The 54,297-nt window shown below is 67.8% G+C and carries 60 protein-coding genes (2 of these 60 only partly in view); 37 read left to right on the plus strand and 23 right to left on the minus strand.

The genetic code is table 11. From position 1 onward, the window contains the following. The 8 genes from M3G03_RS02110 to M3G03_RS02145 form a co-directional block, all read left to right on the plus strand. A protein-coding gene (locus M3G03_RS02110; RefSeq protein ID WP_259807741.1) for a BMC domain-containing protein crosses the window boundary here: on the plus strand, positions 1-197 show its 3' portion. Its footprint begins 76 nt before the window's first position; only the last 197 of its 273 coding nucleotides appear in the window; its start codon lies beyond the left edge, outside the window; its stop codon occupies positions 195-197. Between the two features lie 2 nt (positions 198-199). Next, complete coding sequence (gene pduL, locus M3G03_RS02115; RefSeq protein ID WP_259807742.1) at positions 200-853, plus strand: phosphate propanoyltransferase; 654 nt, start codon at positions 200-202, stop codon at positions 851-853. Further along, a complete protein-coding gene (eutJ, locus tag M3G03_RS02120) occupies positions 853-1,698 on the plus strand; it encodes an ethanolamine utilization protein EutJ (RefSeq protein WP_259807744.1) in 846 nt (281 codons plus the stop codon). The genes pduL and eutJ overlap by 1 nt, the downstream gene beginning before the upstream one ends. Further along, positions 1,695-2,462 (plus strand): flavoprotein, encoded by a 768-nt coding sequence (locus M3G03_RS02125; protein ID WP_259807746.1) that lies wholly within the window; start codon positions 1,695-1,697, stop codon positions 2,460-2,462. The genes eutJ and M3G03_RS02125 overlap by 4 nt, the downstream gene beginning before the upstream one ends. Position 2,463: 1 nt before the next feature. Beyond that, positions 2,464-2,736: a EutN/CcmL family microcompartment protein gene (locus M3G03_RS02130; RefSeq protein WP_259807747.1), complete on the plus strand. Its 273-nt coding sequence runs from the start codon at positions 2,464-2,466 to the stop codon at positions 2,734-2,736. Between the two features lie 2 nt (positions 2,737-2,738). Next, a complete protein-coding gene (locus M3G03_RS02135; protein WP_259807749.1) occupies positions 2,739-3,755 on the plus strand; it encodes a cob(I)yrinic acid a,c-diamide adenosyltransferase in 1,017 nt (338 codons plus the stop codon). Between the two features lie 5 nt (positions 3,756-3,760). After that, positions 3,761-5,200 (plus strand): aldehyde dehydrogenase family protein, encoded by a 1,440-nt coding sequence (locus M3G03_RS02140; RefSeq protein WP_259807916.1) that lies wholly within the window; start codon positions 3,761-3,763, stop codon positions 5,198-5,200. Between the two features lie 237 nt (positions 5,201-5,437). Continuing rightward, entirely contained in the window at positions 5,438-5,563 is a 126-nt protein-coding gene (locus tag M3G03_RS02145) for a L,D-transpeptidase family protein (RefSeq protein ID WP_259807750.1), read from the plus strand. 16 nt (positions 5,564-5,579) lie between these two features. Here the strand turns inward: M3G03_RS02145 and M3G03_RS02150 are convergent, their stop codons facing one another. From M3G03_RS02150 to M3G03_RS02160, 3 genes are read right to left on the minus strand one after another with little or no spacing between them, the layout of a single operon-like run. Further along, positions 5,580-6,065: an iron chaperone gene (locus M3G03_RS02150; protein WP_259807751.1), complete on the minus strand. Its 486-nt coding sequence runs from the start codon at positions 6,063-6,065 to the stop codon at positions 5,580-5,582. Positions 6,066-6,106: 41 nt separating this feature from the next. Next, on the minus strand, positions 6,107-6,643 hold the full coding sequence (locus tag M3G03_RS02155) for an NUDIX domain-containing protein (protein ID WP_259807752.1): 537 nt from the start codon (positions 6,641-6,643) through the stop codon (positions 6,107-6,109). 7 nt (positions 6,644-6,650) lie between these two features. Further along, entirely contained in the window at positions 6,651-7,865 is a 1,215-nt protein-coding gene (locus M3G03_RS02160; RefSeq protein ID WP_259807755.1) for an MFS transporter, read from the minus strand. A 105-nt stretch (positions 7,866-7,970) separates the two neighbouring features. Between M3G03_RS02160 and M3G03_RS02165 the strand changes: the two genes are divergently transcribed. Then, on the plus strand, positions 7,971-8,831 hold the full coding sequence (locus M3G03_RS02165) for an aldo/keto reductase (RefSeq protein ID WP_259807757.1): 861 nt from the start codon (positions 7,971-7,973) through the stop codon (positions 8,829-8,831). Here the strand turns inward: M3G03_RS02165 and M3G03_RS02170 are convergent. Both M3G03_RS02170 and M3G03_RS02175 read right to left on the minus strand, forming a co-directional pair. After that, positions 8,828-9,394 carry a DinB family protein gene (locus tag M3G03_RS02170; RefSeq protein WP_259807758.1) on the minus strand — a complete coding sequence of 189 codons (567 nt, stop codon included), beginning with the start codon at positions 9,392-9,394 and terminating at the stop codon, positions 8,828-8,830. The two genes, M3G03_RS02165 and M3G03_RS02170, sit on opposite strands and share 4 nt — an antisense overlap. Then, positions 9,391-10,077, minus strand: a complete 687-nt coding sequence (locus M3G03_RS02175) for an alpha/beta fold hydrolase (RefSeq protein ID WP_259807759.1) — start codon at positions 10,075-10,077, stop codon at positions 9,391-9,393. Before M3G03_RS02175 ends, M3G03_RS02170 begins: the two co-directional genes overlap by 4 nt. Positions 10,078-10,139: 62 nt before the next feature. On the opposite strand from M3G03_RS02175, the gene M3G03_RS02180 reads away from it, so the two are divergent. Beyond that, complete coding sequence (locus M3G03_RS02180) at positions 10,140-11,105, plus strand: YafY family protein (RefSeq protein WP_259807760.1); 966 nt, start codon at positions 10,140-10,142, stop codon at positions 11,103-11,105. 3 nt (positions 11,106-11,108) lie between these two features. Here the strand turns inward: M3G03_RS02180 and M3G03_RS02185 are convergent, their stop codons facing one another. Next, positions 11,109-11,684 (minus strand): DUF2231 domain-containing protein, encoded by a 576-nt coding sequence (locus tag M3G03_RS02185; RefSeq protein WP_259807761.1) that lies wholly within the window; start codon positions 11,682-11,684, stop codon positions 11,109-11,111. A 79-nt stretch (positions 11,685-11,763) separates the two neighbouring features. Continuing rightward, positions 11,764-14,259, minus strand: a complete 2,496-nt coding sequence (gene hrpB / locus M3G03_RS02190; RefSeq protein WP_259807762.1) for an ATP-dependent helicase HrpB — start codon at positions 14,257-14,259, stop codon at positions 11,764-11,766. On the opposite strand from hrpB, the gene M3G03_RS02195 reads away from it, so the two are divergent. Beyond that, positions 14,258-15,070 carry an HAD-IIB family hydrolase gene (locus M3G03_RS02195; RefSeq protein ID WP_259807763.1) on the plus strand — a complete coding sequence of 271 codons (813 nt, stop codon included), beginning with the start codon at positions 14,258-14,260 and terminating at the stop codon, positions 15,068-15,070. The two genes, hrpB and M3G03_RS02195, sit on opposite strands and share 2 nt — an antisense overlap. A 6-nt stretch (positions 15,071-15,076) precedes the next feature. On the opposite strand, the gene M3G03_RS02200 is transcribed toward M3G03_RS02195, so the two are convergent. Continuing rightward, complete coding sequence (locus M3G03_RS02200; protein ID WP_259807764.1) at positions 15,077-15,619, minus strand: DUF1707 domain-containing protein; 543 nt, start codon at positions 15,617-15,619, stop codon at positions 15,077-15,079. Positions 15,620-15,759: 140 nt separating this feature from the next. Between M3G03_RS02200 and nadE the strand changes: the two genes are divergently transcribed. Then, a complete protein-coding gene (gene nadE, locus M3G03_RS02205) occupies positions 15,760-16,587 on the plus strand; it encodes an ammonia-dependent NAD(+) synthetase (protein ID WP_259807765.1) in 828 nt (275 codons plus the stop codon). On the opposite strand, the gene M3G03_RS02210 is transcribed toward nadE, so the two are convergent. Beyond that, entirely contained in the window at positions 16,562-17,686 is a 1,125-nt protein-coding gene (locus tag M3G03_RS02210) for a DUF3137 domain-containing protein (protein ID WP_259807768.1), read from the minus strand. The genes nadE and M3G03_RS02210 overlap by 26 nt on opposite strands. 60 nt (positions 17,687-17,746) lie before the next feature. Here M3G03_RS02210 and M3G03_RS02215 point away from each other — a divergent pair, with 60 nt between their 5' ends. Next, the gene (locus tag M3G03_RS02215) at positions 17,747-19,063 is read left to right on the plus strand and encodes an MATE family efflux transporter (RefSeq protein WP_259807770.1); all 1,317 of its coding nucleotides are present in this window, start codon (positions 17,747-17,749) and stop codon (positions 19,061-19,063) included. Position 19,064: 1 nt separating this feature from the next. Here M3G03_RS02215 and M3G03_RS02220 read toward each other — a convergent pair whose 3' ends face one another. Next, a complete protein-coding gene (locus tag M3G03_RS02220; protein ID WP_259807771.1) occupies positions 19,065-20,342 on the minus strand; it encodes an FAD-binding oxidoreductase in 1,278 nt (425 codons plus the stop codon). A gap of 72 nt (positions 20,343-20,414) precedes the next feature. Continuing rightward, on the minus strand, positions 20,415-20,744 hold the full coding sequence (locus tag M3G03_RS02225) for a hypothetical protein (protein WP_259807772.1): 330 nt from the start codon (positions 20,742-20,744) through the stop codon (positions 20,415-20,417). A gap of 104 nt (positions 20,745-20,848) precedes the next feature. Here M3G03_RS02225 and dnaK point away from each other — a divergent pair, with 104 nt between their 5' ends. The 4 genes from dnaK (at position 20,849) to M3G03_RS02245 (ending at position 25,103) form a co-directional block, all read left to right on the plus strand. Beyond that, complete coding sequence (gene dnaK / locus M3G03_RS02230; RefSeq protein ID WP_259807773.1) at positions 20,849-22,720, plus strand: molecular chaperone DnaK; 1,872 nt, start codon at positions 20,849-20,851, stop codon at positions 22,718-22,720. A gap of 95 nt (positions 22,721-22,815) precedes the next feature. After that, positions 22,816-23,457, plus strand: a complete 642-nt coding sequence (locus M3G03_RS02235) for a nucleotide exchange factor GrpE (protein WP_311197442.1) — start codon at positions 22,816-22,818, stop codon at positions 23,455-23,457. Positions 23,458-23,491: 34 nt separating this feature from the next. Continuing rightward, on the plus strand, positions 23,492-24,670 hold the full coding sequence (dnaJ, locus tag M3G03_RS02240) for a molecular chaperone DnaJ (protein WP_259807774.1): 1,179 nt from the start codon (positions 23,492-23,494) through the stop codon (positions 24,668-24,670). 4 nt (positions 24,671-24,674) lie between these two features. Next, a complete protein-coding gene (locus M3G03_RS02245) occupies positions 24,675-25,103 on the plus strand; it encodes a heat shock protein transcriptional repressor HspR (RefSeq protein WP_259807776.1) in 429 nt (142 codons plus the stop codon). Here the strand turns inward: M3G03_RS02245 and M3G03_RS02250 are convergent. The 4 genes from M3G03_RS02250 to M3G03_RS02265 form a co-directional block, all read right to left on the minus strand. Then, positions 25,092-26,819, minus strand: coding sequence for an ABC transporter ATP-binding protein (locus M3G03_RS02250; protein ID WP_259807778.1), 1,728 nt, complete (start codon positions 26,817-26,819; stop codon positions 25,092-25,094). The two genes, M3G03_RS02245 and M3G03_RS02250, sit on opposite strands and share 12 nt — an antisense overlap. After that, complete coding sequence (locus M3G03_RS02255; protein ID WP_259807780.1) at positions 26,816-27,562, minus strand: energy-coupling factor transporter transmembrane component T; 747 nt, start codon at positions 27,560-27,562, stop codon at positions 26,816-26,818. Before M3G03_RS02255 ends, M3G03_RS02250 begins: the two co-directional genes overlap by 4 nt. Positions 27,563-27,572: 10 nt before the next feature. Next, positions 27,573-28,307, minus strand: a complete 735-nt coding sequence (locus M3G03_RS02260) for an ECF transporter S component (RefSeq protein ID WP_259807781.1) — start codon at positions 28,305-28,307, stop codon at positions 27,573-27,575. Positions 28,308-28,371: 64 nt separating this feature from the next. Then, on the minus strand, positions 28,372-28,545 hold the full coding sequence (locus M3G03_RS02265) for a DUF1062 domain-containing protein (protein ID WP_259807782.1): 174 nt from the start codon (positions 28,543-28,545) through the stop codon (positions 28,372-28,374). A gap of 31 nt (positions 28,546-28,576) precedes the next feature. Between M3G03_RS02265 and M3G03_RS02270 the strand changes: the two genes are divergently transcribed. Next, entirely contained in the window at positions 28,577-29,473 is an 897-nt protein-coding gene (locus M3G03_RS02270) for a carbohydrate kinase (RefSeq protein WP_259807784.1), read from the plus strand. 16 nt (positions 29,474-29,489) lie between these two features. On the opposite strand, the gene M3G03_RS02275 is transcribed toward M3G03_RS02270, so the two are convergent. The 3 genes from M3G03_RS02275 to M3G03_RS02285 all read right to left on the minus strand — a co-directional run bounded on the left by M3G03_RS02275 (position 29,490) and on the right by M3G03_RS02285 (position 32,917). After that, a complete protein-coding gene (locus tag M3G03_RS02275) occupies positions 29,490-29,717 on the minus strand; it encodes an RNA-binding S4 domain-containing protein (RefSeq protein WP_259807786.1) in 228 nt (75 codons plus the stop codon). A gap of 16 nt (positions 29,718-29,733) precedes the next feature. Beyond that, the gene (locus tag M3G03_RS02280; protein ID WP_259807788.1) at positions 29,734-31,815 is read right to left on the minus strand and encodes an MMPL family transporter; all 2,082 of its coding nucleotides are present in this window, start codon (positions 31,813-31,815) and stop codon (positions 29,734-29,736) included. 196 nt (positions 31,816-32,011) lie between these two features. Then, a complete protein-coding gene (locus M3G03_RS02285) occupies positions 32,012-32,917 on the minus strand; it encodes a diacylglycerol kinase family protein (protein WP_259807790.1) in 906 nt (301 codons plus the stop codon). Positions 32,918-33,151: 234 nt separating this feature from the next. Here M3G03_RS02285 and clpB point away from each other — a divergent pair, with 234 nt between their 5' ends. From clpB to fbaA, 7 genes are all read left to right on the plus strand, one after another. Beyond that, positions 33,152-35,698 (plus strand): ATP-dependent chaperone ClpB, encoded by a 2,547-nt coding sequence (gene clpB, locus M3G03_RS02290; protein WP_259807917.1) that lies wholly within the window; start codon positions 33,152-33,154, stop codon positions 35,696-35,698. Between the two features lie 44 nt (positions 35,699-35,742). Beyond that, entirely contained in the window at positions 35,743-36,507 is a 765-nt protein-coding gene (locus tag M3G03_RS02295) for a spermidine synthase (protein WP_259807918.1), read from the plus strand. Further along, positions 36,495-37,103: a sortase domain-bontaining protein gene (locus tag M3G03_RS02300; RefSeq protein WP_259807792.1), complete on the plus strand. Its 609-nt coding sequence runs from the start codon at positions 36,495-36,497 to the stop codon at positions 37,101-37,103. The genes M3G03_RS02295 and M3G03_RS02300 overlap by 13 nt, the downstream gene beginning before the upstream one ends. Before the next feature lie 28 nt (positions 37,104-37,131). Then, positions 37,132-37,974 (plus strand): LemA family protein, encoded by an 843-nt coding sequence (locus M3G03_RS02305; RefSeq protein WP_259807793.1) that lies wholly within the window; start codon positions 37,132-37,134, stop codon positions 37,972-37,974. Between the two features lie 71 nt (positions 37,975-38,045). Next, positions 38,046-38,624 (plus strand): RNA methyltransferase, encoded by a 579-nt coding sequence (locus tag M3G03_RS02310; RefSeq protein ID WP_259807794.1) that lies wholly within the window; start codon positions 38,046-38,048, stop codon positions 38,622-38,624. A gap of 10 nt (positions 38,625-38,634) precedes the next feature. After that, positions 38,635-39,195 carry a hypothetical protein gene (locus M3G03_RS02315; protein WP_259807795.1) on the plus strand — a complete coding sequence of 187 codons (561 nt, stop codon included), beginning with the start codon at positions 38,635-38,637 and terminating at the stop codon, positions 39,193-39,195. Between the two features lie 155 nt (positions 39,196-39,350). Continuing rightward, positions 39,351-40,388, plus strand: coding sequence for a class II fructose-bisphosphate aldolase (gene fbaA / locus M3G03_RS02320; RefSeq protein WP_259807796.1), 1,038 nt, complete (start codon positions 39,351-39,353; stop codon positions 40,386-40,388). A 61-nt stretch (positions 40,389-40,449) separates the two neighbouring features. Here fbaA and M3G03_RS02325 read toward each other — a convergent pair whose 3' ends face one another. Continuing rightward, positions 40,450-40,662 carry a hypothetical protein gene (locus M3G03_RS02325; RefSeq protein WP_259807797.1) on the minus strand — a complete coding sequence of 71 codons (213 nt, stop codon included), beginning with the start codon at positions 40,660-40,662 and terminating at the stop codon, positions 40,450-40,452. Positions 40,663-40,707: 45 nt separating this feature from the next. Between M3G03_RS02325 and M3G03_RS02330 the strand changes: the two genes are divergently transcribed. From M3G03_RS02330 to M3G03_RS02355, 6 genes are all read left to right on the plus strand, one after another. After that, a complete protein-coding gene (locus tag M3G03_RS02330) occupies positions 40,708-41,328 on the plus strand; it encodes a hypothetical protein (protein ID WP_259807798.1) in 621 nt (206 codons plus the stop codon). 207 nt (positions 41,329-41,535) lie between these two features. After that, complete coding sequence (locus M3G03_RS02335) at positions 41,536-43,029, plus strand: methylmalonyl-CoA carboxytransferase subunit 5S (protein WP_259807799.1); 1,494 nt, start codon at positions 41,536-41,538, stop codon at positions 43,027-43,029. A gap of 28 nt (positions 43,030-43,057) precedes the next feature. Beyond that, positions 43,058-44,617 carry an acyl-CoA carboxylase subunit beta gene (locus M3G03_RS02340; protein ID WP_259807800.1) on the plus strand — a complete coding sequence of 520 codons (1,560 nt, stop codon included), beginning with the start codon at positions 43,058-43,060 and terminating at the stop codon, positions 44,615-44,617. A gap of 14 nt (positions 44,618-44,631) precedes the next feature. Further along, positions 44,632-44,886 carry a hypothetical protein gene (locus tag M3G03_RS02345; protein ID WP_259807801.1) on the plus strand — a complete coding sequence of 85 codons (255 nt, stop codon included), beginning with the start codon at positions 44,632-44,634 and terminating at the stop codon, positions 44,884-44,886. 16 nt (positions 44,887-44,902) lie between these two features. Then, positions 44,903-45,268, plus strand: coding sequence for an acetyl-CoA carboxylase biotin carboxyl carrier protein subunit (locus M3G03_RS02350; protein ID WP_259807802.1), 366 nt, complete (start codon positions 44,903-44,905; stop codon positions 45,266-45,268). A 161-nt stretch (positions 45,269-45,429) separates the two neighbouring features. Continuing rightward, on the plus strand, positions 45,430-46,284 hold the full coding sequence (locus tag M3G03_RS02355; RefSeq protein WP_259807804.1) for a hypothetical protein: 855 nt from the start codon (positions 45,430-45,432) through the stop codon (positions 46,282-46,284). 24 nt (positions 46,285-46,308) lie between these two features. Here M3G03_RS02355 and M3G03_RS02360 read toward each other — a convergent pair whose 3' ends face one another. Continuing rightward, entirely contained in the window at positions 46,309-47,049 is a 741-nt protein-coding gene (locus M3G03_RS02360) for an SDR family NAD(P)-dependent oxidoreductase (protein WP_259807805.1), read from the minus strand. Between the two features lie 35 nt (positions 47,050-47,084). Between M3G03_RS02360 and M3G03_RS02365 the strand changes: the two genes are divergently transcribed. Continuing rightward, positions 47,085-47,837 carry a phosphoglyceromutase gene (locus M3G03_RS02365; protein WP_259807806.1) on the plus strand — a complete coding sequence of 251 codons (753 nt, stop codon included), beginning with the start codon at positions 47,085-47,087 and terminating at the stop codon, positions 47,835-47,837. 81 nt (positions 47,838-47,918) lie between these two features. On the opposite strand, the gene phoU is transcribed toward M3G03_RS02365, so the two are convergent. Continuing rightward, positions 47,919-48,587, minus strand: coding sequence for a phosphate signaling complex protein PhoU (gene phoU, locus M3G03_RS02370; RefSeq protein ID WP_259807807.1), 669 nt, complete (start codon positions 48,585-48,587; stop codon positions 47,919-47,921). 220 nt (positions 48,588-48,807) lie between these two features. Here phoU and M3G03_RS02375 point away from each other — a divergent pair, with 220 nt between their 5' ends. Both M3G03_RS02375 and M3G03_RS02380 read left to right on the plus strand, forming a co-directional pair. Continuing rightward, the gene (locus M3G03_RS02375) at positions 48,808-49,947 is read left to right on the plus strand and encodes a cell wall metabolism sensor histidine kinase WalK (protein WP_259807808.1); all 1,140 of its coding nucleotides are present in this window, start codon (positions 48,808-48,810) and stop codon (positions 49,945-49,947) included. Positions 49,948-49,963: 16 nt separating this feature from the next. Continuing rightward, complete coding sequence (locus M3G03_RS02380; RefSeq protein ID WP_259807809.1) at positions 49,964-50,641, plus strand: response regulator transcription factor; 678 nt, start codon at positions 49,964-49,966, stop codon at positions 50,639-50,641. A 29-nt stretch (positions 50,642-50,670) separates the two neighbouring features. Here the strand turns inward: M3G03_RS02380 and M3G03_RS02385 are convergent, their stop codons facing one another. Beyond that, entirely contained in the window at positions 50,671-51,156 is a 486-nt protein-coding gene (locus tag M3G03_RS02385; RefSeq protein ID WP_259807810.1) for a hypothetical protein, read from the minus strand. A 246-nt stretch (positions 51,157-51,402) separates the two neighbouring features. Between M3G03_RS02385 and M3G03_RS02390 the strand changes: the two genes are divergently transcribed. From M3G03_RS02390 to ispF, 3 genes are read left to right on the plus strand one after another with little or no spacing between them, the layout of a single operon-like run. Continuing rightward, positions 51,403-51,888 (plus strand): CarD family transcriptional regulator, encoded by a 486-nt coding sequence (locus M3G03_RS02390; protein WP_259807811.1) that lies wholly within the window; start codon positions 51,403-51,405, stop codon positions 51,886-51,888. 17 nt (positions 51,889-51,905) lie between these two features. Further along, a complete protein-coding gene (gene ispD / locus M3G03_RS02395; RefSeq protein ID WP_259807812.1) occupies positions 51,906-52,637 on the plus strand; it encodes a 2-C-methyl-D-erythritol 4-phosphate cytidylyltransferase in 732 nt (243 codons plus the stop codon). Continuing rightward, the gene (gene ispF, locus M3G03_RS02400) at positions 52,634-53,110 is read left to right on the plus strand and encodes a 2-C-methyl-D-erythritol 2,4-cyclodiphosphate synthase (RefSeq protein WP_259807813.1); all 477 of its coding nucleotides are present in this window, start codon (positions 52,634-52,636) and stop codon (positions 53,108-53,110) included. The genes ispD and ispF overlap by 4 nt, the downstream gene beginning before the upstream one ends. 1 nt (position 53,111) lies before the next feature. On the opposite strand, the gene M3G03_RS02405 is transcribed toward ispF, so the two are convergent. Further along, positions 53,112-54,297, minus strand: partial view of a neutral zinc metallopeptidase gene (locus tag M3G03_RS02405; RefSeq protein WP_259807814.1) — the 3' portion only. Its footprint extends 98 nt past the window's final position; the window shows 1,186 of its 1,284 coding nt (coding positions 99-1,284); its start codon lies beyond the right edge, outside the window; the stop codon is at positions 53,112-53,114.

Raw genomic sequence — 54,297 nt, forward strand, 5'->3', positions numbered from 1 at the left:
CGGCAAATGTCGTCCTGATCGGGTCGGAGAAGATCGGCGCCGGCCTGGTCACCGTCATGGTCCGTGGCGACGTCGGTGCCGTCAAGGCGGCCGTGGACGCCGGCACGGTGGCAGCGCGCGCGGTGGGTGAGGTCGTCTCGACCCATGTCATCCCGCGGCCCCACAATGACACCGAGAAGCTCCTGCCGAAGAGCTGATCATGACCGCAGCCAACCAGGAGCTCGTCGAGCGCGTCACCCGACTGGTGGTGGAGGCGCTGCGCGAGCACGCCGACCCGCGCCGGGTGCTGCTCGGCGTCTCCAACCGGCACGTCCACCTCAGTCTCGAGGACTTCCGGACGCTGTTCGGCGCCGACGCCCCCACGGTGAAGGCCCATGTCGTCCAGCACGGTGAGTTCGCCGCCAATGAGGTGGTCACCCTGGTCGGACCGAAGGGGATGATGGACAGGGTGCGGGTCATGGGCCCGTGCCGCAGCCGCTCGCAGGTCGAGCTCAGCCGGACCGACTGCTATGCCCTGGGCATCAAGGCCCCGGTCGCCCAGTCCGGTCACCTCGACGATGCTGCCCCGATCACCATCATCGGACCGAAGGGTCGGGTCGACCTCGACCACGCCGCCATCATCGCCGCTCGTCACGTGCACCTCGGCCCCGAGGATGCGCGCCGACTCGGCGTGAAGGACCAGGACCTGGTCAGCGTGCGCATCGAGGGTGATCGGGCCGCCGTGCTCGACAACGTGATCTGCCGGGTGAAGGACAACTTCACCAGCGAGGTCCACCTGGACACCGACGAGGCCAATGCCGTGGGTGTCCGCAGTGGCGACAGGGTCACGATCCTGGTTGACGGGATCTGCTGATGTCCGCGCCCGCTGACCGCATCTCCCGCTTCGCCGCACTGGTTCGTACCGGTGAGGTGGAGCGGGGGAGCGGTCCCGTGCGCTTCGGGGTCGACCTGGGCACCGCGAACATCGTCCTGTCGGCCGTTGACGAGTTCGGCGAGCCGGTCGCCGGCGGCCTGGTCCAGTCCACGGTGGTGCGCGACGGCATCGTCATCGACTGGCAGGGTGCCGTCCATGCGGTGACCAGTCTGAAGGACGGCCTCTTCCAGCGCCTGGGGCTGGAGGTGACGAAGGCCTCGGTGGCGGTGCCCCCGGGCATCAGCGCCGGCACCGCCAAGGTCTTCACCAATGTGCTGGAAGCAGCCGGCATGGAGACCGACGAGGTCGTCGACGAGCCCGTCGCCGCGGCGCGTGTGCTCGGGCTGCTGGACGGCGCCGTCATCGACGTCGGCCACGGCACCACCGGCGTCTCCATCCTGCGCGACGGCAAGGTCGCCGTCAGCGAGGACGAACCCACCGGAGGTCACCACATGACCCTGGTGGTTGCCGGCTCTCTCGGGATCTCCTATGAGGAGGCCGAGAAGCTCAAGAAGAACCCTGGGAAGCGTGACATGGTCCTCGGTCTGATCCGCCCCACCCTGGAGAAGATGGCCCTGATCGCCCGTGACGTGCTGCAGGGCCAGGACGTCGAGGTCGTCCACCTGGTCGGTGGCTCGGCCTCCCACCCGAAGGCCGAACAGGTCTTCGCCGAGGTGCTCGGATGCACCGTCATCCGCCCCGCCAACCCGCTCTTCGTCACACCGCTGGGCATCCCGATGCCCGCCACCATTCCCACCCCGTCGGAGAAGAGGAACCGGGGATGACAGAACAGGAACTGAGGGAGATCGTGCGCCGCACCGTGCTGGAGGTGATGGCCAGCCAGCCCAACATCGCCGCGGGGCTGTCCCCGACCGCCCGTCGGGCGCTGGTGCTCTTCAACGGCGCCTGGCTCGGCTTCGACGAGTCGGTGCGCCAGCTCGAGCGTGTTCGGGACGCCGGTGTCGAACTCGACATCATCCAGACCGACAGCGCCAAGCGCTTCCTCGAACAGCACAAGATCGCGCCTCTCGGCCAGGAAGTGACCCAGAACCTGGTCAGCGACCACCCCATGCTGATCATCCCGACGCTCACCGTGAACTGCGCAGCCAAGGTCGCCCACGGCATGGCCGACAGCCTGGCAACCAATGTCATCCACGAGTTCATCCTGTTGAACCGCCCCATCGTGGCCGTGCGCACGGCAGCCTGCCCCGACAACGCCGAGAAGCGGGCCTGGTTTCCCGACATCCCTCCAGCCTTCGCCAAGGTGCTGCGGCGCAATCTGCAGGCGCTGGCCGACTTCGGCGTCCAGCTCACCGACGTCGACGGCCTGCACGACGCCGTCATTGCCGCATGGGCCCGGCTGGACGGCGCTCCTGTCCCCGGCCGTGCGGAGCCCCGGACCGCGTTGCCCGACCTGGTCAGCCATGCGTTGCTGGCAGGAGTTCCGGACGGCGGCGTGTTGAAGGTGGCCCGCAAGGCGCTGGTGACAGCACTGGCCAAGGACGAGGCCGCAGCTCGCGGCATCCGCATCGAACGACAGGAGCACTGAGATGTATCTCGCCAAAGTGATCGGGACGGTCGTGTCGACGAGCAAGGATCCCGGGCTGGTCGGCTTCAAGCTGCTGGTGACCCAGCGCCTGGATGTCGACGACCACGACGCCGGACTGCCGGAAGTGGCCGTCGACACCGTCGGTGCCGGCAACGGGGAGACCGTCATCATCGTCAAGGGCAGCTCGGCCCGCAATGCCCTGCAGGGACGCGACTGCCCGGTGGACGCCACCATTGTTGGCATCGTCGACACGGTCGAGATCGACAGGAGCTGACGATGCCCGCCGTCTACACACGCACCGGTGACAAGGGCGACACCGGCCTGTTCGGTGGTTCCCGGGTCGCCAAGCAGTCGTCACGGGTGGAGGCCTACGGAACGATCGACGAGGCCAACGCCATGATCGGGCTGGCCAAGTCACGCCTCGAGGACGAGGCGCTCAAGGACCAGCTCCACCATATCCAGCAGCGACTGTTCACCGTCGGTGCCGAGCTGGCCAGCGACGAGAAGGGGGCCACGCAGCTCGACGGACTCGTCGACGCCAAGGACGTCGCCGACCTGGAGGCCCTCATCGACACCTGTCTGGCCGAGACAGGACCGCCCCGCCATTTCGTAGTGCCGGGTCGCAACGAGAGCTCAGGCAGCCTGCACGTGGCCCGCACCCTGGTCCGTCGTGCGGAGCGTCGCGTGCTGAGCGCCGCCGAGACCAGTCCCGTGCGCCCCGAAGTGGTCAAGTACCTCAACCGCCTCTCCGACTGCCTGTACGCCATCGCGAGGGTGTGCGAGGAACGCTTCACCCGTGACCAGGTCGAGGCCACTGTGCGTGCTGCCGTGGAACAGGCCCTGGGGGCTGCCACCGGCTTTGACCCCGGCCATGGCGGGCTGCGGAAGTTCACCCTGGCCGTCGCGACCACGATGGCCACTGCCGCCCAGCAGAAGGCTGAGGCGATGGGCGTGCCGATCGTCTTCGTCGCCGTCGATGCCGCCGGCAACCCGGTGCTGCTGCACCGGATGGAGGGCTCGCTGCTTGCCAGCATCGCGCTGGCCGGGGACAAGGCCTGGACGTCGTCGGCCTTTCGGGCGCCGACCCACGAGATGAAGGACCGGGCCAAGGAGTCCGGAGACCTGTTCGGGTTGGAGGGGTCGAGCTCGGGGCGCATCTGCGTCTTCGGGGGCGGTTACCCCATTTTCGTTGACGGCGCGATCGCCGGGGGCATCGGTGTCTCCGGCGGGACCGTCGAGGAGGACATGGCCATCGCCGGCCATGCCATCAGTGCTGCAATGGAGAGGAATTGATCGACATGGACGCCGACAAGGAACTGATCGCCACGCTGGTGGGGCGCATCATGGAGGAGATCACGGCCCAACAGTCTGCGGGCGGCCAGCAGTCTGCGGCCGGCCAGCAGCACGCAGGCAGCTCGGAGCTGGGCATCTTCGAGAGCATGGACGATGCGGTGGCCGCGGCCGAGGTGGCCCAGCGCCAGTATCTGGAGTGCAAGCTGGAGGCTCGTCGCCGGTACGTGGAGGCGATTCGCGAGGTCTCCAGTCGGCCCGAACACCTGGAGTACATGGCCCGGTGCACCGTCGAGGAGACCGGCATGGGCAATGTCGAGCACAAGATCATCAAGAATCGCTACGCCGCCGAGGGCACCCCCGGCGTGGAAGACCTCGTCACCGATGCCTGGTCCGGCGACGACGGGCTGACCACCGTGGAGTACTCGGCCTATGGCGTGATCGGGGCCATCACCCCCACCACCAACCCCACGGAGACCGTCATCTGCAACTCCATCGGGATGCTGGCGGCTGGTAACTCGGTGGTCTTCAGCCCCCATCCGCGGGCGAAGAAGATCACCCTGTGGCTGGTGCAGGAGATCAACAAGGCCTTGGCGAAGGAGGGTGCCCCAGCCAACCTGGTGGTCACCGTTCGGGAGCCTTCGATCGAGAACACGAACGCGATGATGGCCCACCCCGGGGTGCGGATGCTGGTCGCCACCGGTGGACCGGGCATCGTCAAGGCCGTCATGTCGACGGGCAAGAAGGCGATCGGGGCCGGGGCCGGCAACCCACCGGTGCTGGTCGATGCGACTGCTGACATCGAGAAGGCGGCCCAGGACATCGTCGACGGCGCCAGCTTCGACAACAACCTGCCCTGCACCGCGGAGAAGGAGGTCATCGCCTGCGATGCGATCGCTGACCTGCTGCGCTTCGAGATGACCAAATGTGGGGCGCATGAAATCACCGATGCCGCCCAGCTCAAGGCGCTGGAGGACCTGGTGCTGAAAGAGGGGGGATCGGGCCCACGCACCGAGTGGGTGGGCAAGGATGCCGCCGTGTTGCTCGAAGCCATCGGGGTCACCCCTCGTCCCGGAACCCGGCTCATCATCGCCGAGGTCGACAAGGACCATCCCTTCGTCCAGCATGAGCTGATGATGCCGATTCTGGGCATCGTCCGGGTGCCCGATGTCGACACCGGCATCGAATTGGCGATCGAGCTGGAGCATGGCAACCGGCACACGGCGATCATGCACTCCCGCGACGTCACCAAGCTCACCAAAATGGGCCGGCTCATCCAGACGACCATCTTCGTGAAGAACGGCCCCTCCTTTGCGGGCCTCGGGATCGGCGGAGAGGGCTTCTCCACCTTTACCATCGCCGGCCCGACCGGAGAGGGATTGACCTCAGCCCGCAGCTTCGCGCGGCGGAGGCGTTGCGTCCTCGTGGGGGAGCTCAACGTGCGCTGAGCCGGCGTAAAGCGAGTCTGGTCGTTTGCGATGGCAAATGACCAGCCTTGTGGTGTGTCGCCGCCCTGCATCCGGTGGGCCGGCTCGACCGAGGCGACGGCTGAGACCATCTCGACATGGCGATCGATGGGGCCGTGGGGTGGGTGGAGGTGGGGTTGCTCTCATGAAGGGATGTCCCATCCGTTCAGGCCCGGGGGTGGACCATCAGCCAGGGGATGGTGGTGAGGATGTCACCGCGTGGGGCCGACAATGGGCTACTCCAACGGGGGCTCCCACGGGTGTCTGAACATGCGCGACGACAAGGGCATCGCGTGGCTGTTCAGCCAGGTGCGCCTGGGCGACAAGGTGGTCGTCCACCGATGACGCCTGTGCACGCGGATCAGCCCAGTGCGCGCGTGATGAGCTGGGTCACCTTCTTCTCGACCGCATCGTTCCACTGGGTCAGGGCGAAGGTGACCGGCCACATGTCGCCATCGTCCAGCCGGGCCTTGTCGTTGAAACCGAGGGTGCCGTACCGGGTGTTGAACTTGCCCGCGAACTGGTAGAAGAACAGGACCTCCTTGCCCTCGCCGTAGGCGGGGAAGCCATACCAGGTGCGGCAGTTCAGGTCCGGCGCGATCTCCTTGACCAGCGTGTGGAGGCCCTCGGCGATGGGGCGGTCATGGTCGTCCATCGCGGCGATGGCGTCCAGCACGTCCTGCTCGGTGTTCTTCCCGGCGGCGGTGCGCTTGCGTTCGGCCACCATCTGCTTCATCGCGGCCCTCTCCTCCGCGGAGATCCCGGTGTCATCCGCAGCGGCAGCCTTCTTCGCAGACGTGTTCTTCCCGGCAGCGGTCTTCTTCTGGGCTGTCTTCTTTTCCGTCATGGGAACATCCTGCCGCTGACCGCGCGCTGCGACTGAGGATCTCACCCCCCTGGGAAGGTCACCACTGGCACCCGATGCCAGGTCGAGAGCGCATCGATGGCGTGCCTCGCGATCACTGGCCCGTCCGGTGTTGCGGTCGGGTCGGCGGCCAGTTCGGCCACCGTCATCCAGCGCAGGTCCTCGGACTCTCCTTCCGCAGGGGAGTGACGCGGGGGCCCATCGGTGACGATCGCGAAGACCGTGTCCCAGTGGCGCGTCCCCCGATCGGGGTCGACCAGGTGGCAGTTCTGCAGCAGTGGGGTCGGGGTCAGCACGTTGGACGCCGGCTGCTCGGGCATCAGGAAGGGTTGCAACACGGCCAGCTGGTCGGGCTCGTACCCGGCCTCCTCACGCATCTCGCGAAGACAGGCCTTCCAGGCGTGCTCGTCGGGTTCCACATGGCCACCGGGCTGGACGAGGATGCCGTAGCGCTTGTGCAGGTGCACCAGCAGCCGTGGTTCGGGCCCGAGATCGGCACGGATGATCCACGCGCTGACGGTGGGGCAGTGGCCCCCAGGGCTGGTGACGGTGTGCGGCATGCAGCGATCACACCACGCCCGGCTGCCTGCGTCCACGCGAGAGGTGCATGCCCAGCGCACCCACCAGACCGAGGACGCCCGAGGCGGCGACGGGCCAGAAGCCATGCGCAGGCACGTGCGCCAGGCGTCCGGCGATGGCGGCGCCGACGCTCACGCCCAGCGTGAGGCAGGTCGCCAGGAGGGTCATCATGGTGGCCACCCGGTCGCGGGGAGCGATGCGTTCCATCCAGCTGAAGGCGCTGACCAGGACGATGCCAGCGCCCGCGCCCAGGACAAGCGCCACGAGAGCCGCGACGCCCGCGGACGGGAGTTGCAGCATCGCCAGGGCGCCCGCGATCATCGCCAGGGCGCCGCCGCCGATGCGCACCGGGATCGCCCACCCGCGCGGGAGTCGCCCGGCGGCGAGGCTGGAGATACCGCTGCCGATGCCCACGCAGCCATAGATGATGCCGGTCAGGGCCGGGGTGCCGCGCTGCTCGAACAGCGCCGTGAGCGCGGTCTGCGTGGAGCCGAACATGATGCCCACCCCCAGGCAGGCGGCCATCGGCCACAGAATCCTCGTACCGGCAGAAGCAGACGTGGCGTGGGTGGCGGCGTGCGGCGCCTCCTGGTGCCAGTTGGCGCGATCCAGCCACAGATGGGCGAGGAAGAGCCCCTGCAGGGCGAGGGTGCAGCCCAGGATCGTGGCCGCAGCCGGAGCCGGGCCGAACAGGCTCACCAGCAGGCTGGCCAGGATCGGCCCGACCACGAAGCTGGTTTCATCCACCGCGCCCTCGTAGCCCATGGCCCGGTTGACCAGGTGGGGAGCACGCAGGCGCACCGCCAGGTGGGACCAGTGGCTGCGGGCGACCGGTCCGATCTGCGGGTTGGCGAGGCCCACGATCGCTGCGCAGCCCAGCAGGGGAGCAGCCGGGGCGTCGCGGAGCAGCAGGGCGATGAAGGTGAGCTGACCGAGGGCCGACAGCGCCGTGGCGCCGCTCAGCACGGGAAGTGGGCCGAAGCGGTCCACCAGACGTCCCACCGCCGGGGCGCCGGTCGCGGTGCCCAGACCGACCGCGCCCACGGCGAGACCGGCAGTCGCCAGACCATAGCCGCTCTGGCTGAGCACCATGAGGTAACCGAGCTGGACCATGGCGGCGGGCAGGCGCCCCAGCAGAGCGGTGATCAGGAACGGAAGACCGCCCGCCGAGCGCAGCGTGGCGGATGGAAGGGTGGTGTTCACGAGGTACTCCGGGGTCGGCGGCTCGGACGCGGCCCGGCCTCACTCGCGTCCCCTCATTCCCTCAGGCCTCCATGATAGGTGATGGGGACCGGGCAGGATGGGGGCATGGACCACACTTCTTCCCTCCTGCCCGGCCCCAGCGTGACCCTGCGCGGCGCTGTCGAGATGCCCCGTTTCGGCTTCGGTACCTACAAGGTGGAGCCGGGGGTCACCGAGCGAGTGGTCTCCGAAGCGCTCGAGGTGGGCTACCGGCTCATCGACACCGCGACCATGTATGGCAATGAGGCCGAGGTCGGGCGGGCGCTGGCGAGCAGCGGACTTCCCCGTGAGGAGGTCTTCGTCACCACCAAGCTCAACAACCCCGACGTCGAGCCGCAGCAGGTCCGCGATGCTTTCGCCCGCTCGCTCGACTCGCTCGGGCTGGAGCAGGTGGACTTGTACCTGATCCACTGGCCGATGGCGAACACCACCGACTACGTCTCGCGCTGGCGCACGGTGTGTGAGTTCCTCCATGACGGACGCGCCCGGGCGATCGGGGTGTCGAATTTCCAGCCCCAGCACCTGCGCGCCATCATCGACGCCACCACCGAGGTGCCGGCGGTGAACCAGGTCGAGGTCACCCCCTACCTCACCCAGGACGAGGTTCGCCAGGTGGATGCCGAGCTGGGCGTCGTCACCCAGGCCTGGTCGCCACTGGCCCGCGGGACAGTGCTCGACGACTTCGTGGTGGGCCAGGTTGCCGAACGCCTCGACTGCACTCCCGCTCAGGCTGTGCTGGCCTGGCACCTCGCGCGCGGCGAGTCGCTGGTGGTGAAGTCCTCCTCCAGGGAGCGCATGGTCGAGAACGCGGGCGCACTGGCGGTCGTCGACCGGATGGACGACGAGGCGATGGAGGCGCTCACCGGGCTGAACCGGGACGAGCGGTCCGGCTCGGGTCCCGACGACGTCGAGTTTGGGGGCCGCTAGCCCTGGCGCAGCGCTCCTGGCCAGCTCCAGTCCGACGGCGGGTCCTCGCCGACCAGCCCGTCGATGGACTCACGGATGAGGTCGGCATGGCCGGTGTGCCGGCCGTACTCCTCGATGAGGTCGCAGACGACGCGCCGCACGCTCGGGTGGATGTCGCCGAAGGACAGCGAGGCGGGGGAGTCCAGGCGTCCCTGCAGCATGATCTCGGCCCACCGCTTCTGCGAGCGGGCCACTGCCACGTCGTAGGCCCGGTACAGCGCCTCGGCGGTGTCGTCGGGGAAGACCGTGAACTGCCAGTCCTCGTCGGCGTCCTCGGGCATCGCGGAGCGAGCCTCGGGGCGCTGCCCGCCGATCTTCCCTGCGAAGATGTCGTCCTCGCAGATCGACAGGTGGCGCAGCAACCCACCAATCGTCAGCTGTGACGACGGGATCGGCTGGCCCAGCTGCTCGACCGTCAAGCCATCCGCCTTCCAGCGGAAGGTGGCGCGCAGACGGTTGAGCATCCCGATGAGGTGCTCCGATTCCGAGCCGCTGAATGGCGGCTCCCAGCTCGCGAAATTCATCGTGCACCTCCGGCCAGGCCGGCCAGCAGGTCGGCCAGTTCCTTCGGCTTGCTGAACATCGGCCAGTGGCCGGAATCGATGTCCGCATAGGTCAGATCGGCGGCGTTCTGCAGCTCCGGGACGTCGCCGCTGGCAACCCACTCCTGTGCCTGCTCCGGGGTGTACTCGGGGCACACAAGCACCATCGGCACGGCGTTGTGGCGCGGATCGGTGTAGTGCACGGTCGACGAGGTGACGTCCTCGGCCACGGGGACGCTGATCGATTCCATGTGTGCCCGCATGTCGACGTCGAGGTCACCCGCGTCGTCGCCCTCGAAGGGCTCCCAACCGGGGAAGGTGACCTGGCCCTCCTTCGGCTCGAAGTAGCCGAAGTACTGCGCGCCCTCGGCCTCCGGGAAGCCGCCGATCATCGCCACCTTGGCCACCTTGTCGACGCGACGGTCGGCGGCGAGCCAGGCCAGCGTGCAGGTGCCCGAGTGGCCCACGACCATGACCGGCCCGTGCGCCTCGTCGATCGCCGCCGTCACGGCGGTGATCTGGTCCTCCAGGGTCGCCTCGGTCGAGGCTCCCTGGCCGGGCAGCGTCATCGGCACGGCGCGATGGCCGTGCTCCTCCACGAAGGGGACGACCTCGGCCCAGGCACGGCCGTCCAGCCACATTCCAGCAATCAGGATGATGTCCATGATCGCCACGCTAGACAGCATTCCGGACGAAAAATGGTCAGAATCCGTGGCAACCTGAATTCATGTTCCCCGACGCCGGCCCGACTGCTCGCGTGCTGCTCGTCCTCGAACTGGTGCAGAACAATCCGGGCATCACCGCGGCCGAGGTCGGCCGACGACTCGATATCTCCGAGCGAGCGGCCAGACGATGCGTCACCACCCTGCGAGAGGTCGGCGTCCCGGTCGAGTCAACCCGCGGTCCCCACGGCGGCTACCGCCTGGGGCGCGGCCTGCGCCTGCCCCCGCTGATCTTCTCCGCCACCGAAGCCCTGGGTCTGGTGATGGCCGTCCTGGACGGCAACCACGCTGTCGCCGACCCGGCCCAACCCGTCGGCGCCGCCCTGGGCAAGCTCATCGCGGCCCTGCCCGACACCGTGTCACGACAGGCCGCCCAGCTGCGCGACCATGCCGCGGTCGCACCTGACCGGCTCGCCGCACGCCCCGACCCGGCCGTCGCCAGCGCCCTCGTTGAAGCCCTCTCCGAACAGCGCCGCGTCCAGATCACGTATCGCACCGAGAGCCGCGAGTGGAGCGAAGAGGCCGACCCGTGGGGACTGGTCGTGCGCTACGGCCGCTGGTACCTGATCTGCCACTCCCACCGCGTCGATGCGGTGCGCACCTATCGCGTCGACCGGATCACAGAGGTCGCCCAGACCGGCGAATCCTTCTCGCTACCGGACGGTTTCGACCCCGTGCAGGCCCTGGAAGAGCACCTCGCCCGAGGCTGGGAACACTCCACCCGCGTGGTCTTCCAGGCGTCCCTGGAGGCAGTGCGCTCCTGGATCGGTGCGTCGATGGGGAGGCTCAGCGAGCACCCGGAGGGCTGCGTCCTCGAAGGCAGCACCGACAATCCGGGCATGTACGCCGCCGAATACCTGGCGGCGATTCCGCACGACTTCCGCGTCGAGGGTGGCCCGGAACTACGTCAGGCCATGGCCGATCTCAGCAACAAACTCCGGCGTAGCGTCGGGTCCCCGTCCGCAGGCTGAGGCTCAGGCGGGCCTGGACTCGAAGGCTCGATCCTTGGTGCCCACCCCGCGTGCCACCGCCAGGTGGCCGCCCAGGTAGCCCGCACCACCGACGACGCTGAGGGCGCCTGCGGAGAGCAGCTTGGCGCGTCCGGTATTGCCCCGTCGACGGCAGGCCCAGGCGCCGATCTCCAGCCCCAGTGCGGTGAGGTTGGCCAGGGCGTGCACCACGCCGACCCGCTTCTCGCGGCGGTTGCCCTCGGCGAGCTCGGCCCATCCGGTGATGGCTGAGGGAACCGCAGCCGCGATGCCCAGGGCCGTCAGCAACTGGGTGCTGCGCCCGTCCTCGTCGGTGCCGGCGAACTCGACGACGCCAGCGCTGATCCAGGCGCCCAGCGGGACCATGACCAGCAAGGGGTGCAGGGCGTGGCCCAGCCAACGGCCCTGAAGCGCGTCCTTGACGGTCTCATCACTGGTGACGGCGTCCATCAGCGGCTGCGCGACATCGACGACGGGGTCGAGCGCAGAGGCGCCTTCCAGGCCGAGCATTGCGGCGCTGAGTGGGCTGTCGGGGGTGCGGCGGCGGGCGTGGGTTGTCATGGTGTCCTCCTTGAAGGCTTTCCACCACGGTAGGACGGCAGCGCCGCCGGCGGAGAGGAATGGGCCGCAATCCACCCCTTCAGCGTCCCGAGCGGGTGGTGCCCCGTCGCGGGGGCGCGGTCAGCGGGTCCTCCGGCCAGGGGTGCTTGATGTAGCGCCCGCGGTTCTCAGCCCGGACACCCGGGTACGCATTGACCCAGAAGGACGCCAGGTCGTCGGTCACCGCGAGCGGTCGCTGCGCCGGCGAGAGCAGGTGCATCAGCACCGGGACGCGGCCGTCGACGATCCGCGGGGTCTCCAGCAGCCCGAAGAGTTCCTGCAGCTTGACCGCCAGGACGACCCGGTCGTGCGGGTCTTCGGGGTAGCCAAGGCGGATCTTCGAGCCCGTCGGCACCTCGAGTCGCTCAGGCACGAGGTCGTCGAGGCGGGTCGCCTGAGGCCAGGGCAGCAGCCTGCGCAGGGCGCCGGTCGTGTCGATGCGGGACGCCGCGCGGCCCTGTGCCAGGTCGTCCAGTTCAGGGCCCAGCCATTCCTGGGCGCGCTCGGCCAGGGTCTGGTCGTCGACCGCGGGCCAGGGGGCTCCGAGGTGGTGGTGCAGCAGTGCGAGGCGACGCCGGAACTGTTCGGCGTCCTCAGGCCAGGGGATGATCGCGCGCAGCCCCTGCTCGAGCATCGCCCGCTGGACGGCCGCCTGGCCATCCTCGGGAGTAGGTGCCATGGGGGTGGTGTTCAACTCGATAGCGCCGAGCCGTGCCACCCGTCGGGCCGACACCTTGCCGTTCACGCACGTCGCCTCGGTGTTCTCCGTACGCAGGGACGCCCCCAGTCGCAGCGCGGCAGCTTCGCTGAGTGGGGCAGCGGAGCGGACCAGGGCGCGGTCTCCCACGCGTCCGACTTCGGCGACGGCGAGCCAGACCTGGCCGCGAAGCCGCGAGTCACGGGGCAGTTCGGCGCCCGTGCCGGAGCTCAGCAGGTAGTCATCGGACGTGCCGCGGCGGCGGGCGATGCGGTCAGGGAAAGCGGCACCAACCACTTCGGCGGCGAGCTCGTCGTCATCGAGCTCGTGGGGTCGGGATGCCGAGTTGACCAGCCGTTCGAGACGATCAGCCTCGCGGCGGGTGATGGGGGAGCGGCGGAACGCGCGCCACGCGGCCACGATGTCGCCGCCCGGGATCCGCTGGTCACCAGCCAGCAGGGCGATGACCTCAGCGGCTTCGCGCGACCCGACCCGCGGGGAGGACTCGAGAAGCGCGCGACCGAGTCGCGGCTCGACAGGCATCCGGGCCAGCTGGCGTCCCACGTCGGTGGCGCGGCCCTCCGCGTCGATCGCGCCCAAACCCTGCAGGACACGGAGTGCTGCCGCCAGGGCAGCAGATGGCGGTGGGTCAGGAAGAGCCAACCCGACCCCGCCCGGAGCTCCCCAGACCGCGAGGTCGAGGGCGGCCTGGGTGAGGTCGGCGCTGAGAACTTCGGGGGCTGTGAAGGGACGCATCCCCGCCCAGTCGGACTCGGGGAAGCAGCGCACTGCCACCCCGGGCCCGAGCCGGGCGGCGCGGCCGGCTCGCTGCTCTGCGGAGGATCGTGCTTCGGCGACGGTGACCAGCCCGCTCATCCCACGGCCCGCGTCGTAGCGCGGTTCGCGGGAGAGGCCCGAGTCGACCACCGCGCGCACGCCCGGGACAGTGAGGGAGGACTCCGCGATCGAGGTCGCCACGATCACCCGGCGCAGATCCTCCGAGCGCATGATGGCGTCCTGGGTACGCGGGTCGAGTGAGCCGTGGAGGGCATCGGCGGTCACCCCGCGGGCCTGCAACCGTTGGGCGACCTGGTCACATTCTCGCGCTCCCGGGGCGAAGACCAGCACGGTGCCCTCGCCGAGGACACCAACCGCCTGGTCTGCCAGGTGGTCGAGGAAGGCCGGCGTCACTCCACGTGCGTCGAGTCTGGGGGCGGGGGAGGGTGCCCAGCGGATCTCGAGCGGGTACAGGTCGGCCTCGGCCCTGACGATGGGTGCGTTGTCGAGCAGGCGTGACCAGCGGTCGGCATCGAGGGTGGCCGACATCACCACCAGCACCAGTTCGGGGCGCAGCTCACGCAGTTCGGCGACCATCGCCGTGACCAGGTCGGAATCGAGCGACCTCTCGTGGACCTCGTCGACGATGACCGCGTCGACGCCGTCCAGTTCCGGGCTGGAGAGCAGGCGCCGCAGCATCACGCCAGCGGTGCAGAACTCCACCTTCGTGGACGCCGACATCGCCTGGTCGCCGCGCACCACGTAGCCGACCGCGCCCCCCAGCCGGCTGGCGGTCAGCGAGGCCAGCCGCGCGGCCGCCGCCCGTGCAGCGAGGCGCCGTGGCTGGGTGACGACCACCCATCCCGGGACCAGGTTGGCGACCAGCGGCGGCACCAGCGTCGTCTTGCCGGTGCCTGGCGGAGCCTGCACGACGCAGACCCCGGCGTCCCCGATCGCGGAGTCGAGCTCGGGCACGACGGCCGCCACCGGGAGGCCGGCTCCGATGCGTCCGAGGTCGAAAGTCACCGACCCAGTCTTGCGCACGGGATAGGTTCGGGGCATGGCCATCACCCTTGTCGTCCTCGACATCGACGGAACCCTGCTCGAGACCGGGGAACGGATCAGCCCCGAGACGGCGCGCGCGGTGGCAGCCCTGGCCGAGGACGGACTCGAGGTAGCCCTGGCGAGTGCGCGCCCGGCCGAGTCGATCAAGGTCGTGCGCGAGGCGATCGGCGTCCCGATGCCCCTGATCGGCGACAACGGGGCGATCACCGAGGACGCCGAAGGTCGCGCGATCCGGACGGTCGATTTCGAGATCAGTCAGGAGCTGGCGAGAGGCCTGGCGGCACTGGTCGAGCGTGGGGACTCGGCCGTGAACATCTACCTGTCCGACGGGCGCTGGTTGGCGTTCGGGGAACCGGCGCGCATCGACCGCGAGGAGCACGACACCTGGATGAGCGCCACCACCCGTTCGGACGCCCTGGATGCCGACGAGGTCGCTGGACTGCACGCGCTGAAGATCATGTGTGATTCCACGGATGTCGCTGAGGTCGAGGACGCCGTCGCTCAGCTCGACAATGTCGCGATGACCCACTCGGGGAATGGCCTGCACGACCTGTGGCCGATGGATTCGGGCAAGGGCGCGGCCCTGTCCGCGCTCGCCGAGGCACTCGGCATCGGCATGGACCAGGTGCTGGCGGTGGGGGATTCGGACACCGACGTCCCGATGCTGGAACTGGCCGGGATGAGCATTGCCGTGCAACCGGGGTCTCCGGCAGCGCGCGAGGCAGCGGACCTGACGGCGGAAGGGGCCGGGTCGACCGACCTGTTTCGCGCCATCCGCCGGGTCGTGGCCGAGTCGCGCGATTCCTGACCCCGCCTACTTCTCCAATGCGCGGCGGCGTTCGAGGGCGATCTTCAGCCGCTCGGCGCGCTCCTGGGACTCCTTCTCCTTGACTTCCTCCCAGACCTCCTCGTCCTTGTCGTCGAAGTCGACGATGGCGCGACCCACCAGGCTCACGCCGATGGCTGCCAGCCAGGCCAGCCAGCCGTAGGGGAGGTGGAAGATGAACAGGTTGGTGAAGAAGAAGACCGCAGCCAGCGTGAAGGCGACCCCGTCCACCTTGTCCATCACCCGGCCCTTGCGGGACAACTCTGCCAGGTCCCGTTCGGCCTCCGCCGGTGCCACAGCGGTGCTCCCCCGCACACCCCCGGGCGCACCGGGCTGGATGGGGACGCCACCCGGGAGCCCCTCGAAGTAGGGGTCCAGGGCCCCAAAGGTCAAGGCGCTCATCACTCCGGAGGATCGTTCGTCGAACTCCTCCAGGGTGAGGCGACCCTCGACGTAGTGCCCGCTGAGCGCATCGATGGCGGCGTTGCGGTCGGAATCGCCCAGTCGGAGGCTGGAGTTCTCATCGGCCATGGTGACCATGGTATCGGGGAGGAAGGGCCCTCCCCCGTGGTCTTTGCTCGCCGCCCATGCTCCTGCTCGCGACATATCGCGGGCAGGGGCACACATCTCGCGCAAACGCGGGGTGGGGGGCGGAGGCCTAGGCTGGGCCCATGCGTGAACTCCAGCAGACCATCGTGGACGAAATGGGCGTCAGCCCCGAGATCGACCCCGCCGCCGAGGTCGAGCGGCGCATCCAATTCCTCATCGATTACCTCCGGGCGTCCCACACCAAGGGTTTCGTGCTCGGCATCTCCGGCGGCGTCGACTCCACCCTGGCCGGGCGCCTGGCCCAGCTGGCGGTCCAGCGCCTCCACGCCGAGGGAATGGCAGATGCTGACTTCGTGGCCGTCCGCCTGCCCTATGGCGTCCAGAGTGACGAGGCGGACGCTGCCGCAGCCATGCGTTGGATTGGGGCCAACACCGAGGTCACCCTCAACATCAAGGACGCCACCGACGGTATGGAGGCCGCCTTCGAACAGGGCACCGGCCTGGACATCACCGACTTCAACAAGGGAAACGTCAAGGCCCGCATGCGCATGGTCGCCCAGTACACGATCGCCGGCGAGCGCAACCTGCTGGTGATCGGCACCGACCACGCCTCGGAATCAGTCACCGGCTTCTTCACCAAGTTCGGTGACGGCGGTGCGGACATCCTGCCGCTCTTCGGCCTCGACAAGCGCCAGAACCGCGAGCTGCTCCGGCACTTGGGTGCTCCCGAGCAGCTGTGGGCCAAGGTCCCCACCGCCGACCTGCTCGATGACCAACCGCTGCGTTCTGACGAGGAGGAGCTGGGGCTCGCCTACGACCAGATCGATGCCTACGTCGAGGGCCGTGAGGTGCCCGAGGATGTCGCCGAGAAGATCGAGCAGAAGTGGACGCGCTCCCGCCACAAGCGCAGCACCCCCGTCACCATCAACGACTCCTGGTGGAGGGAATGACCCCGTAGCCGGGCAGGTGGCGTCGTGCCCCCATCAGGGTGCGCGCCACCTTCTCGATGTCGTCGGCGGCGAAGCGGGCAACCCCGGCCATCAGCTGGCCATCGCGCACTTCCATCTGCCGGACCCGGTGGTCGTACAGGTACTGCATGAGCAGCGGTGTGGTGACTTCGTGACCCACCTGCTCGTCGGGTGAACGCACCTGGAAGTCATCGTTGAAGTCGAGCCATTCAGTGGTGACATTGCCCAGGTCCACCAGCGGCTTGCGGGCGTAGTGCACCCTGCTGGGCACGGGGTGGTCCAGCGCCACCGTGACCATGCCGCTGAACCCTGTGGCGGGGACTTCGTGGTCCAGCGGCCACAGCTGCTCCTGCACTGCGGCGCGACCGACCTTGAAGCGGTAGGCGCGGAACTGCCCACCCTCCAGCGTCCCCTCGACGAGCCGATCGAAGTCGCCGCGCTCGGGGAAGCTGACCCCCCAGCCGCGCAGCCCGCAGTCACCTTTGCCGAAGCAATCGACCGGGACCAGGTCCGGCTCACGAATCCACCGGTCCAGGATCCCGGACCTCAGGTGCTCGCGCAGCAGCCCGGCCACCTCGCCGAGTTCCCGGGCGTCCTTCCCACCTGCCCCGCTGATCAGGCCCACTGGAGCGATCAGGGACGGTCCGTCCACGAAGAACAGGAACTTCCGCCGAGCACCGATCCGCTCCAACACCTCCCACATCCGGGGGGTCAGCACGGCTCGCGCGAACTCGACATCTGCCGCCTGGACCCGCCACTTCTTGCCGTCGAAGGCATCGTCATCGACGGGTAGCTCCACGGCGACGTCAGGGGCGTTGACCGTATCCGTGACCCTGCCCAGGAAGTCATTGGTGACCAGCAGTGGCGCCAGCTGACGCGGCAGGCAGGTCATCAGCAGCCGCTCCTCGAGCACCGCCCGCAGGATGCCGTTCCTGTCCGGCAGGACCCCCCACACCCCGCAGTCCTGGACGATGGTGCCGCTGCAGTCCATGCTCCGCATCGTCTGGATGTAGCGATTCCGCAGGCGGGGGGATTCCAGCCTGACCTGACGGAATTCGGGCAGCATCCGCCAGGCAGACATCCCCAGGAGACTCCGCAGCCAACTCATGGTCCTGCAGCGTAGACGGCTAGGGTGGCGCTCGTGCCCAGGCCCCAGCCGACCCCATCGGTCCACCGCGAGATCCTGGCCCTGGCGATCCCTGCGCTGGCCACCCTGGTCAGCGAGCCGCTGCTGGTGATCGCCGATTCCGCGATCATCGGGCACCTGTCCACCGAGACCCTGGCCGGTCTCGGCATCGCGGGCAATGTCATCGGGGTGGTCACCGGCCTGTGCGTCTTCCTGGCCTACGGCACCACCGCCACCGTGGCCCGCTACCTCGGGGCCGGACGCCGCCGCGACGCGCTCACCAGCGGTTTCGACGGCATGATGCTCGCGCTCGTGGTCGGCGCTGTCCTCGCGCTGCTCGCCCTGCTCCTCGCGCCCACCGTCATCGGCTGGTACGACCCACCGGACGCCGTCGCCGGCCCGGCCACCCTCTACCTCCGCGTCGTCGGTCTGGCCTTCCCCGCGCTGCTGGTGATGCTGGCCTCAACCGGAATCCTGCGTGGTCTCCAGGACACCCGCACCCCGCTCTACGTCGCGGTCGGGCTCAACCTGACCAACATCGCGCTGAACTTCCTGCTGGTCTATGGCGCGAACCTGGGCATCCTCGGTGCGGCGCTGGGCACCCTGGCCAGCCAGTACGCCGCTTCGGCGATCCTGGCGATGGTGGTCTTGCGCGGTGCCCGCCGCGAAGGTGCCTCCCTGCAGTTCCATGTCGGACGCATCCTGACCGCCGCGAAGAGCGGCTTCTGGCTGCTGCTGCGGACGGTCTCGCTGCAGACCTCCATCACCGCCAACACCATCGTCGCCACCCACCTCGGGGCCGCCGGGCTGGCCGCGCACCAGGTCACCAACTCGCTGTGGACCCTCCTGGCCTTCGCCCTGGATGCCCTGGCCATCGCCTGCCAGGCCATCATCGGACGCCACCTCGGCGCGGGGGACGCCGCGGCCGCTCGCGCCGTCACGCGCACCGCCGTCGGGTGGGGGATCGGCGCCGGGATCGTCCTTGGTGCGCTCACCATCGCCTCCCGCCCCTGGCTGATGCGCCTGTTCACCCCCGACCCCGAGGTCTGGGCACCCCTGTTCTGGTCCCTGCTGGTCATCGGTGTGTTCCAGCCCTTCGCGGGCGTCGTCTTCGTGCTCGACGGCGTGCTGATCGGGGCAGGGGACGCCCGCTATCTCGCGCTGGCCGGTCTCGTCGCCAGCGCCATCCACCTGCCACTCATCATCTGGGTAGGCCTGCACGGGCCGGCCCTCTGGATGATCTGGGCCGTCCACGGCGGGTACATGCTGGCCCGTATGGGCACGCAACTCTGGCGCGTCCGCACCGACGCCTGGATGCGACTTGGCGCCTGACTCAGCGGGTCGGGTCCAGTGCCTTCAGTGGCTCCGGGCAGCGTCCCGACACCATGTACTCGGCGAGCAGTTTGCCGGTGGCCGGGCCGAGGGTGACACCCCACATCCCATGCCCACCGGCCACCCAGACACCAGGGACCTTCGTCGGGCCCACCAGCGGGAGGTTGTCCACGGTGACCGGACGCGCACCGACCCAGGTGTCCTGCCGATCGTCCCAGTCGACACCCGAGAGCAACGGCCGGGCCGTGCGGACGATCGCGTCCACGCGCTGGGGGTACAGCGGCTCATCGGGTCCTCGGAACTCCATGGTGCCGCCGACACGCAGCCGCTCGCCCAACGGGGTGCAGGCCACGCGCTGGACCGGGAAGTAGACCGGCATCGGCACCTCGGAGGTGATCGGCACCGAGAAGGAGTAGCCGCGCCCACCGACCAGGATCGTCTTCACACCGGTCTCCCGGGCGAGCTGGGGCAGCCAGGCGCCGGTGGCGAGCACGACCTGGTCCGCGCGGACGGGCTCGCGTCCCACGAGTTCACAGGCGATGCCACCGGGGCCCTGGCGCAGCCGCTTCACGTCGGCGCCAAGAATGATCTCACCACCTCGGTCACGCACGGCCTGCGCGAGCGATTCGACGTACTCGCCCGGGTTGATGTAGCGCTGGCCACGGATGCGGATCCCGGCCTCGACCTCATGGGAGACGGCGGGCACCTCCGCACGCACCTCCTCACCGGAGACCAGGTCGGCGACCAGATCAACCCCGGCCTCACGGATCAGGTCGAATTCGTGCTCCAGGCCCACAGTGTCAGCCTCGGCCAGGAAGGCGGCCATCAACGGCGCGTCGTGCACCGGCGCAACCACGCCCTTCGCCGCCAAGTGGTCGTAGGACTCGATGGCAATGCCGTTCATCGGCACGAAGTGCTGCATCGCCTTGCGCCACTGGCCGATGGTGCACCGGCGCGCGAAACCGAGCATGAACCCCACCAGTTCCCGCTCCAGCCGGACCGGCACGAACAACGGCGAATCGGGGTCGGTGAGTGCCTTCAACCCGTACCGCAGGACTGAGGGTTCCGACAACGGGATCGACATGCCCGGTGAGATCCACCCGGCATTGCCCCAGGAGGCACCAGCGGCGACTCCGGTGCGGTCGAGGACGGTGACGCGGACGCCGCGTTCCTGCAGGAACCAGGCGGTGGACAGGCCGACGATGCCGGCCCCGACGATGACGACGTGGGCTTCAGTGGCGCCGGGGGAGGTGGGGCGCAGGGCTGCGGGGGAGGTCATTCGCTCTCTTCATCGTTGAAGTCTCGCGGGTGATCACCGCCATCATGGCATCGACTGTGTGTGAGGCCAAGTTCACAGACTCGGACGCGGCTCCTCGTAGTGGAAGATGTCGAGGAAGTGGCGGGCACGGTCGGTGCGGGGGGAGGTGAAGAAGTCGGTGCTGCCGGTCTCGACCACCTGACCGTGGTCCATGAAGACGACACGGTCGGCGATGGCGCGGGCGAAGGCCATCTCGGCCGGCCAGGCGCTGCGTCCGCAGGCCGGTGAGCAGCATCTGGGCAGGGGCGCGCTCCGGCTTCGCTGCCCGGCGACCAGTCGCGCCTGCACTGCCAGCACGAGGCTGGCGGCATCGGGGCCGGAGGCGCTGGGGCAGTGGGTCAGGAATAACCCTGAGAGAACCATGGTTGAGTCAGCTGCACTCAACTTTCACTTGTCCTCAACCTCGAGGGCCAGTAAGGTTGAGCCCGTAAGACTCAAGGTCTCACCTGAACACTGGAGGAACCACCATGGCACGTGCAGTAGGCATCGACCTCGGCACCACCAACTCCGTCGTCGCCGTCCTCGAAGGCGGCGAGCCGACTGTCATCCCCAACGCGGAGGGTGCTCGCACCACTCCGTCCGTCGTTGCCTTCGCCAAGGGGGGCGAGGTGCTGGTCGGCGAGGTCGCCAAGCGCCAGGCCGTCACCAACGTTGATCGCACCATCCGTTCGGTCAAGCGGCACATGGGCACCGACTGGAACATCGACATCGATGACAAGAAGTACACCCCCCAGCAGATCAGCGCCTTCATCCTGCAGAAGCTGAAGCGTGACGCCGAGGCCTACCTCGGTGAGGCCGTCACTGATGCCGTCATCACCGTCCCGGCCTACTTCAACGACGCCGAACGCCAGGCCACCAAGGAAGCCGGTGAGATCGCCGGCCTGAAGGTCGAGCGCATCATCAACGAGCCGACCGCCGCTGCCCTGGCCTACGGCCTGGACAAGGGTGACACCGAGCAGACCGTTCTGGTCTTCGATCTGGGTGGTGGAACCTTCGACGTTTCGCTGCTCGACATCAGCGATGGCGTCTTCGAGGTGAAGGCCACCAAGGGCGACAACCGACTCGGTGGCGATGACTGGGATGGGAAGGTCGTCGACTGGCTGGTGACCCAGTTCAAGAACAAGAACGGTGTCGACCTGTCCAAGGACAAGATGGCCATGCAGCGTCTGCGTGACGCCGCCGAGGCCGCCAAGATCGAGCTGTCCAGCACCCAGAAGACCTCGATCAACATCCCCTACATCACCGCTTCTGCTGAGGGCCCGCTGCACCTCAACGAGGAGCTGAGCCGCGCCGAATTCCAGCGCATGACCCAGGACCTCCTGGATCGCTGCCGCGCCCCGTTCAACGCGGTGCTCTCCGATGCCAAGATCGGCGTCGACAAGGTCGACCAGGTCATCCTGGTCGGTGGCTCGACCCGTATGCCTGCCGTCGTCGACCTGGTCAAGGAGCTTTCGGGCAAGGATCCCCACAAGGGTGTCAACCCCGACGAGGTCGTGGCCCTGGGCGCCTCGCTGCAGGCCGGCGTGCTGAAGGGTGAGGTCAAGGACGTGCTCCTGCTCGACGTCACCCCGCTGAGCCTGGGCATCGAGACCAAGGGCGGCGTGATGACCAAGATCATCGAGCGCAACACCACCATCCCGACCAAGAAGTCGGAGGTGTTCACCACCGCTGAGGACAACCAGCCCTCGGTGATGATCCAGGTCTTCCAGGGTGAACGTGACTTCGCCCGCGACAACAAGCCGCTGGGCAACTTCGAGCTCACCGGTCTGATGCCGGCCCCCCGCGGCCTGCCCCAGATCGAGGTGACCTTCGACATCGACGCCAACGGCATCGTGCACGTCTCGGCCAAGGACAAGGCGACCGGCAAGGAGCAGTCCATGACTGTCACCGGCGGTTCGGCCCTGGGCAAGGACGAGATCGACCGCATGGTCAAGGAGGCCGAGTCGCACGCCGAGGAGGACCGCAAGCGCCGCGAGTCCGTCGAGATGCGTAACGACGCGGACGCCCTGGCGTTCCGCACCGAAAAGCTTCTCGCTGACAACGCCGAGCAGATCCCGGCCGACGTCAAGACCCCGGTCGAGGAGTCCCTGGAGAAGCTGAAGGAAGCGCTCAAGGGCACCGACAACAACGACGAGGTCAAGGCCGCCATGGACGACCTGAACACCAAGGCCTCCGCGATGGGCCAGGCCGTCTACGCCGCCCAGCAGCAGGCCGCCCAGGCCGAGGCCACCCCGGAGGGTGAGCAGTCGACCGAGGCCCCCGCTGATGAGGCCCAGGCCGGTGAGGAAGAGATCGTCGACGCCGAGGTCATCGACGAGGACGAGAACAAGCAGAACTGACCAGGACCTGGTCATAGGGTGGGGGTCAGCATCATCGGTGCTGACCCCCGCTCATCACACCCCTTGCGACACGGTTGCTACCAGAAGGAAGACAGATGACTGACGTTTTCGGCGCCGACCCCACCGATCGGAAGCCGACCGAGGATGCCCAGGTCTCCAGCGAGGAGAGCCGGGCGCCGCAGAGCCTGAACGAGGAGGGCCTCGACCAGGTTGACCAGGCCCCAGTCGGCGAGGCGGGTGAGGTGACCGGGTCCGCGCCCCCGCAGGACACTGCCGAGGCGGAGGACGACGAGTCGAATCGTGTGACCGAGCTCGAGAACACCGTCGCCGAGCGCACCCAGGACCTGCAGCGGCTCCAGGCCGAGTACGTGAACTACAAGCGCCGCGTCGACCGCGACCGCAACCTGGCCCGTCAGGCCGGCATCGAGTCGGTCGTCGCCGACCTGCTGCCGGTACTGGACTCCATCGACCTGGCCCGACAGCACAAGGACAACAGCCAGGGCTTCGAGCTGGTGGCCGACAGCCTCGCCAAGGTCGCCCAGAAGCACGGCCTGAGCAGCTTCGGTGCTGTCGGCGAGGCCTTCGACCCCGTCATGCACGATGCCCTGATGCAAGCTCCCATGGCCGACGGCCAGGTCGTCACCGAGACCACCGTGAGCCAGGTCATCCAGACCGGCTACAAGCTCGGCGACCGCGTCCTGCGCCCGGCCCGAGTCGGGGTCGCGAACCCCGAGTGATCCCCACCAACCCCATCCTCCGGAGGAGGCGAGCATGAGCACCCAGGACTACCTCGAGAAGGACTACTACAAGGTGCTGGGTGTCTCCAAGGACGCCAGCCAGAGCGAGATCAAGAAGGCCTTCCACAAGCTGGCCCGGGACAACCACCCCGACCAGCACCCCGACGACAAGGCGGCTGCGGAACGGTTCAAGGCGATCTCGGAGGCCAACTCCATCATCGGTGACCCCGAGAAGCGCAAGGAGTATGACGAGCAGCGCAAGCTGCTCGGCGCCGGCGGCTTCGGTGGTTTCCGCTTCCCCGGAGGGGGAGGGTCGGCCGGTCGCACCGGCACCGGCAATGTGAACGTCGACGACCTGTTCCGCAATGCCGCCACCACCAGCGGCGACTTCGGTGACATCTTCGGCAACCTGTTCGGCACCTCCACTGGTACGGGCACCCGCCGCACCTCGACCCGCAACCCGCGCCGCGGGGCCGATGTCGAGGGCGAGGTGACGATCAGCTTCAAGGAGGCGATCGACGGCGCGACTGTGGGCGTCCAGATGGTGTCGGAGCATGCCTGTGCAGCCTGCCGCGGCACCGGCGCCAAGGCCGGAACGATCCCCCGTGTGTGCCCCACCTGCCAGGGTTCGGGCATGCAGGCCTCGACCTCCGGGGGAGTGTTCACCGTCACCGAGACCTGCACCGACTGCCACGGTCGCGGCATGATCGTCGACGAGCCCTGCCAGGTCTGCCACGGCTCGGGCCGTGAACGATCCACGAAGACGATGCAGGTGCGCATTCCCGCCGGCGTCGACGACGGCCAGCGGATCCGCATCAAGGGCAAGGGTGCGGCTGGCGAGAACGGCGGCGCCCCCGGCGACCTCTACGTCACCGTCCACGTCCGCCAGGACAGCAAGTTCGGCCGCAAGGGCCACAACCTGACCATCACGGTGCCGGTCACCTTCACCGAGGCGAGCCTGGGCGCGACCATCGAGGTGCCCACCCTGAACGGCCCCACGGTCAAGCTGAAACTGCCGCCGGGAACCCCCAACGGCCGCACCATGCGCGTCCGAGGCAAGGGAGTGCCCAAGTCGGACGGCACCATGGGCGACCTGCTGGTCACCGTCGAGGTCGAGGTCCCCAAGGACCTCAACGACGCCGCCCGCAAGGCGCTCGAGGACTACGCCCAGGCCGTCGGCCCCCAGGATCCGCGGGCCGAACTGTTCCGGTGATGCCATGAGCAGCAATGCCGTCCAGAAGATGGACCCCCGCGCTGCGGTGTTCACCATCTCGGTGGCTGCCCACCTGTCAGGGATGCACCCGCAGACCCTGCGCACCTACGACAGGCTCGGGCTGGTCCAGCCCCAGCGCACCCGCGGGCGAGGGCGCCGCTACAGCGTCCACGACATCAACAAGCTTCGCCTGATCCAGCAGCTCTCCCAGGGCGAGGGCATCAACCTCAACGGCATCCAGCGCATCCTGCAGATGGACGCCGAGATCGAAGCGCTGCGCGAGTCCCTCGCCCAGGTCGCCAGGGAGCGGGACGAGGCCCTGGCCCGGCGCGATGAGGAGCGCATCTTCACCGCCGGCCCCACCGGGGCGGTCAACCTCGGACGCCAGCGCGTCCGGCAGGTTCTCGCCCTGCCGCCGGCCTCAGCGCGCTGACTCGCCCCCGGTGATCGCGGCCGCGAGCCGCGTCATCGACAGGCCCATCGGCGCGCCACCGACGTGGCTGGCCAGTTCGACGAAGGCTGGCTGGTCCACGTGGGCCTGCTCGACGACCTTCGTGTCGTAGAACACCTGGTCGGTGGGAGCGTCGAGGACGACCTTGCCGCCGGTCATCACGATGGTGCGGCGGAAGTTCTGCGAGACGAACTCCATGTCGTGGGTGATCGTGATGATCGCCTTGTTGCGTGCCTGAAGTTCCCGCAGGATCTTCATCAACCGGTTGAGCCCGACCAGGTCCTGTCCGGCGGTCGGCTCGTCGAGGATGTACACCTCCGGGTCGGCTGCGATCACCGATGCGATGGTCACGAACTTGCGCACCGAAGGTGGCAGGTCGTAGGGGTTCGTCTCCGTCTGCTCGGTCAGCCCGGTCATCTCCAGGGCTGCAGCGACGCGTCGGTCGGCCTCATCCCCGGGGATGCCGAGGCGCTTGAGCGCGTACCCGACCTCGCTGGCCACCGTCTTGTTGAAGATCTGGTCGTCGGGGTTCTGGAACACGTAGCCGACCCGGCGTGCGGTCTGCGCGGCGGTCCAGCGGGTGGTGTCCTCCCCCCCGAGGCGCACGGTGCCCGAGCTCGGCTTGAGCAGGCCGTTGATGAGCTTGGCGGCGGTGGTCTTGCCGGCACCGTTCTGCCCGATGATGCCGAGTGATTCCCCGCGCCCCACGCGGAAGGACACCCCCTGCACCGCCTTCACCCCGTTGGGGTAGGAGAACGTGATGTCGTCGAGTTCCAGCAGTGCTTCGGACGCCGGGGGCTCGGCGGGAATCGCCCCCGGTTCGGGGGCGGAGGAGGCGACCGACCGCCCGGCGCGGTAGGCGTCCACGTCGGTGATGAGTTGCGCGACGGTGAGCGGGTGCGGGGGCAGCTCGACGCCGTGGGCTGCCAGCGCCCGGCGCAGGTACATGCTCTCAGGCAGGCGGGTGCCGGCCTTCTCGCAGCGTGGGTCGCTGAAGACCTCCGCCGGGGTGCCCTGCATGACGACCCGACCCCCTTGGAGCAGGACCACACGGTCGCTGAACTGGGCGACCAGTTCCATCTTGTGCTCGACGAGGATGACCGTGCGCCCCTCGTCGCGGGCCCGCTTGATGAGCCGGAACATGTCCTGGGTGGTTTCGGGGTCGAGCTGGCTGGTCGGCTCGTCGATGACCAGGATCGGCTGGCCCATCACCAGGATCGAGGCCAGCGCCACGCGTTGCTGTTGCCCGCCCGACAACTCGAAGGGGTTGCGGTCACGCAGGGGTTCCAGCTCGGTGTCGCGCAGCATCGTCTCGACCCGTTCGCGCATCTCCTCGGCGGGGACGCCGAGGTTCCCCAGCCCGTAGGCGAGTTCGTCGAAAACGGTGCGGGCAACGCCGCTCATCTGGGTGAAAGGGTTCTGGAAGACGTAGCCGACATCGCGGGCCATCTCACCCAACGGGGTCTCCGGGATGGACTTGCCGGCCACCACGACCGAACCCCTCAACTCCCCCTTGGAGAAGTGCGGCACCAGACCGCGGATCGCCGCGCACAGGGTCGACTTGCCCGCGCCATTGGCACCGATGATCGACACGAACTCACCCGGTGCGACGGTGAGTGAGACGTCCTGCAGCGACGGAGCCGTGGCCAAGTCGTAGGTGAAGGTCAGGTTGCGGATGTCGACCGCCGGATTGGTCATCGCGTCCACAGCCACACCTTCCAACCGATCACGGCCAGCACCGCCAGCACGGCGAGGACGCGAAGAGCCCTGTCCAGGGCCGAGTCCTCCACGTGGAGCAGGCTGGTCTTGGGTCCGGACAGGGTCATGCCGCGGGCCTCGAGGGACATGGCGCGTTCCTCGACGCCGGTCAGGGAACTGAGGATCAGCGGGGCAACGGCCGGGAGGAAGGCCTTGGCGCGCACGAACAGGTTGGCGTCCGTCTCGATGCCCCGGGCGCGCTGGGCGTCCAGGATCGTGCCGGCCCGCTTCTGCATCTCCGGCAGGATCAGGAAGGTCGACTGGATCACGTAGGTCGCTCTCGGGGAGACGCCACGCTGTTCGAGGTCGCGGGCGAAACGCTGCAGGTCGGCGATCTGGGTGATCAGCAGGACGCCGGTGGCGATGGTGAACAGCCGGCTGACGAAGTGGATCGCATTCTGCAACCCGCCCTCGGTGGCCTCGAAGATCCACCAGTCGACGAGCACGCGTCCGTCGCCGGAGAAGAAGAGCTGCAGCACGAACATCAGCAGGCCCATCGGCAGGACGCCCACCAGGAAGACGCCCAGGAAGCCCTTCACCTTGCCCGAGAGGGCGCAGACCAGCAGGGCGACCAGGAAGAAGCAGGCCCAGTAGATCGGGCCGAAGAACAGCCCGATGATGGTCGCCGCGAGGACCAGGAAGACCTGGGTGAGCGGATTGAGCCGGTGGACGGGGTTGGCCATGCGACCAGCGTCAGCTCTTGCTGGTCGGCTCGTCGTAGGAACCATAGGAGCCGTAGGTGTCGGTCTCGTCCACTGCGCTCTGGTCCAGGGGGGAATCCGAGACGACCGGAGTGGCCGGCTGCGGTGCCACGGGCCCGGTGCCCACGGTGCCCGCCTGCGGACGCAGGGTGCGCAGGTGCGGACCATTGGGGAACTTGTTGAGGAAGCGGTCCGACATACCGCCGATGACCAGCATCGGGATGGCCACCGAGAGGCTCTTGTCGATGAGCTCGGCCACGGCCGAGGTGATCACGACCGCCGTGGGCATGTTGAAGCCTGCCTCGATCAGCGCGGCGCGGATCACGGAGATGCCGTAACCGTCGAAACCGCCGAAGACGGCGATGGAGATGATGGCCGAGAGCAGCACCGACAGCCCCACGATGATCAGCGTCGACAGGATCACCCGGGAGCCGCGGAACCAACCGAAGCGGGCCAGCAGACCGACCACGATGCCGATGACGCCGGCCTGCAGCGACCACACCACCGCGGCGGGGGCGAAGGCGCTGATCGACAGCACGCCGAGCAGGCCGGTGATGCCGCCGACGATCGGCCCGCCCAGGATCGCGGCCAGGACGGTGCCCACCGAGTCGAGGAAGATCGGCAGGTTCAACGCCTTGGCAACTGACCCCAGCACGAAGTTCAGGGCGATGCCGATGGGGATCAGCAGCAGGGACATCATCGAGAATTCGCGCTTGGCGGTGGCCATGGGACGTCCTTCGGTCAGGGCAGCGTTCGTGCCGATTCTAGGGGTTTCGCGCCGCACGAGACGGTCAGCCCGGTTTCTTGGCTGTGTCGGACAGAATTCCGGAGCGCTCGTGCAGCTCGATCCAGGTCGAATCGCACCCGGGGCAGCGGTAAACGGGGGCGCCCTCGACGCGCTCATCGGTCTCGATGGTGCCGCAGGCGTCCTCGCAGGGATGGGAAACCAGGTAACGCGCTGACATGCGCGCCATTGTGCCCCACTACGCTCGGAGCATGAACACTGTGCTCTGCTTGGGTGAGGCGCTGATCGACGTCGTCCACCGCACCGACGGGGACGTCCAGGAGCATGTGGGCGGTAGCCCTCTCAACGTCGGCGGAGGCCTGTCCCGGCTCGGGCATCCCGCCCGCCTGGCCTGCTGGATCGGCCGCGACCCGCGCGGGCTGATGATCCAGCAGTGGCTTTCCGAGCACGCGGTGCTGCTCGCGCGCGGTTCTGATCGTGCCGACGGGACCCCGACAGCGACCGCCACCCTGGACTCGAGTGGTGCTGCGACCTACGAGTTCGACCTGGAGTGGGACCTGCCCGACGTCGATCTGGACGACGTCGGGCATGTGCACACGGGCAGCATCGCCGCGGTCCTGCAGCCCGGGGCTGACAAGGTTCTTCAGATTCTGGAGCAGGCGAAACAGGCTGGCATCACGATCAGCTACGACCCGAACATGCGCCCTGCGCTGATGGGCACCCCAGAGGCGGTCCGCCAGCGGGTGGAGCAGGTGATCGCCCTCAGTGACGTGGTCAAGGCCTCCGATGAGGACATCGCCTGGCTCTACCCCGATGACCGCGCCGAGGACGTGCTGGTCCGCTGGGCCCAGCTCGGACCGCGCGCAGTGGTGATGACCCGTGGGGGAGAGGGTGCCTCCTTCGTCGCCACCGGCGGCCTCGAACAGGTCAGCCCCCGCCGCGTGGACGTCGTCGACACCGTCGGCGCCGGTGACTCGTTCATGGCCGGGCTCGTCTCGGGGCTGCTTGACGCCGAGGCCCTTGGCCGGGACGCCGGGGGCGCCATCACCGAGCAGCTCCTGCGCGCGGCGATCGATCGGGCGGTGGCCACCTCAGCGGTGACTGTCACCCATGCGGGTGCCTACGCCCCGACCCGCGACGAGCTCTGAACCACTGGTTCCGGGCTCACCAGGGGACGTCGATATCCTCGCCGACGACTGCCTCCTCAGTGGTGCCATCGGGCAGTTCCACCTCGACGCGCAGGCCGTCGGTGAGCTGACGGCCGCGGCGGGTCTCGACCTCGCCCTCGACCTTGACCAGGCCGGCCTGGATCCACTCGCGGGCCTCACCGCCGGTGGAGGCGAGGCCGGAGTACTTCAGGAACTGGCCCAGCCGGATGACGTCGTCGCTCATGGGTCGAGCCTAGCCGTCAGTGGCTGAGGGAGAACTTGCGTGCGATCCAGCGCAGGCCCGGCGGTGCCCACCAGTTCCAGTGACCCAGCAGGCGCATGGTCGCAGGGACCAGCAGCGCACGGACGATGGTGGCGTCCAGGATGATGGCGATCAGCATGCCGACACCGACCATCTTGAGGAAGATCAGGTCACTGACGGCGAACCCGAGCACCACCACGCACAGGAGCAGCGCGGCGCTGGTGATGAGGCGTCCAGTCTTCTGCAGGCCGTGCTCGACGGACTCGCGGTTGTGGCCGGTCTTGTCGTACTCCTCCTTGATGCGGCTGAGCAGGAAGACCTCGTAGTCCATCGACAGGCCGAACAGGATCGCCACCATCAACAGCGGCTCGGTCGGGTCGAGGTAGCCCGGCGAGGTGAACCCGAGCAGGCCCTCAAGGTGCCCGTCGGCGAAGATCCAGGTCACCGCGCCGAAGGCGGCGCCCAGAGAGAGGACGTTCATCAGCAGTGCCTTGAGGGGGATCACCACCGAGCCGAACGCGAGGAAGAGCAGCACGAACATCGCGAGTGCCACCAGAGCAGCCATCCACGGCAAGCGTTCACCGACGGAGCTGAGCATGTCGACGGTCTGCGCGGTCTGGCCGCCCACCATCGCTTGGCCCGGAGCGTCCACCTGGCGCAGGTCACGGACCAGGTCCTGGGAGTCGCGGGTCTGCGGGCGGTCGTCCCAGTTGACCTGCAGCAGGGTGGCCGGGTCCTTTCCGGGGGCGCTCTGGTTGATGACCTGGACGCCCTTGACGCCCTTCACCTTCTTCAGGTCATCCATGTAGGTGGCCAGCTCGGCCCGATCGGTGGCCTTCGCGCCGGTGAGAAGGACCTCGGCAGTCGCTTCAGGCGTCCCGAACCATTCGTGCTGCTTGTCCTGGGCGATGACGGCCCTGGCGGAATTGGGCAGCATCGAGGCGTCAATGGCGCCCCATTTCACGTGGAAGAAGGGGATGGTCATCACGACGAGTGCGGCGACGATGGGGATGATGAACAGCATCGGGTGGCGCATCACCTGACGGGCGAGCCTGGCCCAGCCGCCCTGCTGCTCGGCGCGCTCCTGCATCCGGTTGATGGGTCCGATGCCGCCCTTGTTGATGGTCGTGCCCAGCAGGACCAGGATCGCGGGCAGCAGCGTCAGCGTCGAGATCATGCCGACCAGCACCGCCGCAACGCCACCCAGGCCCATGGAGCGCAGGAAGGCCTGCGGGAAGATGAGCAGGGAGGCGAGCGAGACGGCGACCGTCAGGCCGGAGAAGAGCACGGTGCGTCCGGCGGTCTTCATGGCGATCTCGACGGCGGCGGCTGCGTTGGCGCGGGAGGTGTCGGGTTGTTGGGAGAGTTCCTCGCGGAAGCGGGTGACCACGAACAGGGCGTAGTCGATCGCCAGGCCCATGCCCAGGATCGTCACGATGTTCACCGAGAAGACGTTGACATCGGCGAACAGCGTGATGGTGCGCAGCAAGGCGAAGGATCCGATGATGGCTGCGATGCCGACGATCGTGGGCATCAGCGCCGCGACGACCGAACCGAAGATGAGCACCGAGAGCATGAACACGACCAGGATCGCGATCATCTCCGCCTTCACGATGGAGTCGGTGGCGAAGGTGTTGATCTCGTCGAAGACAGGGAACATCCCCGCGATGTGCAGGTCGAGGCCCTTGACCGCCAGGTCATCCTGAATCTGCTTGAAACTGTCCAGCTTGGCGTCGGGGTCGTTGCCGCCGAGGGTGACCAGCATCATGCCGGCGTGCCCGTCATCGCCGATGAGCTTGCCGGACTTGTCGGCGAACCAGGGCACGACCTGCTTGACGTCGGCCTTCGGCAGGTCCTGCAGGACCTTCTGGACGTCGGCGACGACCTGCTGGTCAGTGATCTTCCCGTCGGTGCGGTAGAGCAGGACAATGTCGGCATTCTTGTCCCCGAAGCGCTCCCGGGTCTCCTCGAGGATGAGGTGGGAGTCGCTCTTCGGGTCCTCGAACCCGCCATTGCTGAGCCTGGAGAACAGCGACGAGCCCCACACACCGGCCAGGGCGCCCACCACCAGACAGGCCATCAGGACGGTGAGGGGGCGTCGCCCCAGGAAGCGGGCCCATGCTATTTGCTGTAGTCAGCCGCCCAGAAACTCAGCCCCCCAGCACCATCGGGCGGAACGGTGGGAGAGGGAGGGGAACACACTCATGAGGAACTCCATTGTCGCGATGAGAGGTGGTGGTCACGACGCCAGGTGAGAGCGCTCTCAAAAGCAATGGTCAGGCGGGGACTCTCACCAGCAGGGACTGGGTGTCCATAGAGGTCTTCATGCGCCGCGTCGGCCCCATGGCGTCCCCATCGACCTGGCCCTCGACCTCGCGGTTGAAACTGGCGGTGGCCTCGTGGGTGATCCAGTGGCGCATCTGGCGGTGCCCGCGTCGGTGGCGGGTGACGATGTCGGTGACAAGGGCCGCCCACCCGCGTGGGCCGCGAGGGGAGAGGACCAGCGTGTCCATGTGGCCGTCGTCGGGCTCTGCTTCGGGCACCAGCACCACGCCGGCCTGGAGGATGCCGCAATTGCACACCATGTAGGACCGGGCGTGGTGCTCGTGGCCGTCGGGGCCGGGTTCGTCGTTCTCCACCCGGACGCGGAAGCCACGCGCGAGCATGGCCCTGGCGCCCCCCTCCACGTAGGCGACCCAACCGACCAGCTTCTTCAGGTTGTCACTGGTGTTGGCCATCGTGTCGGCATCGAGCCCGGCGCCCGCGATGACGAGGAAGGTTTCCGGCTTCCTGTCGTCGAACTCCACGGTGCCGACGTCCAAGGTGCGTTCGGTGTTGCCGTAGGCGATGCGTAGCTGGGCCTCGTAGTCGGTGAGCGGGATGTCGAGGTTGCGGGCCAGCAGGTTTCCGGTGCCCTGCGGCACGATCGCCATCGGGACGCCCTGGTTCTTGAGCGCCGCAGCCACGTAACGGACAGTCCCGTCCCCTCCCATCGCGATGACCAGCTCGGCGCCCGACTCGAGCGCCTGGCGACCCATCGCCTCACCGGGGTCGTCCACGGAGGTCTCGATCCAGTCCGGTGCCGCGTAACCGAACTCCCCGGCGAGCTGGGCGGCGACGGCGACCCGTTCCTCCAGGTTCGGCACCTTGATGGGGTTGTAGACAACGCTGACCTTCTTCATGGGCCGAGCGTAGACCTGGCCGGCTTCCTTCGCCCCGCCTTCCCCGGTTTGCCCGACTCCCATGCTCCTGCCCGCGATATATCGCGAGCGAGGACATGCAACGCAGGCAAACCGCAGCGGGGCGGGGGCGGAAACGGAATAATTGCCCTCGCGACGTAGTTGAGTGAAGGTAGCTCAACTTCGAGTCCCACTACTTCCAGGAGTCACTGCGTGAACACCGAAAAGCTCACCACGATGAGTCGTGACGCCGTCTCCGCGGCGTTGCGCAATGCCCTCACCCATGGCAACCCCTCGGCTGAGCCGAGTCACCTGCTCCACGCCCTGCTGATGGTTCCCGACAACACCGTCGGAGCGCTGCTGACCGCTGTCGGCGCCGACCCCGGCCAGATCGACCAGGCCGCCGAGCAGGCCATCGCCAAGCTGCCCAGCGCCCAGGGATCAGCCGTCGCCCAGCCCACGCTGTCGGGAGCGCTCGCCCGCGTCCTCGCCGATGCCGAGACCCGGGCGGACAAGATGGGTGACCAGTTCGTCGCCACTGAGCACCTGCTGATCGCCCTGGCCGCCATCGCCTCGGACGCCCGCAGCATTCTCGAGCGCGCCGGCGCCACCGCGCCCGCCCTTGAGAAGGCCTTCAATGATGCCCGGGGCGACCGTCGGGTCACCTCTGCCGAGGACGAGGGCGGTGAGAAGGCCCTCGACAAGTACTCCGTCGACCTGACCGAGCGCGCCCGCGAGGGCAAGCTCGACCCGGTCATCGGTCGCGATTCCGAGATCCGTCGTGTCGTCCAGGTGCTGGCACGCCGCACCAAGAACAACCCCGTCCTGATCGGTGAGCCCGGCGTCGGCAAGACCGCAGTCGTCGAGGGCCTCGCCCAGCGCGTGGTCCAGGGTGACGTTCCCGATTCCCTCAAGGGACGCCGAGTGGTCTCGCTCGACCTGTCCTCCATGGTCGCCGGCGCCAAGTACCGGGGCGAGTTCGAGGAGCGCCTCAAGGCGGTCCTGAACGAGATCAAGGAGTCCGACGGCCAGATCATCACCTTCATCGACGAGCTCCACACCGTGGTGGGTGCCGGCGCGTCCGGTGAAGGTGCCATGGACGCCGGCAACATGCTCAAGCCCATGCTTGCCCGCGGCGAGCTGCGCATGATCGGCGCCACCACGCTCGACGAGTACCGCGAGCGCATTGAAAAGGACCCGGCCCTGGAGCGTCGTTTCCAGCAGGTCTACGTCGGTGAGCCGTCGGTCGAGGACACCATCGCCATCCTGCGTGGCCTGCGTGAACGCTACGAGGCCCACCATAAGGTGCGCATCACCGACGGTGCCCTGGTCGCTGCCGCCGCGCTCTCGGACCGCTACATCACCCACCGCCAGCTGCCGGACAAGGCCATCGACCTGATCGACGAGGCGGCGTCCCGACTGCGGATGGAGATCGACTCGTCGCCGGAGGAGATCGACCAGCTGCGTCGTCAGGCCGACCGCATGTCGATGGAGGTCTTCGCTCTGGAGAAGGAGGAGGACCCCGGTTCGAAGGCCCGTCTCGAGCGGCTCAAGGCTGACCTGGCCGACGCCCAGGAGCAGCTGCGTGGTCTCGAGGCCCGTTGGGAGGCCGAGAAGAGTGGCCTGAACAAGGTTGGCGACCTCAAGACCCAGATTGACAAGCTGCGCACCGAGGCCGACAAGCTGCTGCGCGAGGGCAACCTGGGCAAGGCCGCCGAGATCCAGTACGGCCAGATCCCCGCCCTGGAGAAGGAACTCGAGGCCGCCTCCGAGGCCGAGCAGACCCAGCCCACGATGGTCTCCGAGGAAGTCGACTCCAACGACATCGCCGAGGTGATCTCCGCCTGGACCGGCATCCCGGTCGGCAAGATGATGCAGGCCGAGTCCGAGAAGCTGCTGGGCATGGAGGAGCACATCCACGACCGCCTGATCGGCCAGGAAGAAGCCGTCAAGGTCGTCGCGGACGCTGTTCGCCGTAGCCGGGCCGGCATTTCCGATCCGAACCGCCCCACCGGTTCCTTCCTCTTCCTCGGCCCCACCGGCGTCGGCAAGACCGAGCTGGCCAAGTCGCTGGCGGAGTTCCTCTTCGACGACGAGAGCGCCATGGTGCGCATCGACATGTCGGAGTACTCCGAGAAGCACTCGGTCTCGCGTCTGGTCGGTGCCCCTCCCGGCTATGTCGGCTACGAGGAGGGCGGACAGCTCACCGAGGCCGTCCGTCGCCGCCCCTACTCGGTGGTGCTGCTGGACGAGGTCGAGAAGGCGCACCCCGACCTGTTCAACATCCTGCTGCAGGTGCTCGACGACGGTCGCCTCACCGACGGGCAGGGGCGCACGGTCGACTTCCGCAACACCATCCTGATCCTGACCAGCAACCTGGGCTCGCAGTTCCTGGCCGACCAGAACATGGACGCCCAGGCCAAGCGCGATGCGGTCATGAACGTGGTGCGGGGCGCCTTCCGTCCCGAGTTCCTCAACCGACTCGACGACATCGTCATGTTCGACCCCCTGACCCAGAGCGATCTGACCCGCATCGTCGACACCAGCTTGGCGAAGCTGAACAAGCGCCTGGCCGACCGCCGGATCACCATCGAGGTGACCCCGGCCGGTAAGGAGTGGCTGGCCAGCACCGGTTTCGACCCGGTCTACGGTGCGCGTCCGCTGCGCCGGCTGGTGCAGTCCACCATCGAGGACCAGCTCGCCCGCAAGGTGCTCTCCGGTGAGGTAACTGACGGCGCGACGGTGGTCTTCGATGTGCGGGACGGCCAGCTGGTCATCCAGTGACAGACCGCCAGTTCGTCCCCGACCCCGGAGTTCCAGGTGCCTGGATGCTCCGGGTCGGGGGAGCCGACCAGTCCTGGGTCTACCCGGAGGACCCCACTCGGCTCGAGTTCGACTATGTTCAACGCATCGCTGCTCATCTGGACGCCCACGCGCCCGCCGGTGAGCGGCTACGCGTCGTCCACATCGGTGGTGGGGCGCTGACCCTTCCCCGCTACGTCGCCCACACGCGTCCCCGATCGGCGCAGATCGTCTGCGAGCCCGACGAGGCCTTGACCGCGGAGGTCCGCGAGAAGGCTCCCCTGCCCAAGAACTCCGGCATCAAGGTGCGCCCGGTCGACGGACGCACCGGGCTCGCAGCGATGCCCGACGACTACGCCGACGTGATCATCATTGACGCTTTCATCGGACGCATCGTCCCGGCCAGCCTGGTCACCGTCGAGTGCTTCGCCCAGGCCCGGCGAGTGCTCACCAGCGGCGGGCTCCTGCTGATGAACGTCACCGACAAGGCCCCCTTTGCGTGGACGCGACGCGTCCTGGCCGGGATGCGCCTCTACTTCCCGCACCGGTCGATGTCGGCCGAGCCCTCGACCCTCAAGGGCCGCCGTCGCGGCAACCTGATCCTGGCCGGCTCCGGCCAGCCGTTGCCGATCGACACCCTCAGCCGCGAGGCCGCCGGCGCAGTGTTCAGCTACCGAGTGATGACGGGGGTGCAGCTGAAATCACTCATCGGTGGGGCACAGCCGATGCATGATGGGACCAGCACGGATTCACCGATGGGCGATGAGGAGACGATGCTGTGGCTGAGCTGACCCCCCGACGTCGGCCCTGGCTGTTGATCACTCTTCTGGTGCTGCTGGTCCTGGCCCTGGTGGCCGGCTCCGCGGCAGTGGCCTGGCAGGTGTGGGGAACCAACCGCCCCGCTCGCAGCGCGGCGTCCGAGCTTGTCAGCGAAGCGCGGACCGCCTGGAAGGCGGGCAAGCCGCATCCAAAGGTGCTGGCCGTGCTCAGCAGTGAGGAGCTGGGCATCGAATGGCCGGTGCTGGTTGGCACGTCCACGGAACAGCTCGATCGCGGGCTGGGCTGGTATCCGCAGACCTCACGCCCCGGTGAGAAGGGCAACCTGGCGATCGCTGGCCGCCGCATCACCCACGGCGCCCCCTTCGCGAAACTGCTCGACCTGCGCGAGGGCAACCAGATCACCCTCGAGACGCACCAGGGACGCTCCCGCTACCGCATCACCACGGCCCCTGCCCAGGTGGACGCCGGAAAGTCCGGGGGCTGGGTGCTGGATCGCGTCCCCGGTCAGGACGCGGAGCCCACCACCTCACTGCTGACGCTCACGACCGCCGCCGACCTGCTCGGGACCAACCGGCGAGCCGTGGTCTTTGCCGAGCTCATGGGCTGAGAACCGGCGACCCGCTAGATTTGGAGCCATGTCGCCACTCGTTGTGATCCTCATCATCCTGGCCGCACTGGTCGTGCTGGGCCTGGCGCTGTTCGTCGCGCCCTACAACAACTTCGTCCGACTGCGGAACACGATTCAGGAGTCGTGGCGTCAGGTGGACGTCGAGCTGAACCGTCGTTACGAGCTCATCCCCAACCTGGTCGAGACCGTGCGCGCCTACGCCGCGCACGAGCGCAACACGCTCGAGGAGATCACCCGCTTGCGCAACCAGGCGGCCTCCATGAGCCAGCAGTCCCATGGCGACACCCCCAGCCCGCAGCGTGCCGAGGTCGAGTCCCAGTTGACCGGCGCCGTGCACAACCTGCTGGTGAGCGTGGAGGCCTACCCCGACCTGAAGTCGAACCAGAACTTCCTCGAGCTGCAGCGTGAACTGGTTGACACCGAGGACCGCATCGCCGCCGGCCGCCGCTTCTACAACGCCAACGTGCGCGCCTACAACACCAAGGTCGAGCAGGTCCCCTCGAACATCGTCGCGAACATGTTCAAGTTCGAGAAGGCCACCTACTTCGAGGTCAACGATCCGGCCGTGCGCCAGGCCCCGGACGTCAACTTCGGCGAGATCAGCTACCGCGGCCCCGCCGACGAGCAGACCCGCCGCGTCGAGCGTCCAGCCGTCGAGTCCGGTCAGGAGTTCCAGCAGCGGAATGACTTCGGTGGCTACCAGGCCCCCCAGGCCCAGCCGCAGCAGCAGGCCCAGCCCCAGTACCAGCAGCAGCCCCAGTACGGACAGCAGGCAAACTACGGGCAGCAGCCCCAGTACGGGCAGCAGCCCAACTACGGCCAGCAGCCCCCGCAGAACCCGCAGCAGTGACGGACCAATCCGTGGAGGGGCCTCGTGAGAACGAGGCCCCTTCGCCGTTCCCCGTGGTGGGTGTGGGCCCGATGCCCGAGCCCTGGCCCGACGACGCACGACTCGACCCCCAGCTCCTCGCTGACGGCGACCGGCGCAATGTCGGTAACCAGTACCGCTATTGGACTGTTGAGGCGATCGTGGCCGACCTGGACACCCATCGCCACCCCCTCCACGTGGCGATCCAGAACTGGGAGCACGACTTCAACATCGGCTCCATGGTGCGCACCGCCAATGCCTTCAACGTCGCCGGCGTGCACATCCTGGGCCGGCGCCGCTGGAACCGCCGCGGTGCGATGGTGACCGACCGCTACCTGCTCGTCCACCACCACGAGGACGTCGAGTCGCTGGTCGGCTGGATGGGGGAGCGCGACATCCCGCTGGTTGGCGTCGACAACCTGCCCGGTGCGGTCCCGCTGGAGTCCGCGGCGCTGCCCCGTCAGGTCTGCCTGGTCTTCGGCTCGGAGGGCCCCGGGCTCACCGACGAGGTGGTCGCGGCCTGCGACAAGCTGGTCGCGATCACCCAGTACGGGTCGACTCGTTCGATCAATGCCGGGGCCGCTGCCGCGATCACGATGTACCACTGGGCGCTACAGCACGCCGCTCGCTAACGTGGTCCCCATGCAGACTCCTGAGGCCTTCCTCGTCGGTTACTCACCCGTCCGCGCGGCGGGCCGAGTCGCGAAGGCGGAGTCCCTGGTCCGGCGTGGTCTGTGGAGCGTTGGCATCTACGCCGTGCTCACGGTGGTGCTGTGGTTCGTCTTCCGCACGCAGCTGAGCATCGGACAGTTCCTGCTCGGCGGCATCCCCGCCGCGGTGATCGTCCTCGGGTTTCTGGTCTGGCGCTACCTCGAGCTGCGTTCGGCCCGCCGGTCGCTCGGTCGCGTACCCGCAGGGGAAGCGATGCGCATCGACCACCAGGGCGTCCATGTCGATGAGGGGACGCAGGGGCAGGGCGCGGAGAAGCTCTTCGACTGGGCGGGCCTCTCCGACCTGCGGGTGGCCGGCTCGAAGCTGGGTACCGGCCCCGACCTCACCGTCGAGCACCGCGACGGCGAGTGGAAGGTGCCGGTCAGCTACCTCGACACGCTCCCGGGAACGATCGACTCCGCGATTCGCGCCTACTCGGGCGGGCGCCGCGGGCTCGACCTGTCCGGGCTGGACTCGATCTGGGGCGAGTGACCAGCCCGTCGACCAGCCGGATTCGGGGGACCCGCGGGGCCGATGCGTCCGTTGGTGGACCCCACGCTGACAGGGGGACGGGTGTTTGACAGACTGGGGGAGTACACGAAATCCCGTGAAGGCCAACGCGGCCAAGAGTCAGAAAGGGGCTCCGCATGCCCATCGCAACTCCCGAGGTCTATGCCGAGATGATCGCTCGGGCCAAGGAGGGCAGCTTCGCCTACCCGGCCATCAACATCACCTCCTCCCAGACCATCAACGCGGCCATCCGTGGCTTCGCCGAGGCCGGCTCCGACGGCATCATCCAGGTCTCCACCGGTGGTGCCGAATACGCCTCCGGCCCGACCATCAAGGACATGGTCACGGGCGCCGCCGCGCTGGCGGCCTACGCCCGTGAGGTTGCGAAGAACTACTCGGTCAACATCGCCCTGCACACCGACCACTGCCCCGAGAACAAGCTGGACGGTTTTGTGCGTCCGCTGCTGAAGCTCTCGGCCGAGCGCGTCGCCCGCGGCGAGGACCCGCTGTTCAACTCCCACATGTGGGACGGTTCGGCCCTGGACGACACCGAGAAGAACCTGCAGATCGCTGAGGAGCTGCTGGCCCAGACCCACGCCAACAAGCAGCTGCTCGAGATTGAGATCGGTGCCGTCGGTGGCGAGGAGGACGGCGTGGTCGGTGAGATCAACGACAAGCTGTACACCTCGGTCGAGGACGCCCTGCGCACCGCTGAGGTCCTCGGCCTCGGCGAGAAGGGCGAGTACCTGACCGCCTTCACCTTCGGCAATGTCCACGGCGTCTACAAGCCGGGCAACGTCAAGCTCCGTCCCGAGATCCTCAAGGACCTGCAGAGCGCCGTCGCCGAGAAGTACGGCAAGGAGAAGCCCTTCGCCCTGGTCTTCCACGGCGGTTCCGGCTCGACCGAGCAGGAGATCTCCGACGCCGTCGACTACGGCGTCATCAAGATGAACGTCGACACCGACACCCAGTACGCCTTCACCCGCCCGGTCGTTGACCACATGATGAAGAACTACGACGGTGTGCTGAAGATCGACGGCGAGATCGGCAACAAGAAGATGTACGATCCCCGCGCCTGGGGCAAGCTTGCCGAGGAGGGCATGGCTGCTCGCGTGGTCGAGGCCTGCCAGGACCTGCGCTCGGCGGGAACCTCGGCTTCTGCCAAGGCTGAGTGAGTCTGAACCACTTCTGCGAGTGTGTGGGGCGGTCCTTCGGGGCCGCCCCTTCGTCATGCCCTCACCAGCTGGACTGCACCGGGTTCTCGGCGCGCGCAGCCGCGACCTTAGGGGAGAGCTGGCCATCGGCATTGCGGGGCGTCCAGGCCTGCGCCGGAGTCCACTCACTGCGGCAGCTGGCACACTCGAAGACCTGCAGGTCGTCGATGCGTTCGTCGGTCGGCCCCCAGTTGCAGGTGCCCTTGCAGTCATGCTGTGCCAGGTCGCGTCCCATGGGGCCAGTCAAGCAGGTGACCCCCTCCCGCGGCATCATCTTTGCATGCGCAAACTTCGTCGCCGGGACGCCCTGAGACTCCCGCTTGCCCTGGGTCTGGTCGCGGCGCTCACCGGCTGCGATGAGGAGATCGCAGGCTGGGGCGGGTCGACCACGACCCCCACCCCTGAGCCGAGCCCGCCGTGCGCCGCTCCGCCGCGTCCCCATCGCATCGAAGAGATCGGCGTCGAGCTGGAGATCTCGGTCGGCTGCGGCAAGAACCCACCCAAGCGCTCTCAGTACCTCGACGGCGGCAAGCGGTCCGACCCTGTGCCGCAGTGGCACTTCGACGGTTTCGCGGTCTACCTGCTGCCCGACGATGTCAAGACCGATCCTGCGGCGCCGATCAATGGCCGCCATGGTTTCTACCGCTCGGTGGAGCAGCTCGTGGAGGGGGAGCGGCTGCCGTGGGATGACGGCCCCACCATCAGCTACGGCCGACACACCTACTCGGAGTACACCAACCGCCGGACCGACTTCGACGACTACTTCGCCTTCATCACCCCGGCCCGCGCGCCCAAGCCCAGCCATTCCACCCTCACCATCGCTCGCTACCGCGTGCGAGAGGGCGAGCCGGCCCCCGAACGCGAGTTGCGCCGCCTGGCCACGAGCGTCCGGGTGATCTGAGGCTCAGGTTCGACACGCCCATGTGGGCAGCCAACCCACGCTCCCCTGAGCAAATGGCCACAGGCCAGCCACTGGCGTCCCCGGCTGGGGTCAGGTTGTGAGCGATCTCACGAACAGGCCCGGCAGGGACGCCGAAACGGGCCCAGGGTGGTGACTATTTCGCCGGCCCGCCGTCCCCGTCAGGACCCTGCTGGGTAGGTTGTAACCATGAGTCAGCGACAGATTGGTGTGACCGAAGTAGCGTTGCGCGACGCCCACCAGAGCCTCATGGCGACCCGGATGGCGATGGAGGACATGGTCGACGCCTGCGCCGACATCGACTCCGCCGGGTACTGGTCGGTGGAGTGCTGGGGCGGTGCCACGTTCGACGCGTGCATCCGCTTCCTGAATGAGGACCCGTGGCGACGTCTGCGGACCTTCCGTGAATTGATGCCGAATTCGCGCCTGCAGATGCTGCTGCGCGGGCAGAACCTGCTGGGCTACCGCCACTACGAGGACATGGTGGTGGACAAGTTCGTGGAGAAGTCGGCCGAGAACGGCATGGATGTCTTCCGCGTCTTCGATGCACTGAATGACCCGCGCAACCTCGAGCACGCCATGGCTGCGGTGAAGAAGACCGGCAAGCACGCCCAGGGCACCATCTGCTACACGATCAGCCCGCTGCACGACACCGAGGGCTACGTGAAGCTTGCCGGGCGACTGCTCGACATGGGCGCCGACTCCATCGCGCTCAAGGACATGGCCGCGCTGCTCAAGCCGCAGGCCGCCTATGACGTGGTCAAGGCAGTCAAGGAGGCCTACCCCGGCACCCAGATCAACGTCCACTGCCACTCCACCACCGGTGTCACCCTGGTCAGCCTGATGAAGGCGATCGAGGCTGGCGCCGATGTCGTCGACACCGCCATCTCCTCCATGTCGCTCGGCCCGGGACACAACCCGACTGAGGCCCTGGTCGAGATGCTCGAGGGCACCGAGTACACCACCGGCCTGGACAAGGCCAAGCTGCACTCGATCCGCGACCACTTCGCCACCGTGCGCCCGAAGTACAAGGAGTTCGAGTCGGCCACCCTGATCGACACCGACATCTTCGACTCCCAGATCCCCGGGGGCATGCTGTCCAACATGGAGTCCCAGCTGCGCAACCAGGGCGCGGGCGACCGCATTCGGGAGGTCATGGAGGAGGTGCCGCGCGTGCGCAAGGATGCCGGCTACCCGCCGCTGGTGACCCCCTCCAGCCAGATCGTGGGGACCCAGGCCGTGTTCAACGTCCTCATGGGCCGTTACAAGGTCATGACCGGTGAGTTCGCCGACCTCATGCTGGGCTACTACGGCGAATGCCCCGGGGAGCGCAACCCCGAGGTCATCGAGGTCGCGCGCAACCAGAACAAGAAGGACCCCATCACGGTGCGTCCGGCTGACCTGCTCGAGCCTGAATGGGACAAGCTGCGTGCCGAGGCCGAGAAGCTGCCCGGCTTCGACGGTTCCGATGAGGACGTGCTGAGCGCCGCCATGTTCCCCGGCGTCGCCCCCAAGTTCTTCACCACCCGCCCCGAGGGGCCGAAGAACGTGGGCAAGACCACCGAGCAGCTTGAGCGTGAGAAGAAGGCCGCCGACGCGAACTCCAAGGCCGTGCGCGGCCCCATCAGCTACAACGTCACCATCGGCGGCCGCACCCAGACCGTCAAGGTCGAGCAGGCCTGAGGCCGTCAACAGGATCGAGAGGACTTCCATGTCACAGAACGTCCACACCATGGCTGAGCGCCTGGAGACGTTGAACGAGACCCGCCACAAGATCGAGCTCGGTGGCGGTGAGGACAAGTTGGAGAAGCAGCGCGCCACGGGCAAGATGACTGCCCGCGAGCGCATCGACGCACTGGTCGACTCCGGCACCTTCCAGGAGACCGGCGCCTTCCGCCGCAACCGCACCACCACCTTCGGGATGGACAAGGCCGACATGCCCGCCGACGGCGTGGTGACCGGCAGCGGTGCCGTCTTCGGACGCCCGGTCCACCTGGCCAGCCAGGACTTCACGGTCGTCGGTGGATCCGCTGGTGAGGCGCATTCGGTCAAGGTCGCCGAGACCATGGCGTCCGCGCTGAAGACCGGCACGCCCTTCGTCTTCATCAACGACTCCGGCGGCGCCCGCGTCCAGGAGGGCATCGATTCCCTGTCGGGCTACGGCAAGGTCTTCTACCAGAACGTGCTGCTCTCGGGCGCCGTCCCGCAGGTCTCGGTCATCTGCGGGCCCTGCGCCGGCGGTGCGGCCTACTCCCCGGCACTGACCGACTTCATCATCCAGACCCGCAAGGCCCACATGTTCATCACGGGCCCCGGTGTGATCAAGCAGGTCACCGGCGAGGACGTCAGCCAGGATGAACTCGGTGGCGCCGACGCCCACATGGCGCGCTCTGGCGTGGTCCACTTCGTCGCCGATGATGACGAGCAGGCCATCCTCATCGCCCAGAAGCTGCTCAGCTTCCTGCCGCAGAACAATACCGAGGACGCCCCGATCGTCGACCCGGACTTCGATGTCGCCCCGAACGAGCGGCTGCGCGAGATCCTTCCCGACGACGGCCGCAAGGGCTACGACGTCCACGAGGTCATCGCCGAGATCGTGGACCGCGGCGACTTCCTGGAGGTCCAGGCCGGTTGGGCGCAGAACATCGTGGTGGGCTTCGGCCGCGTCGTCGGACGCACCGTCGGCATCATCGCCAACAACCCCTCGGTGATGTCGGGGGTCCTCGACATCGACTCCTCGGACAAGGCCAGCAAGTTCATCCGCTTCTGCAATGCCTTCAATATCCCGGTCGTGAACCTGGTCGACGTGCCCGGTTTCCTGCCGGGCGTGGCCCAGGAGCACAACGGCATCATCCGCCATGGCGCCAAGATGCTCTACGCCTACTCCGCGGCCACCGTTCCGAAGATCACGGTGGTGATGCGCAAGGCCTACGGCGGCGCCTACCTGGCCATGTGCTCCAAGGACCTGGGTGCTGACAAGGTCTTCGCCTGGCCCACCGCCGAAATCGCCGTGATGGGTGCCGAGGGTGCTGCTGGCGTCGTCTTCAAGCGCGAGATCGACGCCGCCGAGGACCCGGTCAAGCGTCGCGCCGAGCTGGTCGAGGAGTACCGCGAGACCTTCTCCACGCCCTACGTGGCAGCCTCCCGCGGTCTGGTCGACGACATCATCGACCCGGCTGAAACCCGCCGTGAGATCGCCACTGCCCTGGAGCTGCTCGCGAGCAAGCGGGAGCTGCGCCCGGCCAAGAAGCACGGCCTCGGCCCGGCCTGATCGAAGGAGTGACGATGCCTGACAACGACGCGCTGCTCAAGCAGCTGCGTGCCCTGGTCGAGCGGGTTGATGCCCTGGAGACACAGGTCGCCAAGCTGCAGAAGAGCCAGCGCATCCCCGAGGACGACCTGATCGCCATCTCAGCGGCCGTGGCCGCCTACCTCGGCCACGACGCCAAGGTGCGGGCAGTGAGGTTCAGCCAGTCCGGCTCCTGGACGCGCGAGGCCCGCAGCCGCGTCCACAACCGCGCGGTGCCCCATAACCGGTGATCGAGAAGAGGAAACCATGGAACTGAAGTTGACCGTCAACGGCACCGAGTACGAGGTTGAGGTCGAGGTCGCCGAGGAGACGCGGCAGGCGCCGACCATCATCATCGGGGGTGGCGGTGGCACCAATGTCGCAGCCCCGACAACGGCCAAGATGCCTGCTGCCAGTGCCAACGCCGTGGTGGCCCCGCTGGCCGGATCGGTGGCTCGCGTCCTGGTCAAGGAGGGGGACTCCTTCGAGGCAGGGGCAGTGCTGCTGGTGCTCGAGGCCATGAAGATGGAGACCGAGATCACCGCCCCCGCCGCCGGCTCGGTGGGCGCCATCCTGGTCGAGCCCGGACAGGCCGTCCAGGGTGGGCAGCCCCTGATCGAGCTCAAGGCCTGACTCTGGAATCGCTCGCACGTGACGCCTGGCAGTACCAGCCCTCCGAGGAGGAACTGGAGGCTGCCAGGCGTCCGCCCTACCCGAAACCCGGCCCCGCTCGTGCCTTCACGGATGCCGCCCTGGCGGCGGTCGCCGCGTGGGCGAACAGTGATGCCCCCGAGGTGTACCTGTACGGTCCGTCGTACGCTGGACCCCATCCCGCTCGTCAGGAGGTCAACACCTGGCTGCTGACCGGCGCTGCCCGACAGTCGCTGCCCCAGATGGTGGCCCTGGTGGTCGAACTCGGCCTGTTGTCGCTCGACGCTGCCCGCTCTCTGGTGGAGGGCGCCCGTTTGCCGTCAGATTCTGCCGTCCTCCAGCGCGCGGTCATCGCCAGACTCGCGCGCGAGGGCGACATCGATGCCGCCATCTCCGCTGCGCAACACCCCTGCTTCGGGGAGGACCAGTGGCGCGGCTGGCGCGTGCTGGGCTGGCACTTGGCCACCCGCGGCGACCTGCCCGGATTCCGCCGCCTTGCCGCCAGGTTCAACGCGCGCACGCTCAAGGTCGAGATCGAGCGGATGCGTGCCACCCTCATCGGCGAGGTGACCAGGCGTGACGGACTGTCAGCCGGCGTGGCTGCCGCGTCCAGCCTCAAGCAGTCGCCGACGCTGGCGGTCGATGCCCTGGCGAAGCTGGGGGAGCCAGGAGCGCTCGCCGCGGCCATCGCCGAGATCCCCGAATTGGCAATGCTGCCCGAAGACACCTGGAACTGGCCGCTGGTGCGCGCCCTGCAGGCGGACGTGGAGCTCACCGCACTCGAGCATGACCACCCCGACCTCGCCTGGATCCTGGACCGGGTGTTGGCCATCGACCCGACCAGGTCTCGTGGGGATCAGCAGGCGCGTGACGGCATGCTGCTGTCCCTGTGGCCCGCCATCGGTGACTCCGAAACGCTGGCCCGGGTCCGCAAGGAGATCAGGGCGCCCAGCATCCGCAAGGAGTTCGGAACCAGACTGGCCCGCGACGTGCGCTGAGCCGGCCGTTGTTGTCCTCAGCAGTCAGCCCTCACGGTGCAGCTTCCAGTTGGCTGCCTGCACCCGGGGGCGCACCACCATCCGGTCGATGTTGACGTGCTCGGGCCGGGACGCCACCCAGCCGATGCATTCAGCCACGTCTTCTGCGACCAGCGGCTCGGCGACCCCGGCGTAGACCTGGTCGGCCCGCTGCTGGTCCCCGGCGAAACGCACCAGGGAGAACTCCTCGGTGTGCACCATGCCCGGGGCGATCTCGGAGACGCGGACCGGCTGGTCGACGATCTCCAGCCGCAGGGCACCGACCATGGCACGCTCGGCGGACTTGGCCGCGTTGTAGCCCGCCCCACCCTCGTAGGAGGTTTCGGCGGCGGTGGAGGTGATCACCACGATGCAGCCGCGTCCCTCGACCAGGGCGGGCAGCAGCGCACGAGTGACGCGGGCCGTGCCGAGGACGTTGACCTGGTACATCTGGTCCCACAGGTCCAGCCGGGCCTGGGCGAGGGGCTCCTGCCCCAGCGCGCCGCCGGCATTGTTCACCAGCAATCCGAGCTCGGGACCCACCTCGGCAGCGAGCCGCGCGACGTCCTCATCACGGGTGACATCGCACTGGACAGCCTTGCCGCCGATCTCGTCGGCCAGGGCCTGGATCCGGTCCTGACGACGCGCGGCGCAGACGACCCGCCACCCCTCACGGGCCAACAGGCGAGCGGTGGCGGCGCCGATCCCGGAGGAGGCGCCCGTGACGACAGCAGTACGGGATCCCATGACCCCATTGTGTCAGCGCTCGATAGAGTGAGGCCATGACCTCAAAGCTCATCCTGCTCCGCCACGGCGAGAGTGAATGGAACCAGAAGAACCTGTTCACCGGCTGGGTGGACGTCGACATCAACGAGAAGGGTGTGGGTGAGGCGAAGAAGGGTGGTGAGCTCCTCGCATCCGAGGGCCTGCTCCCCGACAAGCTGCACACCTCGCTGCTGCGTCGCGCGATCCACACCGCCTACCTCGCCCTGGACAACTGTGATCGCCACTGGATCCCGGTCGAGCGCAGCTGGCGCCTGAACGAGCGCCACTACGGCGGCCTGCAGGGTCTGGACAAGGCGGAGACTCTGGAGAAATACGGCGAGGAACAGTTCATGCTGTGGCGCCGTTCCTACGACACCCCCCCGCCGGTCCTCGAGAAGGACGCCGAGTTTTCCCAGTGGAATGACCCTCGCTATGCCGACATCCCCGAGGACGAGCGCCCCCAGACCGAGTGCCTCAAGGACGTCGTCGCGCGCATGCTGCCCTACTGGGAGAGCAGCATCAAGCCCGACCTGGCCGCCGGCAAGACCGTGCTCGTCGTTGCCCACGGAAACTCCCTGCGCGCACTCGTCAAGCACCTGGACGGCATCTCCGATGCCGACATCGCCGGGGTCAACATCCCCACTGGCATCCCGTTGTTCTACGAACTGGACGACAACTTCCAGCCCGTGGAGAAGGGTGGCCGCTACCTCGACCCGGAGGCTGCCAAGGCGTCCATCGAGGCCGTGAAGAACCAGGGCAAGAAGAAGTGAGCTGACGCCCTCGAACACAGGAAATCCCCGGGAGCTCAAGGCTCCCGGGGATTTCTTCGTCTGTACCCGGTAGGGGCGGGATCAGAAGGTGTTGGGCCAGTTCTCGCCTTCGGGGGCCTCGCCGGTCAGCACCAGGATGATGCGACGGCCCAAGGCCACCGCGTGGTCTGCGATGCGCTCGTAGTAGCGGCCGAGCAGGGCAACGTCCACCGCTGCTTCGACACCGTAGTCCCAGTCGTCACCGAGCAGGATCTTGAACTGCTCGCGACGCAGCATGTCCATCTCCTCGTCCTCGTCGGCCAGGGTGAGGGCAGCAGCGGTGTCACGATCGGCGAGGGTCTTCATGGCGGTGGTGATCATCTCCACGGCCAGCTCGGACATGCGGTTGAAATTGGCCGACAGGTCGTCGGGGACGGCCTTCTCGGGGAACCGAAGTCGAGCGATCTTGGCCACGTGGGCAGCCAGGTCGCCCATGCGCGCCAACTCGAAGGTCATGCGCATGGAAGCCACGACGGTGCGCAGTTCGCCGGCAACGGGAGCCTGACGGGCCAGCAGGATGAAGGCACGCTGCTCGATGTCATCGTGCATCGCATCGATCTTTGAGTCATTGGAGATGACCTGCTCGGCGATGTTGAGATCGGCGTTCACCAGGGCCTTGCTGGATTCGATGACGGCGGTCTTGACCAGGTCGGTCATCGAGACGAGGTCGTTGATGACGCTCTCGAGTTCTTCGCGGTAGTTTTCGCGCACGGACAGTCCCTTCGTTGCGGCGGACGCCCGGTTGGCCCACCAGCGGTCATTCTACGTGGAGGGGCCCCCACAGGCCCTTGAGCACATAGCGACCACGACGCTAGGGTGCCCACGCGGCGCCGACGTTGAATTGCGATGAACGCTCGGTGAACAGAATCTGAAGGCTGTGGCAGCGACTGGGCGAGGTGGCGTCCACCGCACAGCGCCCTAAACTGAGGCCGTGGATCTGTGGTTGGCCGTCATCGGCACGGCGGTGGCGAGCTTCCTGATCGGGCTGGTGGCAGCAGGCGCCGGTGTGGGCCGGCGGCCCAGTCAGGGTCCACGGTTGCACACCGGGGATGTCCACCCCCAGTTGAAGGCCATGGTGGGCATGCTCAAGGCAGGCGGCATGGTCGTCGGCCCCCACGACCAGGTGCTCTACTCCAACATCGCAGCCCGTACGCTGGGTGTTGCCCGTGGTGACAGGATCGCGATCGATTCGGTTCTCGAACTGGTCCGTGAGTGCCGCAGAAGCCAACAGGGCACCACGACCGATATTGAGCTCAGCCGTGGCGCCGGCGCCCCGGTCGTCCACCTGACCCTCCGAGTGGCCGCGTTCGAGGACGGAGTCGTGGTCGTCCTGGCCGACGACAGGACGCCGCTGCTGCGAGTTGACGAGACCCGCCGAGACTTCGTCGCCAACGTCTCCCACGAGTTGAAGACTCCGATCGGCGCCATCTCACTGCTCGCCGAGGCCGTGGGAGAGGCGGCTGACGACCCCGAGGCCGTCTCGCACTTCGCCTATCGCTTGCGCAAGGAGTCCCAGCGGCTGGCGGACCTGGTCTCCCAGATCATCGAACTGTCGCGTCTGCAGTCCAGTGACCCGATGCTGGGCCGCGAGGCCGTCGAGGTGCACGAAATCGTCGACGGGGCCATCGATCGCTGCCGTGAACTGGCGGGCCAGCGCCAGGTCTCGATCTCCGAGACCGGTGATGAAAGCCTGGAGCTGCGCTGTGATGCGCCCCGCCTCGAGGATGCCCTGACCAACCTGCTGCAGAACGCCATCATCTACTCCGACGAGGGCAGCAGGGTCGCGTTGACGTACCGCAAGGTCTCAGACGCCGACGACGAGTTCATCGACATCGCCGTGGCCGACAACGGCATCGGCATCAGGCCTGAGGACCAGCAGCGCATCTTCGAGCGCTTCTACCGCGTCGACTACGCCCGCTCCAGGGAGAGCGGCGGCACGGGCCTGGGCCTGTCCATCGTCAAGCACATTGCCGCGATCCATGGCGGTACGGTGAACGTCTGGAGCCGCCCCGGGCAGGGTTCGACCTTCACGTTGCGCCTGCCCGTGCTGGACCCCGACACCGAGAACTGAGAAACAGGAGACAGTGATGGCACGAATCCTCATCATTGAGGACGAACAGTCCTACCGCGAGGCGACTGCCTTCATGCTGCGCCGCGAGGGCTTCGAGGTTGCCGAGGCCGGGGATGGCGCGGAGGGGCTGGCCGAGTTCGAGCGCAATGGTGCGGACCTGGTCCTGCTCGACCTGATGATGCCCGGCATGCCGGGCACGGAGGTGTGCCGGCTGCTTCGCCAGCGCAGCAGCGTCGCCGTGATCATGGTGACCGCCCGCGACTCCGAGGTCGACAAGGTGGTCGGGCTGGAACTGGGTGCCGACGACTACGTCACCAAGCCGTTCAGTCACCGAGAGCTGGTTGCCAGGATTCGCGCCGTGCTGCGCCGGGGTGCCGATGTCGATCTCGCCCCCGATGTCATCGAGTCCACCGGTGTCCGCGTCGACGTCGAACGCCACGAAGTCTCTGTCGATGGGACGCCGGTCCGCCTGGCGCTGAAGGAGTTTGAACTGCTCGAACTGCTCCTGCGCAATGCTGGACGAGTCATGACGCGCGGCCAGCTGATCGACCGGATCTGGGGAGCCGACTACGTGGGGGACACCAAGACACTGGACGTGCACATCAAGCGCCTGCGCTCGAAGATCGAGAAGGATCCGGCCAATCCGGTGCTGGTGGTGACGGTGCGAGGCCTCGGCTACAAGTTCGAGGGCTGAGTGGAGGCCCGCCCAGCCCGGGGTTGAATTCAGCCGGCCTTGACGTCCGCGTAGTCCGGGTTGTCGGTGCTGACGACCGGGACGGTGATGTCCACCGCGCCGCCCCGCTCGAACTGCAGCGTGAGGTCAGCATTGAAACCGGGGGTGAGCTTGCCCTTGGGCGTGGTCAGCTTCATGTCGGTGAGCTTGACCAGCGTGTTCGGCTTGACCTCGATGCGGCCATCGGGGAAGGTCAGGTCTCCGACCTCGTTTCCATTGGCGTCCAGCGCCTTGCCGGTGATCTTGGTGAGGGTGTCATTGCCGCGGATGCTGACCAGCGAGCCGGTGAGCACTGCCTGCTCGCCATCAACCACCAGGACGAGCGCGCGCACCTTGGTGTCGCCGGCGTCCACATTGGTGCCGACGCCCGGGGTGTAGGGCTGGGCCGTGAAGGTGCTGGTGCAACCGCTCAGTGCCACAGCGCCGACGACGGCGAGGGCGAGGACTCCGCGTCGGGTGGGGGCTCCGGTGCTCATGGGCGTCTCCCTTGGGTTGCTCAGCGTCAGGCTTTGTCATCGATAGACTAGCCATAACAGTGCCGGTGAGCACAGTCGCGCGGCCTTCTGAGATGTATCCCACCCCACCCGGTAGTGACCATCAGGCATAGAAGCCAGGCAAAGTCAAGAGGCCAAAAAGCCTCACTCTGCCACCTGTGGACGCCCACCGCCAACTTCCTGCCCGGCGTGGCGTGCTAGAATGGCTCATGAAAGGGGTACTTCTTCATGACTTTTACGGTCGGCGAAACGGTGGTCTATCCCAATCATGGGGCTGCGGTCATCGAGGACATCGAGACTCGCAAGATCAAGGGTGAGGACAGGCTCTACCTGGTCCTTCGAATCATTGGTCAGAACGATTTGGTGGTGAGGGTTCCGGAGAGCAACGTCGACCTGGTCGGTGTTCGCGACGTCGTCGATGCCGACGGTCTGGAGCGGGTCTTCACCGTGCTCCGTGCTCCCCACACCGAGGAGCCGACCAACTGGTCGCGTCGTTACAAGGCGAACCTCGAGAAGCTGCACTCGGGCAATGTGCTCAAGGTGGCCGAGGTTGTCCGTGACCTGTGGCGTCGAGAGAAGGATCGTGGTCTGTCGGCTGGCGAGAAGCGCATGCTGGCCAAGGCTCGTCAGATCCTGGTCTCCGAGCTTGCCCTGGCCGAGAAGGTCGAGGAGGACCGCGCAGAGGTCCTGCTGGACGAGGTCCTGGCTTCCTGATCACCGGTTGAACCCGGGTGGATGAATCTGTCTCCACGCCCGTCGCGGGCGTGATCGTTGCTGCCGGTTCGGGCGTCAGGCTCGGCGGTGCGATGCCCAAGGCGCTGCGCGAGATCCGGGGACGATCCTTGGTCGCGCGGTCGGCCGATGCCCTGCTTGCTGGTGGATGCACCCATCTCGTGGTGGTCGTCGCCCAGGGATTGCAGGAGCACTTCCAGGCGGCTCTGGCGGGCATCAACGCGCCCATCTCCTATGCGGTGGGCGGTAGCCGCCGTCAGGACTCCGTGGTGGAGGGATTGCGTGTTCTTGCCACTGACCCTGAGCTGGCCACGTGTCGCGTCGTCCTGGTACATGACGCAGCCCGCGCGTTGGTGCCGCCCTCGGTGGTGGGCACGGTGATCGAGGCCGTCAACGGAGGTGCCGCCGCGGTGATTCCCGTGATCCCGATGATCGACTCGGTGCGCCGGGACGAGCATGAGGCGGGCAGTTCCGTGGTGGACCGCAGCGATCTCAGGCTGGTCCAGACGCCGCAGGGTTTTGACCTGCAGGTCCTGGTGGCCAGCCACGCCGTCGCCCTGCGACGGGGGCTGGAGGTCACCGATGACGCAGCCGTCTGTGAAGCGACCGGCCACCCGGTGTTGCTGGTGCCGGGGTCCCGGGACTCCCTCAAGGTGACCGAACCCTTCGACCTCGTCGTTGCCGAGGCCATCTGTGACCAGCGCGAGATCCACCAGGAGGACCCCGCATGATCCTGCCTCGCACCGGAATCGGCACCGACGTCCACCAGCTCGTGGAGGGGGAGCCGATGTGGTGCGCCGGGCTTCACTTTCCCGATGAGGCGCGCGGGCTCTCTGGTCACAGCGATGGTGACGTCGCATGCCATGCCGCCTGCGATGCGCTGCTTTCCGCGTCCGGGTTGGGGGACATGGGCAGCAACTACGGCACTTCGAGACCTGAATGGGCCGGTGCCTCGGGCATCGCCTTTCTGATCGAGACGGCCAGGCGTGTGCGCGCCGCCGGGTTCGAACTCGGCAATGTCGCGGTCCAGGTGATCGGGAACCGTCCTCGCATCGCCGCCCGGCGCGCGGAGGCCGAACGTGTCATGGAGGAGGCGTTGGGCTGCCCGGTGAGCCTGTCCGCAACCACCACCGACGGGCTCGGGCTCACGGGGCGCGGTGAAGGCGTTGCGGCTGTGGCGACCGCGCTGATCGTGCCAGCCTGAGTCAGGCGACCTGGTCCGGGCTGACCACGTAGGAGTTGCACACCGCGACGTCGCTGCTGCCCAGGCCCTTGGTGGCCCATGCCTCGCGTGTGTGCATCTTCGGATGCGTCGACTCCTTGTCGACGCGAGGACGCCCCGGGCGATCGGACCCGAAGTTCCTGAACGTGCTGATCACCTGCGCGTGGTCGGCCGAGGTCATCTCCAGTGACTTGCTCGTGCTGCGGAAGAACATCGCGGCCATGCAGTCCGCCTGGGCCTCGTTGCGACGCACCAGCAGCAGGGCCTCGGACTTGGTCTTGGCCCTGTCAGCGGCCAGGTTACGGGCAGGGATGATGCCACTGCGCCCCTGGACCAGGTGAGCGAACTCGTGGGCCATGATGGACTCCAGCGCCCAGGTCTTGTCGTCCATGTCCAACACGTCGAGTACGTCGATGGCGAAGTAGAGGTTCTGGTCGCGGGAGCAGTACATGGCGTTCTTCATCTGCATCTTGCCGCAGGGGGTCTGGCGCGGGGTGGTCATGACCGTGATCGTGGGGCGAATCGCCTTGTATTCGGCGGCATCCAGGGCGGGGCCCCAGACCCGCAGCAGGCAGTCGAGTTGCTCCTCGAGCCGGGCCTTCATCTCGCTCGCCGTGGCGCCCGCCATGTCCTTCCTGGCCATCTCGCACCGAACCGGCACCGCCAGTGACTCGTCGTAGAGCGTGTTCCCCTCCATCAACTCGTTCATGTCGCTCACCGTCGCTTGGGGGAGAGGGGGGTTCACCGACTGCGTCGTCGGGATGACGTAGTCCTCGTTCTTCCACTCCGGGGTCGGCGATGCCGTGGGCCCCAAGGGGCCGCCGCCATCGCGGGACTGTACCCAGACCGCCACCAGGGCGACGCAGAGAGCGATCACCAGAACAGTCAGCGCCGCCACCGCCTTGTCCCCCCTTGCCTTGGGGGTCGGCTGCGGGAAGGGCTGCTGATAGGGGTAGGGGGGACGCTGCTGTGGCTGCTGCCAGGGGCCCTGCTGCCACGGCCCCGGTTGCGGCTGTTGCTGCCATGGGGGAGGCTGCAGCTGCCAGTGCGCTGGCTGGGCAGGGGCCCCCATCGGCGGCGGCTGGAAGTGGTTCTGCTGGTAGGGAGCCGGCCAGGGCTGCTGGGGGTGCTGCCGATCCGGCGGCTCGGGCCGCCAGGAATTGCGAAAC

Origin of the sequence: Aestuariimicrobium sp. p3-SID1156 (genome assembly GCF_025144225.1) — a bacterium.
In the GTDB taxonomy this organism is placed as follows: Bacteria; Actinomycetota; Actinomycetes; order Propionibacteriales; family Propionibacteriaceae; genus Aestuariimicrobium.

What these genes read in the sequence shown, in the direction of transcription:
- hrpB (WP_259807762.1), bottom strand. Translation starts at nt 14,259, where the DNA reads ATGCCCCGAACCTATCCCGTGCGCAAGACTGGGTCGGTGACTTTCGAC.
- M3G03_RS02180 (WP_259807760.1), top strand. Translation starts at nt 10,140, where the DNA reads ATGTTCCCCGACGCCGGCCCGACTGCTCGCGTGCTGCTCGTCCTCGAA.
- clpB (WP_259807917.1), top strand. Translation starts at nt 33,152, where the DNA reads ATGAGTCGTGACGCCGTCTCCGCGGCGTTGCGCAATGCCCTCACCCAT.
- M3G03_RS02385 (WP_259807810.1), bottom strand. Translation starts at nt 51,156, where the DNA reads ATGAGCACCGGAGCCCCCACCCGACGCGGAGTCCTCGCCCTCGCCGTC.
- M3G03_RS02280 (WP_259807788.1), bottom strand. Translation starts at nt 31,815, where the DNA reads ATGGCCTGTCTGGTGGTGGGCGCCCTGGCCGGTGTGTGGGGCTCGTCG.
- eutJ (WP_259807744.1), top strand. Translation starts at nt 853, where the DNA reads ATGTCCGCGCCCGCTGACCGCATCTCCCGCTTCGCCGCACTGGTTCGT.
- M3G03_RS02330 (WP_259807798.1), top strand. Translation starts at nt 40,708, where the DNA reads ATGCGCAAACTTCGTCGCCGGGACGCCCTGAGACTCCCGCTTGCCCTG.
- M3G03_RS02155 (WP_259807752.1), bottom strand. Translation starts at nt 6,643, where the DNA reads ATGCCGCACACCGTCACCAGCCCTGGGGGCCACTGCCCCACCGTCAGC.
- M3G03_RS02150 (WP_259807751.1), bottom strand. Translation starts at nt 6,065, where the DNA reads ATGACGGAAAAGAAGACAGCCCAGAAGAAGACCGCTGCCGGGAAGAAC.
- M3G03_RS02380 (WP_259807809.1), top strand. Translation starts at nt 49,964, where the DNA reads ATGGCACGAATCCTCATCATTGAGGACGAACAGTCCTACCGCGAGGCG.
- M3G03_RS02345 (WP_259807801.1), top strand. Translation starts at nt 44,632, where the DNA reads ATGCCTGACAACGACGCGCTGCTCAAGCAGCTGCGTGCCCTGGTCGAG.
- M3G03_RS02200 (WP_259807764.1), bottom strand. Translation starts at nt 15,619, where the DNA reads ATGGCCGATGAGAACTCCAGCCTCCGACTGGGCGATTCCGACCGCAAC.
- M3G03_RS02165 (WP_259807757.1), top strand. Translation starts at nt 7,971, where the DNA reads ATGGACCACACTTCTTCCCTCCTGCCCGGCCCCAGCGTGACCCTGCGC.
- M3G03_RS02135 (WP_259807749.1), top strand. Translation starts at nt 2,739, where the DNA reads ATGCCCGCCGTCTACACACGCACCGGTGACAAGGGCGACACCGGCCTG.
- M3G03_RS02295 (WP_259807918.1), top strand. Translation starts at nt 35,743, where the DNA reads ATGCTCCGGGTCGGGGGAGCCGACCAGTCCTGGGTCTACCCGGAGGAC.
- M3G03_RS02265 (WP_259807782.1), bottom strand. Translation starts at nt 28,545, where the DNA reads ATGTCAGCGCGTTACCTGGTTTCCCATCCCTGCGAGGACGCCTGCGGC.
- ispF (WP_259807813.1), top strand. Translation starts at nt 52,634, where the DNA reads ATGATCCTGCCTCGCACCGGAATCGGCACCGACGTCCACCAGCTCGTG.
- M3G03_RS02275 (WP_259807786.1), bottom strand. Translation starts at nt 29,717, where the DNA reads ATGAGCGACGACGTCATCCGGCTGGGCCAGTTCCTGAAGTACTCCGGC.
- M3G03_RS02220 (WP_259807771.1), bottom strand. Translation starts at nt 20,342, where the DNA reads ATGACCTCCCCCGCAGCCCTGCGCCCCACCTCCCCCGGCGCCACTGAA.
- M3G03_RS02130 (WP_259807747.1), top strand. Translation starts at nt 2,464, where the DNA reads ATGTATCTCGCCAAAGTGATCGGGACGGTCGTGTCGACGAGCAAGGAT.
- M3G03_RS02170 (WP_259807758.1), bottom strand. Translation starts at nt 9,394, where the DNA reads ATGAATTTCGCGAGCTGGGAGCCGCCATTCAGCGGCTCGGAATCGGAG.
- M3G03_RS02350 (WP_259807802.1), top strand. Translation starts at nt 44,903, where the DNA reads ATGGAACTGAAGTTGACCGTCAACGGCACCGAGTACGAGGTTGAGGTC.
- M3G03_RS02185 (WP_259807761.1), bottom strand. Translation starts at nt 11,684, where the DNA reads ATGACAACCCACGCCCGCCGCCGCACCCCCGACAGCCCACTCAGCGCC.
- nadE (WP_259807765.1), top strand. Translation starts at nt 15,760, where the DNA reads ATGCGTGAACTCCAGCAGACCATCGTGGACGAAATGGGCGTCAGCCCC.
- M3G03_RS02260 (WP_259807781.1), bottom strand. Translation starts at nt 28,307, where the DNA reads ATGGCCACCGCCAAGCGCGAATTCTCGATGATGTCCCTGCTGCTGATC.
- M3G03_RS02365 (WP_259807806.1), top strand. Translation starts at nt 47,085, where the DNA reads ATGACCTCAAAGCTCATCCTGCTCCGCCACGGCGAGAGTGAATGGAAC.
- M3G03_RS02255 (WP_259807780.1), bottom strand. Translation starts at nt 27,562, where the DNA reads ATGGCCAACCCCGTCCACCGGCTCAATCCGCTCACCCAGGTCTTCCTG.
- fbaA (WP_259807796.1), top strand. Translation starts at nt 39,351, where the DNA reads ATGCCCATCGCAACTCCCGAGGTCTATGCCGAGATGATCGCTCGGGCC.
- M3G03_RS02245 (WP_259807776.1), top strand. Translation starts at nt 24,675, where the DNA reads ATGAGCAGCAATGCCGTCCAGAAGATGGACCCCCGCGCTGCGGTGTTC.
- M3G03_RS02235 (WP_311197442.1), top strand. Translation starts at nt 22,816, where the DNA reads ATGACTGACGTTTTCGGCGCCGACCCCACCGATCGGAAGCCGACCGAG.
- M3G03_RS02325 (WP_259807797.1), bottom strand. Translation starts at nt 40,662, where the DNA reads ATGGGACGCGACCTGGCACAGCATGACTGCAAGGGCACCTGCAACTGG.
- M3G03_RS02315 (WP_259807795.1), top strand. Translation starts at nt 38,635, where the DNA reads ATGCAGACTCCTGAGGCCTTCCTCGTCGGTTACTCACCCGTCCGCGCG.
- M3G03_RS02140 (WP_259807916.1), top strand. Translation starts at nt 3,761, where the DNA reads ATGGACGCCGACAAGGAACTGATCGCCACGCTGGTGGGGCGCATCATG.
- M3G03_RS02340 (WP_259807800.1), top strand. Translation starts at nt 43,058, where the DNA reads ATGTCACAGAACGTCCACACCATGGCTGAGCGCCTGGAGACGTTGAAC.
- M3G03_RS02335 (WP_259807799.1), top strand. Translation starts at nt 41,536, where the DNA reads ATGAGTCAGCGACAGATTGGTGTGACCGAAGTAGCGTTGCGCGACGCC.
- dnaK (WP_259807773.1), top strand. Translation starts at nt 20,849, where the DNA reads ATGGCACGTGCAGTAGGCATCGACCTCGGCACCACCAACTCCGTCGTC.
- M3G03_RS02225 (WP_259807772.1), bottom strand. Translation starts at nt 20,744, where the DNA reads ATGGTTCTCTCAGGGTTATTCCTGACCCACTGCCCCAGCGCCTCCGGC.
- M3G03_RS02305 (WP_259807793.1), top strand. Translation starts at nt 37,132, where the DNA reads ATGTCGCCACTCGTTGTGATCCTCATCATCCTGGCCGCACTGGTCGTG.
- M3G03_RS02270 (WP_259807784.1), top strand. Translation starts at nt 28,577, where the DNA reads ATGAACACTGTGCTCTGCTTGGGTGAGGCGCTGATCGACGTCGTCCAC.
- M3G03_RS02210 (WP_259807768.1), bottom strand. Translation starts at nt 17,686, where the DNA reads ATGTCTGCCTGGCGGATGCTGCCCGAATTCCGTCAGGTCAGGCTGGAA.
- M3G03_RS02125 (WP_259807746.1), top strand. Translation starts at nt 1,695, where the DNA reads ATGACAGAACAGGAACTGAGGGAGATCGTGCGCCGCACCGTGCTGGAG.
- dnaJ (WP_259807774.1), top strand. Translation starts at nt 23,492, where the DNA reads ATGAGCACCCAGGACTACCTCGAGAAGGACTACTACAAGGTGCTGGGT.
- M3G03_RS02250 (WP_259807778.1), bottom strand. Translation starts at nt 26,819, where the DNA reads ATGACCAATCCGGCGGTCGACATCCGCAACCTGACCTTCACCTACGAC.
- M3G03_RS02310 (WP_259807794.1), top strand. Translation starts at nt 38,046, where the DNA reads ATGCCCGAGCCCTGGCCCGACGACGCACGACTCGACCCCCAGCTCCTC.
- M3G03_RS02360 (WP_259807805.1), bottom strand. Translation starts at nt 47,049, where the DNA reads ATGGGATCCCGTACTGCTGTCGTCACGGGCGCCTCCTCCGGGATCGGC.
- M3G03_RS02195 (WP_259807763.1), top strand. Translation starts at nt 14,258, where the DNA reads ATGGCCATCACCCTTGTCGTCCTCGACATCGACGGAACCCTGCTCGAG.
- pduL (WP_259807742.1), top strand. Translation starts at nt 200, where the DNA reads ATGACCGCAGCCAACCAGGAGCTCGTCGAGCGCGTCACCCGACTGGTG.
- M3G03_RS02175 (WP_259807759.1), bottom strand. Translation starts at nt 10,077, where the DNA reads ATGGACATCATCCTGATTGCTGGAATGTGGCTGGACGGCCGTGCCTGG.
- M3G03_RS02390 (WP_259807811.1), top strand. Translation starts at nt 51,403, where the DNA reads ATGACTTTTACGGTCGGCGAAACGGTGGTCTATCCCAATCATGGGGCT.
- M3G03_RS02285 (WP_259807790.1), bottom strand. Translation starts at nt 32,917, where the DNA reads ATGAAGAAGGTCAGCGTTGTCTACAACCCCATCAAGGTGCCGAACCTG.